This window comes from Dorea sp. AM58-8, from assembly GCF_003464045.1.
In the GTDB taxonomy this organism is placed as follows: Bacteria; Bacillota; Clostridia; order Lachnospirales; family Lachnospiraceae; genus Claveliimonas; species Claveliimonas ammoniilytica.
In genome coordinates, this window is the sequence record NZ_QSDM01000021.1 from 1 (window position 1) to 48,223 (window position 48,223).

Below are 48,223 nucleotides of genomic sequence, written 5' to 3' on the forward strand. Positions count from 1 at the left end.
TCAGTCTTATAAAAAGATAATATCAGAAGGAAAACAGATTAGATAGCGAAAGGTCAATGCACTAGTTTCATGATGCATTGGTGCCTTTCGCAGAAAGGTGGTTTATACAAATGAAAATAAAAATTCACTTAGACCAGAAACGGTATAGTAGAAAACCACAACAAAGAGATATTATTGAGATTAATAAATCAATTACAAATAAAATTACAGAATGTGAAATCAGAGATTTTATTGATATGGTTGGAAACAATGGACAGACATTTATGCCTGGATTAATGAACGGAGCACGCAAAAATGAAAACTTTGCTGGACAACAGGTATATGGATTAGATTTTGATGAAGGGATTACCTTTGAAGAGTTTATGGAACGTGCAGAGGAGTTAGAATTGTATCCAGCATTTGTATATAAGACATTTAGCTATACAGAAGAACATCCTAAATTTAGAGCAGTATATATTAATGATTGTATATTTAAAGAGTGGAAAGGGGCAAATATATTATTAAAAATGCTTAGATATATATATCCAGAGTCTGATAAAGCGTGTGTAGATGCATCAAGAATATTTTTTGGTGGAAAAGGTAATCTGTATGTAAATGAAGATGCAAGTATTAATGTAAGAGATGTAGCTGTTTCATTACAGGCTTATAAAATGAGAGAAGACAGACATAATTATCAAAGAACCATGAGAAGAATAGGAAAAGATCTTGGAATAAAAACTGATAAGGGAATTTTGCGTATACTCTCTGGGTGGATGTGAGTAAAATAAGTGCAAGTCGTATATATATACTGGGCGTGCACCAAAATTACTCACTTTTTTATTATATGGAAGAAGATATATACACACAACCACCTAAGGAGTATACGCCGAAAAAAAAGATACGATTGATTGAACGAAAAACAGTAAAAGATATTATTGAATGCTGTCCTCTAGTAAAAGATTTTTATGAAGTAGAATTAAGCCATGATTTAAAGTTTTTATTAGCTACAAATTTTATATATATAAAAGGTGGAAAACAATTATTTTTTGATGGCATACATGAGCATATAGGAAAATGGGAATCTGCTTGGAAAACTATTAAATATAATAATTATAAACCACAGAGTTGTAAAAATGGGAATTGTCCATATGTAGATCAATGCAGATGTAAAAATATGTGTGAGAAAATAGAAAGAAAAATAACAGTGATTGAGCATAAAAAAGATTATATTACACTTGGTGAAGGAGAATATTTATTGCAACGATATATTTCGGACTCAATTAATGATGCCGGTAAGGATATCAATCTGATAAAAGCACAAACTGCATTAGGTAAGACTTATGCATATTGTCAGCTTGCTTCTCAAAAAGATCCTAATAGTAAACCGTTAATGATTGCGCTACCAACTATAAAATTGCAGAATGAAGTATATGATGAATTGATAGATAGAAATCTGGAAGTATATAAGACAATCAGTGTGAGTAATATGTTAGATGAGATTGGTTTAGACGAATTATCAGAGCAAGTGTATGGACTTTATAAGAAAGGTCTGGGGGCAAAGGTTAAAACTCTAATCCGAGAGTATCTGTTGAATAATAAAGATTTATACGATTATCAGAAAGAGCAACTGCAGGAATGTTTGGATACAAATAAGCATTTAATTGGTGATAAGATGGTTGTAACCACTCATGCAATGTTATTACGATTACCGGAAACAATTTTGTCACGATATGAGATAGTAGTAGATGAAGATATTTTAATGACAATATTTAAAAATACGGGGTCAGTTAGCTTTGATGAATTAGGAAAATTTATAAAAAGCAAGTATATAACAGCCAGTAATAAAGGAAGAATACAAACAATAATGCAAATGCCTAATGGAACAGTTGATGTTACAGGCTTGCATGAAATGTTTCAGGCAGATTTGGAACAAATGTGTTCTGATGAATCTGATATAAGTGGACCAATACAGGAGTTTTTGAAAAGCAGTACATTTCATGTGAATTTAGAAGCAGAGCGCATAGACTATTTCACGAACATACCATTTCCAAAAGTTCCTATGACTATTATTTCAGCTACGTTAAATGAAAATATTTATAGGAATTATTTTAGAAATAGATATATAGAATTAAAAGAAGTTCCTTTAATTCAATATCGAGGTACACTTAAGCAATATACAGCATATTCAATGAGCAGAAGTTTTATAAAAAATGTTGGAGTAGATCTGGTAAAAAGAAGTATTTACAATATTACGAAGCTTGACGATGATAATATTATTACATTTAAAATGCTAGATCCGACCAAAAGTATCTATTTGGGAAAAACGGAAGGCTATAATGAATTGAAAGGGAAAAATATATGCGTGGTAGGTACACCACATAACGTGCCATTTATATATGAATTAATCGGAAAATATTTGGGATATGATGTAAGTATAAATGCGAATATTGGAAAGAAGAATTTATCCGGCAACACAGAAGCACCAGAGTGTGATGTAAGTGCTAATATGAGTGTTAGGAAAGTAAGAAATGAATATTATAGCTTTCAGATGATGACGTTTGAAAATAAATTGATGCAGGAATTACAATTTTATTTTTTGGAAAGTGAATTGGAACAGGCAATTGGACGAGCAAGGTTATTGAGGTTTGATTGTACTGTTTTTTTATTTTCAAATTATCCATGTAGACAGGCAGAAATCGTACAGGATGACTATTTGTTGGATGATATGAGTAGGATGTAATATTGTAATATGATTTAAAAACAAGGGAATCAGAACAAAAGCTGATTCCCTTAATTAATCTTCTAGATAACTATTGATAATAATATTTATGATTTCTTTTTTATGTGCTGGTAGCATCCGGTATTTATCTAACACTGCAGATTCGGATTCGTTTAGCATTGAATCGGTTACAGGTTCTATCTTGTGAGAAATGGCGGTATATCCTACCAAATAGTCGATGGATGTTGAAAAGTAGTCTGCCATTTGTATATGCAAAAGACGGTATCGAATCCAAAATCCATATGATGATCTGGGATGGAGATACGGAGAATGAGTGGGTGGAAGTAGAGACTTTCGAATAGGCAATAATAGGATCATCGTCACTTGATTTTCAGATATAGGAATGTTACAATCATAATATAGCCGTTGGGAAAAATCTCAGAAACTCAGTAAAATCAAGGGCTTGCGGCATGTGTCGTCATAGCTCAGCTGGATAGAGCACTCGCCTCCTAAGGGTCAGGTGGAGCAATCCCCTTTTGGAAGCGATTTATGAAATAAATGAGAATACACCTCTGGCAGCTGTATCTGCAGGGTATGATAACATTATGAAACAGGTGATAAAATGAAAAAACGAATTATGGCAGGCATCATGGCTACTATGATGGTTTTAACCATGATGCAGACCACCGCATTTGCGAAATCGGAAGAAACGAATAAACCATCTACTGAAACGATATGTGAAGTGTCTGACGATACGACAGAGTTGAGTTCTCAGGAAGAAGGCGTTGAAAGCGGCGGCAAGCCCGGCGAAGCAGACGCGTCCTTCGACACTGAGGATGAACAACATGCAAAAACAGAAGACTCATCTGAAACGGTCAGCGAAGTAAGTGAAGAGGCGTTATCAGAAGAAGATGCAATCGCACCGATTGCGGAGACAAACTATGAAGTATCCAGCGACAGTGAACTCATAGATGCGTTAAATAAAATCCAAGCAAGCACTGAGACTGAAGCAACCATTGTGCTAAAAGCAGATGTAAATGCACCAAGTGCTTCCGGAGGAAGCTCTACTACATCCTTTGGTGTGAATGGCAAGCATATTACCGTAAAGAGCGAAGACGGGGAAATGAAGAAACTCAAATTTCCTTTTTATGGTATTCTCAGCGGAGACAGCACCTTTGATAATGTTAATGTGACCGGCAGCAGACTGTTCTGTAATGGATATCGAACGATCTTCACAGAAAATGGTCAGATTCATTTGAGCGAAACACTTTACGGAGGCGGCTACAAAACTACGGTAAACAGTACATATGTTGTTATTGCAGCAACAGGTTATATCAATCCATCCTCTGCCAGCGGTCTGCACGATGTGATTGGTGGCTCATATCAGGGATCGGTTGAGGGTGACACCTATCTGGAAATCACAGGTAATATTAAAATGCAGAGTGGCAACCATCTGAACCCCGGCTGTATGAAAGGCGATGGCAGCAGTGGCAACGGCAGGAATGTGCCCGATGTCTATGTCGGCGGCAATGCTACGCTGATTTATGACAACAAAAATAGTATCGATACCGCGGCTCCTGCAATTGAAGGCACATACGGCTGCGAAATGAAGGGAGATGTCACGCTGGATGTTCGTGCAGGCCGTGTAGCGGGCATTGTCGGTACGGAGGAACCGGTCGATAAATCCATCATTCGCGGTAATTTGCATATCATTGCAGGTAATCCTGCTTATGAGAATACCGATCGGGTTCTGCGGTTAGGTAGCAACTGGCCGATTATTGGCGCAGGTCATAGCTTTGCAACTATGCCCGGTGCTGTAGGTAATTATACGGTAGGCGGCAACATTACGATCGACACCTACGAAAATGTATGGGCATGGGACAAAGGAACTACGCCCGACTCGTATGATCTGCCGGAAATCTACGGAGCCTTGCGCGGTAACGTAGGCGGCAATATTACGATCAATGCCCACGGATCTCATGTGCAGAATATTTTCGGTGCAAGTGATTCCGTTGTCCAGGGCTCTGTTACAGTAAATGCAACCGATGTTGAGCTGAAAAACAGCGAGTATGATACTGAATATGATGAAGGCTATCTTTTCGGCCTGTGGGAAAGAGGTATCCCAGCTACCGCCAACGGCCCTGTGACCGTAACGGTAAACGGCGGCGATGTGGGCCTTGTGATGGCTACCGATCAGACAACTGTACCGGCCGGGTCTTCCATCAATGTCACCGGAAAGCCGAAAATCCGCACCGGTATCCGCGGAACACAGGCAAGTTCTTATTCGACCGAATTTCCGGTTGCCAATGTTCAGGCTTGTGAGACTGTTATTCCGTTCGTGAAAGGAATGTCACAGGTTAATATTACAGACAATTCCAATGTGAAAGTTCACACCATGACGAATAATGCCGGATTACTGGTAGAAGAAGGAAGCACCTTAACAACGGATCAAAAACAGGTTTGGATCTGGGGAAACACGGTTGTCAATGGCACCTGGGAGCAGCTGCACAGCCAGACCGACGATTACAACGATATTTTTGTCAACGGCACAACGCAGATTGGCTCCAACGGCCACCTGATCAATCACGGCACAAGCAACCTGAGTGGTGCGGTAACCAACAATGGCGTAATGGCGCTGATGGGATCGGCTTATTTGCAGAATGATTACACCGCCACCAACGGCGAACTGCGGCTGCCGACAATCGCGCCCGGTGCAAATTACGATACCGGTACAATTCCGGTACAAATAAAGGGACTTTCCACCGGTACAACTACGGTCAACACAGTTGATCCGGCAGACTGGAATACATTGAAAAAACCTGCGCTTGGAGACAACTATATTCTCTCAAAGAAAAATACTGACGCTCCTGCTCAGGAGGTGTTCCTGCTGGGTAATGAGGATGCTCTGCAAAGCGGCTGGTTTCTTAAACGTATGGCCGATGCTGACGGCACAGATGACTATTATATGTGGCAGGTGGCCAGCGGAATTCGTATGGTCTTCGATAAAAACGGGGGCGATACAGAGGCCTCTCCACGTGTTATGCTGCAGGAAAAAATAGAGGGTGTTGTAAACCATTTCGATCTTCCTACTGTTGAGCCTACTCGCAGCGGATACAAGTTTACAGGCTGGAACACGAAGGCAGATGGCACCGGAGATATATTTACCGCCGAGACTGATGTAACTGAAAGCATGACAGTATATGCACAGTGGCAGCCTCTCGCAGGTAGTGGCAACCTCACAGTAAGCAAAACGGTTACCGGAAATGCAGGCGACACTTCAAAAGAATTTCATTTTACTGTGAAGATGGATACACCTATAAATGGAACCTATGGAGATATGAGCTTTACGGATGGTACGGCTCTCTTGACTTTGAAGCACAATGAGAAAAGGACAGCCACAGGACTTCCGGCAGATGTCCATTATGAAGTAACGGAAGCAGAAGCAAACCAAAATGGATATACAACTACCGCCGAAAATGCCAGCGGCATTATTGTAAAGGATACTACAGTGGTCGCTTCCTTTACGAATAATAAAAATAGCAATCCATCAGGCGGTCAACCAACTGCACCTACACCGGGTAATAATCCAAGTGATAAACCGACTGGAACCACATCCACAAATCCTCAAACAGGGGATCAAAATAATCTTACCCTTTGGATTGTCCTTTTGGTCGGTTCGTTACTAGGCTTGACAGGTATCGTCAATGTGGTAGTGAAAAAATCTCGGCATCGGGAAAAGTGTACGAAATAAATAGATTACGATAATTAGCAATAGATTTAAAAATCGCTGTAGTCCAGGAACCTTGGATACAGCGATTTTTTGTTCAATTGCTAAAAGTGATGCACTTGGAACAAAAAAACGGATAAATATTTTCGTTAATTGCACATTATATTCATGGTTATAAATATGTATAATGCTGAAACTGATAAGAAAATTTTAGAAAAAATATCATAGGTGTATGTATATACCGGCGATAAGGATGGAGAAGTAGTAAAGAGCGAAGGTACAGAACTGAAATACGGATCAGATGTTCAGTACTGTTTGGTGAATGACATTCAGATGAGCTCCAAACAGATCTGGACAGTGCCAGATTCCTTTACCGGAACAATTACCGGGACAGAAATTGAGGAAAATGAAATACCAACTCTGTACGACAAAAATACAGACACTATCTACATATACAATCCATATCAGTTAATGGTACTTGTATAGGAAGAGTCTGAAACAGAACCGGTCATGTCATTGGACTATGATGCACCGCAGCTTGGTATGGGGCAGATGATCTATCCGGATGGCTACTATGAGATCATATCCGGCCACAGAAGAAAACATGCTGCGGAGAAACTTGGATACCGTAAAGTACCGGTGATCATCCGGGTATTAAGTGAAGATGATTTCATTTTAAGCATGGTAGATTCCAATCTTCACAGAGAACGGATCAGCTACAGTGAAAAAGCTTTTGCTTACAAATTAAAGAATGACGTATTGAAAAGAAAAAGTGGTCGAAATAAATGGCCAGTATGGGGAGCAGCAGGTGGAAAAGATGGTTCTGTAAATTATTTCCAGTTCATTGATGCAGATGGAACTATAAGTGAACCAATGGGAATCGCTGCCCGACGCGTTATGAATACCAATGATGTCGTTCGCATGGTTACAGCAACTGGTGGTGGCTACGGAGATCCGTTTAAGCGCCCGGCTGACAAGGTAGCTATGGATGTTAAGAATGAATATATTACTGTGGATCAGGCAAAAGAAGATTATGGTGTTTTAGTTGATCCAGAGACATTTAAGGTACTTGGATTGACAGAAGAACGGCAGAAAGCGGAAAAATAATCTAACCATTATCAAATCAGAAATGTCAACAGATACCAATGCTGTTAATTTGTACATTTTCAAGACAATGATTTCTGAAAAAGTAGCTTTTTTCAATTGCATATTATTATAGTGAATAACTGAGCCAGAGCCTGTAATGGGTTCTGGCTATTTTAATGTGCAAAAAAAGGAGGTACTTGTTATGGAATCAGAAACGAAAGAATTTGTACAGTTGGTTCGGCTGTACGCAGTGAAAGAAAAGGAGTTGCCGTATGGGAAGAAAGAACTAAATGATTCTGCCAAGGTAGTAGAGTTATCACGGCAAATCCTTAAAAATCAGGACAGGGAGTATATTCTGGCAATTGCTATGGATGCCAGAACCAAGCCGGTTGCTGTAGAAGTCGTAGCGATCGGAACGGTAAATCAAGCTGTGATTGAGCCGAGAGATTTGTTCAAATATGCAATCATATCGAATGCAGCGGGAGTTGTGATGGTACATAATCATCCATCGGGTAATCCAAGTCCCAGTGAAGAGGATTATAAGATTACTGCAAAAATAAATGATGCTGGAAGATTATTAGGAATTCCGTTATTGGATCACATCATCGTTGGAGACGATAGTTATTTTAGTTTCAAAGAAAATAAAGATAAGGAAAATGAATAGGGGAGGAAAATTATTATGTCTGCAGAAGTGGAAACTATGTTTTATTTAAGGAAAGAACCATGGCACGGATTGGGAACTCAGGTAATGGAAGCACCAAATAGCAGAGAAGCGTTGAAGCTTGCTGGTCTGGACTGGAAGGTAGTACAGGAACCGTTGATTACAGGTGCAGGAGATATGGTGGACGGTTATAAAGCCAATGTCCGCAATACGGATAATCAGGTGTTAGGAGTAGTAGGTGACCGTTATCGTATCGTACAGAATGAAGAAGCATTTGCATTTACGGATGATCTGCTTGGATATGGAGTGCGCTATGAGACAGCAGGATCACTGCAGGGTGGTAAGAAAGTATGGATGTTAGCGCATATGCCACAGGAGTATATTATTGCCGGAGAGCACATTAGTCCATATCTGTTATTTTCAAACAGTCATGATGGGTCTGGAGCGGTAAAGGTAGCAATTACACCAATCCGTGTTGTTTGTAATAATGGATTAAAGTATTAATAAATTTTTCCCAATATGAAAAAGGCAGTAAATACACTTATCTATCTAACGATGGAGAGGAGTCATTTATTGCCTTTTTTGTGTTATACTGTTGGTAAGATATGAACTGTGAAATAAGTTTGTTTTTAAAACAAATGGATTGGAGTGGAAGAGTATTGAATGTTATTTCGAATGATACAGAAAATTTCCTTTGTTGATAAGGAATGGAAATATGGGCTGTTCGGTCATCCTTGGAAACATGAAATTGTTGTGATGGGAGAAAAGCTGATAGAAATGTTTGAGAAAGAAAAAGTTAGCTTAGGAATTTAAGATTAATAAAAGGAGTTTGATGTGAGGGATAAAAAAGCACGGATTAAAACAATATTAGCTTTTGGAACGGTATTGATAGTGGTTATGGTGGCGTGGCTTCTAAATCAATTCGATCGCTCCAGGGATGTACTTCCTAATGAGAATACTACGATAAATCTTTATGGAGAGATGCACGGTTATAAAGAATTTTATGACATTGAATTTCAAGAGTGGAAGAAATTCTATGATGAAGGATGTCGCAATCTGTTTATAGAATTGCCATATTTTAGCGCTGAGTTTTTGAATGAGTGGATGAAAGAAGACTCGGATGAACTAATTGATAAGTTTTTTGAAGAGATTAAAGGCTCGGCAGGAGATAATGAATATTTTTATGAGTTTTTTCATGAGATAAAAGAATATTGTCCGGAGACGATATTCTATGGAACCGATGTGGGGCATCTGTACAATACTACCGGGGTGAGATATCTTAGATATCTGGAAGAAAACGGGCTTACTGATTCTGAGAAGTATTCGTTAGCTAATGAAAATATACAGCAGGGAATTACATATTATGAATCCAATGATTCTACTCGGAGAGAATCGTATATGATATCCAATTTTATAAATGCTTATGAACGATGTGGTGGTGGCAAAATCATGGGAATCTATGGAAGCTATCATACAGATTTTCACAATTCTGACGTAATGGTGGTAAAGCTTAAGGAAAAATATGGTGATAGAATGAGTGCAGTCAGAGTAAAGACAATTGCCTTTGAGCAAATGGACGAGCCGTATGATTTCGGATTTTGTATTACTGGTGTCGTATTTCTGCTGATGTTGTTTGTTCCCAATATCATGTGGACGCGTAAGGGGAAACCAATCGGATACGTTGAAAGTGCAAAAAAAGAAAATAAAGTATTGCTGATGTTTGAACGTATTGGGCAGGTCATAGTAAGTACGTCACTTGTGATTTTTCCGGCACTTAATCCCAAAGTAATGGTACTTGTTGACGGATTGTACTTTGAATGGAAAATTATAATTTGGATGATGGCATTAACTTTGATGATTTTATATGAATGCTATTGGATGAAATATTTCAAGAGCTCCAAGACGATGAAAGATTATTATAGTTCTTTTGTGGGATTTCCATTGGCAGGGGCGACGCTTCCGGTCATGGCGGTAGTGCTATTAGGAATTTATTCAGAAAATGTAATTGTGATTTGCTCAGCAATTATTCTTGGAATTGGTCATATCGGAATACATTACATGCATAAGAAAGAGATTAAGCGGAATATGGACAAGTAGAGAGTGATGAGTTGGAGCTTGCAGGAGGTGTGGATGTGGCGTCAAGAAGTTTCAGAATATTTGCAACTAAGGAAGATTTGTCGGTGATCTTTTCGGAATTTCAAAAGAGTATAAAGGTTCATTATTTTAAATGCGGTCGGTCAAATAAACTGACGGAAGTACTGGATATAACGAAAGAGGAGTTTTTTGGTGTAAATATTCATGGAAAGCATCTGGGTAATCAATGGCTTGTATGTCCTGAGCATGTAATTCCGCAAAAACGGAAAAATGATATGCTACAAGATGAAAATATCTTTTTTATAGATCAGATGCTGAATAGTGTTTCCGTAATAGTAGCTTTGGGCGGTATTTATCATGGAGAAGCTATATTTCCGACAGAGATCAGTACAATATGGTATGAAAATTCGGAGTCAAAAATGCTTTATTCAGAACTGAAGAAAATATGCAGACGACATTCTCAGTGCACTGTAGAAGGATATATGATCGGAAAAAATGCTTTCTGTGGTAAAAGACAATATCGATTTTGCACGATAAATATTGACAGTCCGGAAGATTATGAATTAAGGATAGAATGATTTGCAAGAGGAGTGCTAGAATCATGAATAAGAAATACCCCATGCTCTTGTCACCAGGCAGCATTGGAAAAGTAGAATTGAAAAACAGAATCGTCATGAGTGCTATGGGGATGAATCAGTCGGACGATGGCTTTGTCAATGACGCAGTGATTGAACATTATGTTGCCAGAGCCAGAGGCGGTGTCGGACTTATCGTTGTGGAAGTTACTTGTATTGATGCACCACTGGGGAAAAATACAGGAAATCCGCTCATTCTTGATGATGACAAATATATTCCGGGGATGCAGAGGGTGTCGGATGCAATTCATGCAGAGGGAGCAAAATGTTTCCTGCAGATCAGTCATGCCGGGCGTGGAGCATTTCGTAGGATAACGGGTATGCAGCCGGTTGCACCGAGTGCAGTGGCAATGCCGTATTCTACGATGATGGAGTTGTCGAATGAGACACCGAGAGAGCTTACTGTTGAAGAGATTCATAACATTGAAGAAAAGTATGCGCAGGCAGCACTTCGGGCGAAAAAGTCAGGATTTGATGGCGTGGAAATTCACAGCACAGGATATTATCTTGGACAGCAGTTTTTGTCTTCCGTGGCAAATGTGCGGACGGATGAGTATGGTGGCAGCAGAGAGAACCGAATTCGGTTTCATCTGAACATCATACAGAGAATCCGTGAACTTTGTGGGAATGATTTCCCAATCGTGGTGAAGTTCAGTGCTACAGAAAGCGGAAAAGATGCCGGAATCACCGTGAAGGATGGCATTTATTATGCGAAAAGACTGCAGGATGCGGGCGTGGATGCGCTTGAAGTTCTTGCAGGCGTGTGGAGCAGTGAGAAAGAGAATACCATGAAGGGTTCAGAAACAGAATGCCAGACAGCAGGTCTGTGCCGGATTCTGAAGCAGGGGATTCGTAAAATGACGGGGAAGGCTCCTGTGATAAAAACGATCGGCGGCGGACAGGTACAGCATCCGCGGGCAGCAGAGAATGCACTTGAATCGCATCAGTGCGAGTTCATTTTTGTGGGAAGAGAATTACTGGTACAGCCGGATTTTGTAAAACTGATTGAAGAAGAAAGAGAAGATGAGATTAAGCATTGCATTGGATGCGGAACCTGTTCGCGTGTGCAGCTTCAGAAGAATGAGGCATGCAGGTGTGTGTTGAATCCTCAGGTTGGACGAAAAATAAAGGAGAACAGAGTATTATGAAATGTGAAGGGAAAATAGCATTGGTTACAGGTTGTACTAGCGGCATCGGTAAAGCAACGATGTACAAACTGCTGGAAGAGGGTGCAGATGTCTATATGTTAGTTCGTAATCTGAAACGAGGGAAAAAACTTGCGGAAGCGACAGAAGAAAAATATCCGGGAAAGGTAAGAGGAGTCCTTTATTTTGAATGTGATAAGCTGGAAACTATTGAATCTTCTATCAAGGAAGCATATGGGGATGCCGGCAGAATCGATATTTTTATTAATAATGCGATTGGTGGGGCCTCTGCGGCAAAGGATAATCTTACGGTGACTGAGACCAGTCATGAGACTTGTATGGGATTGATGGAATCTATCCTGGGCGTCAGTGCAGAGTGTGCCAGAGTGGTAATTCCGCTGATGATCGCAGGAGGCGGAGGCTCGATCGTTAATGTATCGTCATCCACAGGAGTTCAGCCGGATGTGTCTCGTACCTACTATGGAGTCGCAAAAGCGGCGGTAAATATGCTGACGCAGCAGATTGCGGTTCAGTACGGAAGACAGGGAATTCGGTGCAATGCAGTTCTGCCGGGATTTACCGTGTCGAAAGCGACCGAGAAAGCTATGCCGAAAGAATTTAAGGAAGCGTGGCTGAAGCATACACTGATCAGACGGCTTGGCACACCACAGGATCAGGCGAATGCAATCGTATTTCTGGCATCGGATGAAGCATCCTGGATCACCGGACATCTGATGGAAGTGTGTGGCGGTTATGGACTGGCAGCAAATATGTATGGTGACATTGTGGAGCCTCCGAAGGTGTAATATTGGAAAAATAGGGGAGAATCGATACATTTGTCTGTAAAATTTGAAAAAATCAAAAGATTTTCTTGACATACTCTGTTACACTGTCGTACAATAGCACTTGTAAATAGTAAAACCGTTGAGAAAGAGGAGTAAGTTATCAGCGTGAAGTTAAAGAGAGTGGCAGGTGGTGAGATTGCCATACGGAACGGATAGCTGAATGGACTTCGAGGGCAGCCGGAAATCGAAAGAAATTATGGCCTGTCGGGAACCGAACCCGTTATCAATCAGGGATGTATGTTAGTACATGAGAAGAGTGGACGCTAGTCAAGTTGAGTGGTACCGCGATAATGATGATAATTATTACCGCCTCAAACATTTTGTTTGGGGCGGTTTTCTTTATTATTTGGACGAAGTTCACTGATTATCTCTCCTAACATGAAACTTATAGCAGAGAAAAGGAGAACAGTATTATGAAAAAGAAAACAATCGCAATTATGATGACAGCAGCAATGGTGATGGCTATGGCAGCAGGATGTGGCAGCAAGGAGTCCTCAGCTTCAAACGGAGACAACAAGGAAGCAAGCTACAAGATTGGTATTCAGCAGTTTGCAGAGCACGGATCACTGGATAACTGCCGGGAAGGTTTCCTGGAAGGACTGGAAGAGGAAGGCATCAAGGAAGGAGATAATCTGAAGGTAGAAGTTAAGAATGCAATGGCAGATACTGCTACCAATGCTCAGATCGCGGATTCTTTTGTATCTGATAATATGGATTTGATCTGTGCAATTGCAACACCGAGTGCACAGAGCGCATATAATGCAGCAATGGATAAAGATATTCCGGTTGTGTATACAGCAGTTACTGATCCGATTGCAGCAGAGCTTGCGGACAAGGATGGTAATCCGGTAGGTAATGTAACAGGAACTTCTGATACACTCCCGGTTGAGGAACAGCTGAAAATGATCCGGGAAATGATGCCGGATGCTAAGACAATCGGTATCCTGTATACAACCAGCGAAGCAAACTCCGTATCAGCCATTGCAACATATGAATCATTAGTAGATAAATATGGATTTACATTGGAGACAAAGGGAATCAGCCAGACATCAGAGATCGCACTTGCAACAGACGATCTGCTGACCAAAGTTGACTGCATTACCAATCTTACAGATAACACCGTAGTAGCATCTCTTCCTACTATTCTGGAAAAGGCGAATGAAAAAGGTATTCCGGTATTCGGAAGTGAGATTGAACAGGTGAAGATCGGTTGCCTGGCCGCAGAGGGTATTGATTATATCCAACTTGGCAAACAGACAGGTAAGATCGCTGCACAGATTCTGAAGGGCGAGAAAAAAGCATCAGAGATTCCTTATGAGATTATTTCTGAGCCAGGTTTCTATGTAAATACAAAAGTAGCAGAGAATCTTGGAATCGAAGTTCCATCTGACCTTGCAGATTCAGCAGTAGAAAGCTTCGATACCATTTCTGAATAAGTTAACGGAGGCATTTTTCATGGATTTTGTAATATCAATTTTAGAGCAGGGGCTGATTTACGGGATACTGGCTCTTGGAGTATATATCACCTATAAGATTCTGGATTTTCCGGATTTGACCGTAGATGGAAGCTTTCCGCTGGGCGGTGCAATCACAGCGCATTTTCTGACAGGAGGGATGAACCCTTACCTGACACTTCTGCTGGCATTTGCGGCAGGAGCAGTAGCTGGTATCTGCACTGGACTGATCCATGTGAAATGCCGTGTCCGCGATCTGTTATCTGGTATTATTATGATGACAGCACTGTGGACGATCAATTTGTATGTGGCAGGAACGGCGAATGTTCCGTTATTCTCACAGCAGACAATATTTAAAAATGATACATTGAGCAATATAATCCCGGAAGGTATTCAGGCATACACTACATTGATCATTGTAATCGTTCTGGTAGTGATCAGCAAAATTCTGCTGGATCTGTATCTGGAGACCAAATCCGGTTATCTGCTTCGTGCAGTCGGTGATAATCCGACGCTGGTTACATCTCTTGCAAAGGATCAGGGGAATGTAAAGATTGTGGGACTTGCAATTGCAAACGGTCTGGTGTCACTGGCAGGCAGCGTGTTCTGCCAGGAAGAGCGCGTATTTGAAATCTCAATGGGCACCGGTGCTATCGTTATCGGACTTGCGAGCGTTATCATTGGCACCAGCCTGTTTAAGAAGCTTACCTTATTAAAGGCAACCTCGGCAGTGCTGATCGGTTCTGTGGTATATAAGGCATGTGTGGCAATCGCACTCCGCAATTTCGAGCCACAGGCAATGAAACTGATTACGGCAGTATTATTCCTGGCAATCCTGGTGCTTGGTATGGAACGCAGAAAGAAGGTGAAGACGGATGCTGGAGCTTAAGCATATCCACAAATATTACAATCCGGGCACAGTCAATGAGATGTGTCTGTTTCAGGACTTTAACCTGACAATCGAAGATGGAGAATTTGTCTCTGTAGTAGGAAGTAACGGTTCCGGTAAGACGTCTATGCTCAATATTATCTGCGGAAGTATTCCGGCAGAAGGTGGACAGATCTGCATTGGTGGAAAGGATATTTCCAAAGAAAAGGAATATCAGAGAAACCGTCGCATTGGTCGTGTATATCAGAATCCGGCAGTGGGTACCTGCCCGTCGATGACCATTCTGGAAAATATGTCCCTTGCAGATAATAAAGGTAAGAGCTACGGATTTGGCAGAGGAACGAATAAAGCAAGGATCAATTACTACAGAGAACAGCTCAGCCAGCTTGGACTCGGGCTGGAAGACAAGATGGATGTGAAAGTCGGCGTGCTGTCGGGCGGACAGCGTCAGGCAATGGCACTGCTTATGTCCACAATGACTCCGATTGAATTTCTAATCCTGGATGAGCATACGGCAGCGCTTGATCCGAAGACAGCAGAACTGATCATGCAGCTTACCGATAAAATTGTAAAAGAAAAGAAACTGACGACCATCATGGTTACACACAATCTCCGATATGCTATGGAATATGGCGACCGCCTGTTGATGATGCATCAGGGAGAGGCTATCCTTGACAAGAAGGGCGAGGAAAAGTATAGTATGTCTGTGGATGACGTTCTCAAATTATTCAATGAGATCAGCATCGAATGCGGAAATTAAAGGGGAATGTGACAGATGGCAAAGAGAATTGCAAAGTTTGAAAAGGTGAGCTTCGCACAGTTCGAAGCAGCTTGGAAAGATACATTTGAAGAGAGTAGTACAGAGAAGATTCAGAAAATCTATGACGGAATCGAACTCCCAAAGCGTGCAACCAGCGGATCTGCCGGGTATGATTTCTATGCCCCGGTTGATTTTACCATTGCACCGGGAGAGACGGTAAAGATTCCGACCGGTATCCGGGTACACATGGAAGAAGAGTGGGTGCTCAAGTGTTATCCGAGAAGCGGACTTGGATTCAAATATCGTCTGCAGCTTAACAATACGGTAGGTATTATTGACAGTGATTATTACTATTCGGATAATGAAGGTCATATATTTGCTAAGATTACCAATGATTCGAATGAAGACAAAACGGTAGAGTTGAAAGCCGGTAATGGATTCATGCAGGGAATCTTCGTGGAATATGGCATCACGGTGGACGACAACGTGCAGACAGTGCGCAACGGCGGATTTGGCAGCACGACCAAGGCATAGATGCCGGATCAGAAAGCGTAATAAGAATGAGATAAGAACGGATATGCAGGGCAGAGGCTCTGCATATTTTTTTTGCACGTGGGCATGCTATTTCTGATATATGTCTGAATGACAGAAATGGAGGAGTGGATATGCCTGAATACAGAAATGCCACTGCGTCGCTGAAGGAAAATACAGCCTATGTGAATGAGATTCTTCCGGTGCAGGAGAGCTTTGATATTGTTCAGAGAAATATGATGATCGGAGGCCGGGAGGCAGCATTTTTCTTTGTGGATGGATTTACGAAAGACGAATCAATGTTGAAGATTATGGATTCTATGATGTCAATTACGGAAGAAGATATGCCAAAGAGTGCAACGGCATTTTCAAAAAGTCATATCCCATATGTGGAAGTGGATATTCTGGTGGGGTTTGACCAGATATTTCATAATATTTTATCCGGAACAACAGCGCTGTTTATTGATGGATACGAAGGCTGTTTTATCATAGATTGCCGTACGTATCCGGCAAGGAGCGTGGATGAGCCGGATAAGGACAAAGCACTTCGCGGATCCAGAGACGGATTTGTAGAGACGATTGTGTTCAATACTGCACTTATGAGGCGTAGAATCCGGGATCCACATCTGATCATGAAAATGATGCAGGTGGGAGAAAGTACGGGGACAGATGTGGCAGTCTGTTATATGGAGGATCGAGTAGATCCGGAACTGTTGAAGAAACTATTGCGTAAAATCAGTCAGATACGGATTGATGCTCTGAGAATGAATCAGCAGAGTCTCGCAGAATGTCTGATGAAACGTAAGTGGTATAATCCATTTCCTAAGTTTAAATATACAGAACGTCCGGATACAGCAGCGGTATGTCTGCTAGAGGGAAAGATTGTAATTATGGTGGATAATTCTCCATCGGCAATGATTCTTCCAACATCAATCTTCGATATTGTGGAGGAAGCAAATGATTATTATTTTCCGACTTTAACAGGCGTGTATCTTAAGATTTCCAGAGGTTTAATTGCGTTTATGACGGTATTTCTGACACCTGTGTATCTGCTTTTTATGCAGAATCCGCGGTGGCTGCCAGAGACATTTGAATTTGTTGCGGTGCGGGATATGGTGAATGTACCGCTTATCTGGCAGCTTTTGATTCTGGAACTGGCTATCGACGGCCTGCGGCTAGCTGCAATGAATACGCCGAATATGCTAAGTACGCCGTTGAGTGTAATCGCAGGTCTCGTATTGGGAGAATTTTCAGTATCGTCCGGGTGGTTTAACAGTGAGATTATGCTCGCAATGGCGTTCGTCTCTGTGGCAAATTATACACAGCCAAATTTTGAACTTGGTTATGCACTGAAATTTATGCGTCTGCAGCTATTGATTTTGACTGCGCTTTTGAACTGGGCAGGATTCGTGCTAGGTGTGCTGGTGGTGGTCGGAAGCATTTGTTTTAATAAGACGCTGACCGGACACAGTTATCTGCATATTAGCCGAAATTAGTAAAAAAATGATGTGAAATTTTGGCGTGGGAATCTCTTGAATTTGTGGACAGATGGAGTAAAATCTTATATGATTAGGTCATGAATGACAGAGGGGACGAGGAGGTAGACCATGCGAGATTATATCATTACAGTAAACAGTACCGTTGATACGGGGAAAGAATGGCTGGAAGAACGCAATGTGCCGGTGATTCCATTGAAATATACAATAGATGGACAGGAGTATACAGATATGTATGGCCTGTCAGACAAAGAATTTTTCCAGAAGCTGAGAGAGGGCAAGATGTCAGTGACCTCTCAGATCAATCCGGAGGAAGCAAAAGAGATGCTGGAGCCATATGTAAAAGAAGGAAAGGATGTGTTACATCTGGCATTTTCGTCAGCACTCAGTGGCACCTGTAACAGTATGAAGATTGCTGCGGAAGAATTGCAAGAAGAGTATCCGGAGGCGAAGGTTATAGTAGTAGATACGCTGTGTGCATGTATGGGAGAGGCGATGCTTCTATATTATGCATTAAAGCAGAAAGAAGCAGGAAAGACAATTGAAGAAGTGGCACAGTGGGCAGAAGAGAATAAACTGCATGTTTGTCATAATGTAACAGTGGATGATCTGTTCCATCTGCACAGAGGAGGGCGCGTATCCAAGACGGCAGCAGTGCTTGGAACTATGGTAAAAGTAAAACCGATCATTCATATGGATGATAATGGTGCGTTGCAGGTAATCGGTAAAGAGCGTGGCCGTAAGAAATCCCTGCATAAGATCGTTGACATGGCGGTGGAGCGTTCTGAGGGATGGGACAATGAGATCATTATGATCACCCACGGTGATTGCCTGGAAGATGCAGAGTATGTGGCGAAGCTGGTTCGTGAGAAAATGGGCATTGAGAATGTATTTATCCATAATATTGGAACGGTTATCGGCAGTCATACCGGTCCGGGTGTAGTAGCTACATTCTGCATGGGAAATAAACGATAAAAAAGTATTGACACAAGAGTAGAAGCGTGGTATATTAATTTTTGTGTGAAGAAAAGAAAGTAGAGTATCCGCTCTCACCATAGCACAATCGGGTGACTATTGGTTCAATATATTGCATAATATTAATCTTTTGTTTGAAAGGATTTTTATGTGGATAGATGAGTGGATAGTCAGTGACTGTTCACTCATTTTGTATTAACAGATAACAGATGCAGAGATGTATCAGACAATCTATCATGGAGGTGTACGACAATTAGCGATTTAATGATTAACGAGCAGATCAGGGACAGAGAGGTACGTGTAGTAAGCGCAGATGGAGAGCAGCTTGGAGTGATGTCTTCAAGAGATGCTATGAAGCTTGCAAGAGAGGCAGAGCTGGATTTGGTTAAGATTGCTCCTAAGGCACAGCCGCCGGTATGTAAGATTATCGACTACGGCAAGTACAAATACGAACAGAGCCGCAGAGAGAAAGAGGCCAAGAAGAAGCAGAAGACGGTGGAAGTTAAGGAAGTACGCATGTCACCGAACATCGATGCTAACGATCTGAATACAAAGGTAAATAATGCCAAGAAGTTCATTCTGAAAGGCAATAAGGTTAAGGTAACTTTGCGTTTCCGCGGAAGAGAGATGGCTCATGTTCAGCAGAGCAAGCACATTTTGGATGATTTTGCAGATATGCTGAAGGATGTTGCACAGGTTGAGAAGCCGGCCAAACTCGAGGACGTAATATGAGCATGGTTTTAACCGTAAAACGTTAAAAATAAAAAATACATTAAGGAGGATTTTATCATGCCAAAAATTAAAACAAATAGAGCCGCTGCTAAGCGATTCAAAAAGACAGGTACAGGAAAATTAAAAAGAAATAAAGCTTACAAGAGCCATATCTTAACCAAGAAGTCTACAAAGAGAAAAAGAAATCTCAGACAGTCTACAATTACTGATGCAACAAATGTAAAGAACATGAAGAAAGTATTACCATATCTCTAAGATCTGGTAATTGTTGAAGGAGGATATAAGACATGGCAAGAATTAAAGGCGGATTGAACGCTAAGAAGAAACATAATAGAACCCTGAAACTGGCAAAGGGATACAGAGGAGCACGTTCTAAGCAGTACAGAGTTGCTAAGCAGTCTGTAATGAGAGCACTTACTTCTTCATATGCAGGAAGAAAGCAGCGCAAACGTCAGATGCGTCAGCTGTGGATCGCTCGTATCAATGCAGCAGCAAGAATGAATGGTCTGTCATACAGCAAGTTCATGTATGGACTGAAGCTGGCTAATGTTGACATGAACAGAAAGATGCTTGCAGAGATGGCTGTTAATGATCCGGCTGGATTCGCTGCAGTAGCAGAAGTTGCAAAGAGCAAATTAGCTTAATTGTAATAAATAATTTAAACTTTTTAAAAAGTTTAAAAAACATTGACAACCGTTCGGGGATGTGCTATTATAATCTTCGGACGGAATAAGTCATGCGGAAGTGTCGGAACTGGCAGACGAGCAAGACTAAGGATCTTGTGATCAATGCGATCGTGTGGGTTCAAGTCCCATCTTCCGCATAGGGCAATCTGAGTAATCAGGTTGCCTTTTGTTATATTTACAAGACGAAACAAGATTTATTCATTTAGGTATTGACATTTATCTATTCATTCGATATAATATTCAATGTTCAGCGGAAGTGTCGGAACTGGCAGACGAGCAAGACTAAGGATCTTGTGATCAATGCGATCGTGTGGGTTCAAGTCCCATCTTCCGCATAAAGGCAATCTGAGTAATCAGGTTGCCTTTTTTGTATTGCGACGAGTCAAAGGCCTAGCTTGCTGAGGACCTTGACGACCGCATACAATCTCGGAATGTGCCTTTTGGCACTTCCGACGATTTGTGCATAAGCCGCAATGCAGAAATCAAGTTTGCGTGCCACGTACCGGATGAGTGATTTTGCCGTATAAACAATGTTCTCCTACATAACACTTTTGCAAATTAAAAAATAAAATTGATAAATATGGATTTGAAACGGTAAAATATTGATATAAAATTCAAAATGTAAAAATATAATGTTGACACATGATGATTCTGCTACTATAATGTGATTGTAGGAGATGGAGACATGAGAAAAAAAGTAGATGATCCACGTCTGATGATCAAGGTATGTGATCTGTATTATAATCAGAATGCCAGCAGACAGGAGATCGGGCAGGAACTGGGACTTTCCAGACCGACGATTGCAAGGCTTTTGGATTCGGCAAGAGAACAGGGACTTGTCCGCATTGAAATTCCGGATCTGGATACCATAGCTTACTGGGAACTGGAGAAAAAACTGGAAGAAAAGTACGGCCTTAGACAAGTACTGGTGGTAGATGGCAGTGATGACAAAGATGCACTGGAGAGTGCGCTTGGAAGTTCGACAGCCAGATATTTGCAGTATGTGATCAAGGATGACAGTATTGTAGGTGTATCGATGGGATCTACCCTTCACCACATGGTATCGGCATTACAGAAGGCTCCGGCAGAGCGGGTAACTTACGTGCCATTAGTAGGCGGCATGGGAAGACTTCGGATGGAACTTCATGCCAACAGTCTGGCGGAGAAGATGTCAAGGTTGGGAGATGGAACATTTATCCCATTGCACGCACCGGCGAGAGTATCCAGTACACTGGTGCGGGATGAGCTGATGAAGGAAGAGAGCGTGCAGGATGCAGTGAAGCTGATGAACCGGATTGATGTGGCACTGGTGGGAATCGGTTATCCGAATGAACATTCTGCGATCAAGGCGACAGGTTATTATAAGGAAAATGAGATAGAGTCGCTAGTGTCGAGAAAGGCTGCCGGAGAGCTGTGTATGCAGTTCTATGATATCGAAGGCCATACCGGGTCGTATGCATCGGATAATGCTGTGATCGGCATGGATATTCACCGGCTATGTAAAGTGCCTTGTTCCGTTGGTATTGCCGGAGGAAAAGAGAAGTTGTCGGCAATTCAGGGTGCGATCAATGGAAAATATATCAATGTGTTAATAACAGATACGGAGTGCGCCAGAGCACTGTTATCTGATGAGGAGGAAGAATAAGATGAATGAGATTCTGAACATGACGATCAATGAGATGCCGCAGACAGAGTTTGACTGTTCCTGTGGACGCCATCATAATTTCAGTGTCCACGATATGTCTATCCGCAAGGGAGCAATCGAGGATCTTCCAAAGATGGCGGAACCATTTAAGGATGGCAAGATTCTGGTAGTGTATGATAATCATACATATGAAGTGGCAGGAAGAAAGGCAGTACAGCTTCTGAAAGACAATGGTTTCAACATCAAAGAGCTGATGTTTGATACCGGAGACGATATTCTGATCCCGGATGAGAAGACGCTTGGACGTATTCTGCAGGAGCAGGATCTGGATACAAAGCTGATGATTGCAGTAGGATCCGGTGTTATCAATGATTCGGTCAAATTTGTGACATCCCGTACCGGACTTCCTTATATTATTGTGGCAACAGCGCCATCTATGGACGGATACGTGGCAGACGGAGCACCAATCGTATCTCATGGATATAAGTATTCCCCGGTTGCACATCTGACTTATGGATTGATCGGAGATACAGACATTCTTCAGACTGCACCACAGGATCTGATCCAGGCTGGTTATGGTGATGTGGTTGGTAAGATTACGGCAATCACAGACTGGGATCTGTCTGTAAAGGCAAATGGAGATTACCGTTGCGATACCTGTGTGACATTGGTGAAAAGAGCGTTAGATAAGTGCTTTGACAAAGCAGAAGGCTTAAAGAGCAGAGATGCAGAATCACTTGGAGCACTTCTGGAAGCACTGACACTGACGGGAGTGGCAATGGCACTGGTTAATATTTCTCGTCCGGCATCCGGAGCAGAGCATATGCTGTCACACTTCTGGGAAATGGATTATATTGCGAGAGGTTTGAACCCGAACCATCATGGTATTCAGGTTGGTGTGGCAACTCCTGTAATCGCAAGATTTTATGAAGAATTGGCAGACATTCTTCCGGAAGGAACCGGAGAACTGTGTCCGCCTCATGAAGAGATTGAGGCATTGCTTGCCAAAGGAGGAGCACCGATCAGCCCGAAGGAGATCGGCATCAGCAGAGAGTTATTCCACGAAAGTCTGATGAAGGGATATACGGTCAGACCAAGATATTCCGTACTGCAGTTTGCAAAGGATAAGGGAAGACTGGAACAGATTGCAGACAAGATTACAGAAGAGATCTATGGTTAAGAGGTGTAGTATGCTGAGTAAAGAAGAAGCCTTAAAAGGTGTAAAATTATTTGTACTGGATATGGATGGAACCGTCTATCTGGGAGATCAGCTGATCGAGGGATCGCTGGATTTTATCCGTCAGGTAGAAGCGTCCGATGATATGGACTTTGTGTTTTTTACCAATAATGCATCTAAGGTGCCATCCGTATATGTCGAGAAGCTTCATAAGATGGGATTGGATGTGGATGAAAACAAGGTCATCACAGCAGGTGATGTGTGTGCAGAGTTCCTGAAAGTAAATTATCCGGGAGCAAGAGTGTATCTGAATGGTACACCGGTTCTGGAAGAGAACTGGAAAGAAAAGGGAATCCAGTTAGTGGAAGAAGACCCGGACGTGGCTGTACAGAGTTTTGATACGACACTGACTTACCACAAACTGGACAGAATTTGTCACTATGTAAGAAATGGTGTGCCATTTATTGCAACACATATGGATACAAACTGCCCGACCGAGTATGGATTTATGCCGGATTGTGGCGCAATGTGCAGTCTGATCACAGATTCTACCGGAGTGAAGCGAGATTCCTTGGCAAGCCTTGGAAAGAAACGGTCGATATGGTAGCCGAGATTACCGGATATCAGCCATCTGAGATGGCATTTGTTGGTGACAGACTTTACACAGATGTGGCAACCGGTGTTAATAATGGAGCGAAAGGCTTCCTGGTACTGACCGGAGAGGCAGATATGCAGACGGTGGCAGAATCGGATGTAGAACCGACCTGCATTTACGAATCACTGAAAGAAATGAAAACATATTTATAATGCCAGAGTAAGGCAAAGACATATAAGGAGGACGAAACTTATGAAAATCGCATTTGGATGTGACCCTAACGCAACAGAATTTAAACTTCAGTTAATGGACTATGTAAAAGGACTGGGACATGAAGTGGCAGATTTCGGAAGTGATGATCCGATTTATGCGAACACAGCTATTGAAGTTGCACAGGCAGTTGCCGGTGGTAAATACGACAGAGGTATTGTAGTATGCGGAACCGGAATCGGAGTATCAATTGCAGCTAACAAAGTAAAAGGTGCTTACGCAGCATGTATTCATGATGTGTATCAGGCACAGCGTGCGGAGCTTTCTAACCATGCCAATATTATCACTATGGGATCACAGGTTATTGGAATTCAGCTTGCAAAAGAACTGGTAAAAGAGTACCTGTCTGTAGAATGGGATCCAAACTGCAGATCTGTGGACAAGGTTCAGAGAATCGTTGATTTTGAAAACGAACAGTAAAAATATATCAGATGGGAGTCAATTCCCCATCTGATATAGCCTCCGGCAGGATTGCAGAGGTGCGCAGTAGAAGTATGTCATGCAATTGCATGACGCGCACCTCGCAGCAAGAATGCGAGGCATTCTTGAAAATAGGGGAGTCGGGGATTTTAAAGTCTCTGACTCTTTTTTGACATTTTTCATAAAGATATGTAATATGATATATATAAGATGCCAGGTTTCCAAAGTCATACAGATGGGTGCTTGCACACATGTCTGTATGACCTTGGAAACCGCCCCGATATGAGGATAAAAGCACTGCGAAGCAGTGCGATATCCGAATGGCGGGTGTAGATTGCGGGAGCACGAAGTGCGGAGCAATCTGCAAGGCATCGTAAGAAAGGAAAGAGGATAAAAGCACTGCGAAGCAGTGTGATATCCGAATAGCGGGTGTAGATTGCGGGAGCACAAGGTGCGGAGAGGAGGTAACCGGCATGATGATTCGTGAACAGCTTGAATTGCGTGAAATAGAGATATTAAGTCCCTATGCGAGTTTCAGCAGAGAGTCCAGAGGACGGAACCGTGAGGAAGAAGAATGTGATATCCGTCCGGTGTTTCAAAGGGACCGTGACCGGATTCTTCACAGCAAGGCATTTCGCAGGCTGAGGCAGAAGACACAGGTGTTTTTACAGCCTATGGGAGATCATTATCGGACGAGACTTACCCATACGCTGGAGGTGTCACAGAATGCAAGAACGATTGCCAAGGCACTCAGATTGAATGAAGATCTGGTAGAAGCGATTGCACTTGGACATGATCTTGGTCATACGCCGTTTGGACATGCCGGAGAGCGGGCTTTGAATGAAGTATGTGAATTAGGGTTCAAGCACAATGAGCAGAGTGTACGCGTAGTCGAAGTGTTGGAAAAACAGGGGAAGGGGCTGAATCTCACCTGGGAAGTGAGGGATGGAATCCGTAATCACAAGTCCAGCGGACGTCCGGCAACATTGGAAGGGAAACTGGTGCAGTTATCGGACAAGATTGCCTATATCAATCATGATATTGATGATGCTGTACGAGGTGGCATTTTAAAAGAGGAGGATCTGCCTTCAGAATATACCGACATATTGGGACATTCCAGCAAAGCCAGGCTGAATCGCATGGTGCATGATGTGATTACGCAGAGTATGGATCGCCCGGAGATCCATATGTCGGATGAGGTGTGGAAAGCCATGCGTGGGCTGAGACAGTATCTGTTTGAACATGTATACCTGAATCCGGTGGCAAAGGGAGAAGAGGCGAAGGTGATGCATATGATTACGAATCTTTATCATATTTATATGGAAAAACCGGAACTCATGCCGGAGCAGTTTTTGAATATGCTGGAAAATGGCGCCGCGTCAAGAGAACAGATAGCGTGTGATTATATCGCAGGTATGACAGATTCCTACGCAGTTCATACATTTGAGGAATATTTTATTCCGAAATGTTGGAAAAATTAAAGGAAATCAGAAAGTTCTGTCGAATTTATATAAATAGGGAGTATTTTGAGTATTCCCAAAGACTAGAAAAGAGGATGCAGCAGATTTATGTATTATCCCGAAGAATTAATAGAGGAAGTACGACAGAAGAATGATATCGTGGATGTGCTGTCCGGCTATGTGAAGCTTCAGAAAAGGGAAGTTCTTATTTTGGACTATGTCCATTTCATAATGAGAAGTCCCCGTCTTTTTCGGTTAGCAGACAGAAACAGATGTACTACTGTTTCGGGTGTGGAGCTGGAGGAAATGTATTTACATTTCTGATGGAATATGAGAATTATTCATTTCCGGAAGCAGTAAAGGTACTGGCAGACCGGGCAGGAGTAGACCTGCCGGAGATCGAGTATTCTAAGGAGGCCAGAGAACGGGCTGACCTGAAGAGTACATTACTTGAGATCAATAAGTTGGCGGCCAAGTATTTTTACGCGCAGCTTAAGACAGAACAGGGCAGAACGGCATATACATATCTGAAGAAGCGGGAACTGAGTGACGAGACGATTGTGGCATTTGGACTGGGCTATTCTAACAAATACAGTGACGATCTGTATCGGTATCTGAAAACCAAGGGCTATACGGATGAGGTACTGATGCAGGCAGGACTCATTTCCATGGACGAGCGTCACGGACCGTATGACAAGTTCTGGAATCGTGTTATGTTTCCGATCATGGATGCCAACAATCGAGTGATTGGATTTGGCGGACGTGTGATGGGAGATGGTAAGCCCAAATATCTGAATTCACCGGAGACACCGATTTTTGATAAGAGTCGGAATCTCTATGGACTTCACCGGGCAAGAAGTTCCAGAAAACCGTATTTCATACTATGTGAGGGTTATATGGATGTGATTGCCCTGCATCAGGCAGGCTTTACCAATGCAGTCGCATCACTGGGAACGGCACTTACGCCGGGACATGCATCACTGATCAAGCGGTATGTGAATGAAGTATATCTGACTTATGACAGTGATGAAGCAGGAACAAAGGCAGCTCTGAGAGCAATGCCGATTTTGCGGAATGTGGGGATTACGGCAAAAGTAATCCGCATGGATCCATACAAGGATCCGGATGAATTTATCAAGAATCTGGGGACGGAAGCATTTGAGGAACGGATTCAGAAAGCACGCAATGCATTTATGTTTGGACTGGAGATGCTGGAGCGGGATTATGATCTGAATACACCGGAAGGAAAGACCGGATTTATGCACGAGGCGGCGAAGAGACTGGCGGTATTCGATGAAGAGATCGAACGCAGTAATTATATAGAAGCAGTTGCAAAGGCATACCGGGTTAATGTGGACGAGTTAAGGAAGCTGGTGGTGCGGACGGCAGTACAGACAGGACTTGCAAAGCCTGTGGAGAAGCCGAGAACCACGAGAAACCGTGAAAAAGAGGCGGACGACGGTATTTTGAAGTCGCAGAGAATCCTTCTGACATGGATGATCGATGATGCGAATGTCTTACAGCAGATCCGGAGAGTGATCCGGTCAGATGATTTTACCGAGCCACTTTATCGGACGGTAGCAGAACTTCTGTATCAGCAGATGGATGAAGGCTTAGTGAATCCGGCACAGATCATGAATCATTTTTCAGATGAAGAGGAACACCGCAAAGTGGCAGAATTGTTCCATACAAAGATTAGAGAATTAACCACTAGGGAAGAGCAGGAAAAAGCATTGAATGAGACCGTGCGTCGTGTTAAGCAGAACAGTCTGGATGAGATGGCGAGGAGACTGGAGCCGACAGACATTGCGGGACTCCAGAAACTGATGGAGGATAAGCGGCACTTCAGGATGCAAAGGGACTGCATATTTCCATAATTTAAGGATAAAATATAAACAAGCAGTGAGAGGATGGACATTACATGGAAGAGAACATTGTAAAATTTGAGGAAAAGCTGAAAGAACTGGTAGCTCTTGGAAAAAAGAAAAAGAGTGTCCTTGAGATTCAGGAGATCAATGACTTTTTCTCAGATATGGAGCTTAGCCCAGAACAGATGGAGCAGGTATTTGAATATCTGGAAGCGAAGGGGATTGATGTGCTCCGAATCAATTCGGATACAGATGACGATGATGATATGGAAGTTATATTGTCAGATGAAGACGAAGTAGATATGGAAAAGATCGACCTGTCTGTTCCGGATGGAATCAGTATCGAAGATCCGGTACGTATGTATCTGAAAGAGATTGGTAAAGTACCACTTTTGTCTGCGGAGGAAGAGGTTGAGCTGGCAAAGCGTATGGCAGAAGGCGATGAAGAAGCTAAGAAGCGTCTGGCTGAGGCGAATCTTCGTCTGGTAGTCAGCATTGCAAAGCGTTATGTGGGACGAGGTATGCTGTTTCTGGATCTGATCCAGGAAGGTAACCTGGGACTGATTAAGGCGGTTGAAAAATTTGATTATCAGAAGGGATTCAAGTTCAGTACTTATGCAACATGGTGGATTCGTCAGGCCATTACAAGAGCAATCGCGGATCAGGCAAGAACGATCCGTATTCCGGTGCATATGGTTGAGACAATTAACAAACTGATTCGTGTATCCAGACAGTTACTTCAGGAATTAGGCCGTGAACCTACCCCGGAAGAGATTGCGGAAGAGTTGGACATGCCGGTAGAACGTGTACGTGAGATTTTGAAGATTTCACAGGAACCGGTGTCTCTGGAGACGCCAATCGGTGAAGAGGAAGACAGCCACCTGGGTGATTTTATTCAGGATGACAATGTTCCGGTACCGGCAGAGGCAGCAGCAGCGACATTGCTGAAAGAGCAGCTGGATGAAGTGTTGGATACTCTGACAGAGAGAGAACAGAAGGTACTCCGTCTTCGTTTCGGTATGAATGATGGTCGTGCACGAACTCTGGAAGAAGTTGGTAAGGAATTTGACGTTACCAGAGAGCGTATTCGTCAGATTGAGGCGAAGGCACTTCGTAAGCTTCGTCATCCGAGCCGCAGCAGAAAACTGAGAGATTATCTTGAATAAGAAAGAGGCGCCTATGGAACTATCAAAAAGACTGAAAGCTGTTGCCGGTCTTGTGACAGAGGGCGCCTCTGTTGCTGATATCGGAACAGATCATGGCTACGTACCAATTTGGCTGATCCAGTCCGGACGAGCAGCAAAGGTGATCGCAATGGATGTAAATGAGGTCCGCTGGAGAGAGCCAGAGGGCATATCCGGTCAAAGAGACTGGAGAATGTGATATTTACCAGAAAATCAGATGGACTGCAGGCATTGCATGTGGGAGAAGCAGACACGATGATCGCAGCCGGAATGGGGGGCGGTCTGGTGATAAGGATTCTGGAGAATTCACCAGAGATTACAGCAGATCTGAAAGAATTTATCCTGCAGCCACAATCAGAGATTCACAAGGTCAGAGAATATCTGAATCGGCATGGTTATCGGAGCGTGGAAGAGGATATGGTAGAAGAGGATGGCAAATACTATCCGATGATGAAACTGGTGCATGGAGAAGAAGCGCCATATTCACAGGAGGAGTTATATTATGGGCGCTTACTCCTGAAGAAAAAGAATCCAGTATTATATCAGTTTCTTCAGAGAGAACATAGCTTAAAAAAGGGGATCGCTGATAGGTTGGGAGATCAGACTGGAAAAGGAGCAGAGAGCAGACGGAAAGAGCTTCAAGACGAACTGGAACGGATTGAGCATGCAATTGCTTCTTATGAAATATAGAGAAATAGAGCAGCAAAATGAGGTGATACAGATGTTATGTCAGGAAATTATAGAAACATTGGAGGCACGTTACCCTGGAAGCTGTGCGATGGACTGGGATAATGTGGGACTCCTTGTGGGAAGAAGGAAAAAAGAAGTACATCACATTTATGTGGCAGTGGATGCAACGGATGAAGTGATCGAGGAAGCAATCGAAGCACAGGCAGATATGCTTGTGACGCATCATCCGATGATATTTTCTGGGATGAAACGAATAACAGAAGATGATTTTATCGGCAGAAGAGTATTGCGCCTGATTCAGAATGATATAGCATATTATGCGATGCATACCAATTATGATGTGATGGGAATGGCAGAGCTTTCGGGTGAAGTACTGGGACTTAAAAATGCAGAAGTACTGGATGTGACCTGCCAGAGTCCGTTAGACGGCAGCCCGCAGGGGATCGGCCGTGTAGCAGATTTGGAAGATCCGATCTGTCTACAGGAATGTTGCGAACTGGTGAAAGCGAAATATGAACTGGAAGCAGTAAAAGTATTCGGAGATCCGTCTGCAGAGATCCGTCGTGTGGCAATCTCTCCGGGAGCCGGCAAGAGTATGGTATCGGCAGCATTTGCGGCGCATGCAGATGTACTGATTACAGGAGATATTGACCATCACACCGGAATTGATGCGGTTGCACAGGGGCTTATGATCATAGATGGTGGTCACTATGGGATTGAGAAAATATTTGTACCGGATGTGGCAGCATTTCTCCGGGAGAAATGTCAGGCGATCGATGTAGTGGAAGCACCTGTATGTAATCCGTTTCAGATCGTATAAGGCAGAAAGGAGCGATGGATATGGCACAGGAAATGGTCAGTGTTCAGATTGGTGAAAAGGTATATCAGTACGAGAAAGGTACAACGTATCGGGAGATTGCGTTAGCTCATCAGCAGGATTATGAAAATGACATTGTGTTGGTATTTGTTAATAAGAAGCTTCAGGAATTGAGAAAAACATTGAAGACAGATTGCGAGATGCAATTTGTCACAACAGGGGATCAGATTGGATATGCAACATACAAGCGTAGTATGAATCTGTTACTGGTAAAAGCAATCTATGATGTGTGTGATCACGCTCCTGAGACGAAAGTGAGGATACATTTCTCAGTCAGTGATGGGCTGTACTGCACAGTGGAAGGCGCTGTGGTAAATATTGAGTTCTTAGAGAAAGTTAAAGTACGGATGCAGGAAATGATCCGGCGGGATATTCCAATCAACAAACGGACGGTCGATACCGATGATGCAGTTGCATTGTTCCGCCAATATGGTATGGAAGATAAAGAGAGACTGTTTGCGTATCGGAGAGTATCAAAAGTAAATCTTTATAGTATCAATGAGTTTGAAGATTACTTTTACGGATATATGGTGCCGAGTGCCGGATATCTAAAATGGTTTGAATTGTATCCATATGAGGCGGGATTTGTTATTCAGATGCCGACAAAACAGGCACCAAAAGTGGTGCGTCCATTCCGCCCGGCCGAGAAGCTGTTCCATGTTCAGAAAGAATCTGTACACTGGGGAGATATGCAGAATATTGAGACGGTTGGTGCATTGAATGATGTGATCGTAAAAGATGGACCGGGAGAAATGATCTTGGTGCAGGAAGCATTACAGGAAAAGAAGATTACGGATATTGCGGCGCGGATTGCGACCGATCCGAAGGTTAAATTTATCCTGATCGCAGGACCGTCATCTTCCGGTAAGACGACATTTTCCCATCGTCTGTCCGTACAGCTTAAGGTAAATGGCATGGTACCGCATCCGATTTCTGTAGATAATTTCTTTGTAGAACGAGAAGATACACCGATAGATGCGGATGGAAAGTATGATTTTGAGAGTCTTCAGACGGTAGATGTCAAGCTGTTCCATGACTGTATGCTCCGTCTGCTGAATGGAGAAGAAGTAGTGCTTCCGACCTTCAATTTTAAGACAGGACACAAGGAATACATCTCTAAGCCAAAGAAGATGGGGGTAAATGATGTGCTGGTAATTGAAGGCATTCACTGTCTGAATCCCAAAATGACGGCAGGACTGCCGGATGAGAATAAATTCAAGATTTATATCAGTGCGTTGACACAGCTGAATATTGATGAGCATAATCGAATTCCGACTACTGACGGCAGACTGATTCGCCGGATCGTACGGGATGCCAGAACCAGAGGCACATCGGCGAAGAATACGATTGCTATGTGGCAGTCAGTACGCCGGGGTGAAGAGAATAATATTTTCCCATATCAGGAAGAGGCAGATGTAATGTTTAACTCATCGCTGATCTATGAACTGGCGGTATTGAAAGAATATGTAGAACCTCTGCTGTTTGGAATCGAGCATGACTGCCCGGAATATCCGGAAGTGAAGCGATTGCTGAAATTTCTGGATTATTTTGTGGGAATTGGCAGTGAAAGAGTGCCGGCCAATTCGCTGTTAAGGGAATTTGTAGGCGGAGGATGCTTCCAGTTGTAAAAATACAGAATATACCAATGTATAATGCCATTACAAAAAGGACAGATTGCAAAGGATAAAGCCTGCTGGCAGATATGTTTGCATACTGTCCTTTATTTTGCATATGAGTTAAGCAAATTATCGAGTCTTACTATAAAATTCCGCGATCTTATCCATTCTTGCTGCCATATTCTGGAACAGCATATCAACTAATGTAATTGCGGTCATGGATTCTATGACAACTACGGCACGCGGTACGATGACCGGGTCGTGGCGTCCGTGGATCGTGAGTGACAGAGGCTTACCATCCTTGTCTACGGTATCCTGTGGTTGTGAAATGGATGGTGTAGGCTTAATGGCTGCACGGAGAACAATTGTACTGCCATCGCTCATACCGCCCAGCACACCACCAGAATGATTGGTTTCTTTATATATGCCATCTGAATTAGAAGAAAATGCATCGTTATTCTGGCTCCCGGAAGCTTTGGCTGCCCGGAAGCCATCACCGATCTCGAAGCCCTTGACAGCACCGATAGACATCATGGCTTTGGCGAGGTTGGCATCTAGCTTTTCAAAAACTGTCTCGCCGATTCCTGCTGGCATATGGTCTACCCGGCATTCGATGATACCGCCGGAGGAATCCTGTGATCGGATGCATTCCTCAAGATAAGCAGAAGCTTTTTCAGCGTACTGATTATTTGGCATATATAACGTATTATCTGTGATTACACTATAGTCATAGTCCTGTTCCGGAATGCTGATCGGTCCGATGGACTTGGTGTAAGCCATAACCTGGATGCCAAGAGATTCCAGAATCTTACATGCAACAGCACCGGCAGCTACACGACCGATGGTCTCGCGCCCAGAAGAACGTCCGCCGCCACGGTAATCACGAAAGCCATATTTGGCATCGAAGGTGTAATCGGCATGTCCCGGACGGTAAGTGTTCATGATATTACTATAGTCACGGGATTTCTGATCCTGATTGCGTACCAGAATGGAGATCGGAGTTCCGGTAGTGCGTCCTTCAAAGACACCGGATAAGATCTCCGCCTGATCACTTTCTTTGCGCTGGGTAGTGAATTTACTCTGTCCCGGTTTGCGTCTGTTTAAATATTTCTGAATATCTTCTTCTGACAGGGGGAGACCTGCCGGACAGCCGTCGATCACAACGCCGACGCCTGCACCATGAGATTCTCCCCATGTCGTAATTCGAAAGATTGTTCCATATGATGAACCTGCCATAGTGTGTATAATCTCCTTTATGAAAACGTGTTTTCTGCTATTATAGCGCAGGAATATAAAAAAGACAATTTGTGGAACGAAAAGTAGAATGAAAAGGGGTGCGGGAGTGTTGCGTATGAATAGAAATGTGGTAAAATAAAGAAAATTATCTGCTGGTGCAGGAGTAAAGGGAGGGTAATATGAAGAAAACAGATACAAAATACCAGGCGTTTATCCAGATTCTTCGAGAGGAATTGATTCCGGCTATGGGATGTACGGAGCCGATTGCACTTGCATATGCTGCGGCGATTGCAAGAGATACTCTTGAAGCAATCCCAGAACGAATCGAAGTGGAAGCGAGTGGAAGTCTGATTAAAAATGTGAAGTCAGTGATTGTGCCTAATACTCAGCAGTTAAAGGGGATTCCGGCAGCTGTGACAGCAGGTATTATTGCAGGGAGTGCAGAAAAAGAACTTGAAGTAATTGCTGAGGTGTCAGAAGAGCAGATTCAGGAAATGAAACGATATCTGGAACAGACGCCGATTACGGTAAAGCCACTGAACAGCGGGATTACATTTGATCTGATCATTAAGGCATATAAAGGAACATCGTACAGTAAGATCCGGATTGCGAATTATCATACAAATGTTGTGTTAGTGGAGAAAGATCATAATATACTGGAACAGAAAGAAATTAATGAAGAGACAGAAGAAGGACTGACGGACCGGTCATTATTATCTATGGAAGATATATGGGATTTTTCTCAGACTGTAGATATTGAAGACGTGAGAGCAATCATTCATCCACAGATTGTCTGTAATATGGAGATTGCAGAAGAAGGAATCCGTGGTGATTATGGTGCAAATATCGGTTCAGTATTGCTTGGCATGGGAGAAAATAATGTGCAGACTCGTGCAAAGGCTATGGCAGCGGCAGCTTCCGATGCAAGAATGAACGGATGTGAATTACCGGTTGTGATTAATTCTGGAAGTGGTAATCAGGGAATAACAACATCTGTTCCGGTTATTGTATATGCAAGAGACTTGAAGGTAAGTGAAGAGCAGATGTATCGTGCATTAGTATTAGCGAATCTGACTACGATACATCAGAAGACACCGATTGGAAGATTATCTGCTTATTGTGGGGCTGTCAGCGCTGGTGTAGGCGCGGGAGCAGGAATTGCGTATTTGTGTGGCGGAGGATATAGAGAGATTATTCATACGGTAGTAAATGCTGTGGCAATCGTATCTGGAATGGTATGTGATGGAGCAAAAGCGTCGTGCGCTGCCAAAATAGCTTCTTCTGTGGACGCAGGGATCCTTGGATATTATATGTATAAAAACGGACAGCAATTCTATGGAGGTGACGGACTGGTTACAAAAGGCGTGGAAGCAACATTGAAAAATATTGGTCGTCTGGGGAAAGAAGGAATGAAAGAAACAAACCGGGAAATCATTCGTATTATGACGGAAGAACCATGCTAAAAATGGTAAATTCTACTGTACTTTTGGAAATTACCGTATTATAATTGGGTTTGTATTTATAATTGTGAGGAGTATATGATACATGCGAGATAAGAAAAAGAAGAATAAAAAGAACAACTTTTCTTCTATCGCCGGGGATGATATCGAGATTATCGATGATGAAGAACTGTTGTCAGGACTTCTGAATGATGAAGAAGTAGATGATTCTGATGTTGAAGAGGAGTACGAAGAGTCGGAATTAGAACTGGATGATGATCAGGCAGATTCGGATCAGGGCGATGATCTGGATTATGATGAAATAGACGATTTGGATGACGATCTTCCGGATGAAGAGGATGATAAGATCATTGAGGGTGATGAACTTATTGAAAAGCATCGTAAAAAGAAGCGCAGAAGACGCATTATTTTAATTGTGCTCCTGGTCTTGATAGCGTTATATGGTGCAGTGTCAGTTTATTTTAGTTTCCATTTTTTTCCAAATACGAAGGTAAACGGAGTGGGCTTTTCACTGAGCAGTGCGGAGCAGGTACAGGCTCATATGAAGGAAGAAGTCAAAGGATATGCATTAAGGATGAAAGAATCTGATGGCGATACAGAGACGATTAGCGGAAGTGATATTGATATTGAGTATGTTGCTGATGATTCTGTTGAAAAGCTGATCAAGAAGCAGAACCCATTGCTTTGGATTACAGGACTCTGGAAGCAACAGAATATTGAATCGTCTGTAGGCGTGAAATATGATAAAGATAAGCTTGATAAAGTAACTGAGAATCTGGATTGCATGGCAGAAGAGAATCAGATACCGTCTGTATCTGCAAAGCCGGAATTTACAGGTGAGAAGTTTGAAGTAGCCGCAGAGCAGATCGGAACGGCAATCGACAAGGATAAATTTGCAGAGACCGTTACAAAAGCGATCAATGGGTTTCAGTCAGAGGTTGATCTGATGAAGGAAGACTGCTATATTCTGCCAAAATATACGAAAGATTCACCGGAAGTCGCGAAGGCATGCGAGAAGATGAACAGCGAACTGGGAGCGAATATTACACTGGACTTTTCTCCGAACACAGAGGTCGTGGACAGTTCGGTAATCTCTCAGTGGATTACAGTAGATGATAATATGCAGGTAGCCTTTAATCAGGATGCGGTTAAGCAGTACATAGCAGATCTTGCTGCAAAGTATGATACAGTTGGCAAGACAAGAAATTTTACTACTGCGACAGGTAATGTCGTACAGGTAGAAGGTGGTGGTTATGGCTGGAAGATCGATCAGGATGCAGAGTACAATGCATTGATCACCAATATCCAGAATGCAGAGACCGTGACCAGAGAACCAAATTATTCCAGCCGTGCAGCAACACATGATGCTAATGATTGGGGTACTACGTATGCAGAGGTGGATCTGACAGCACAGCATATGTATTTTATCCAGAATGGTCAGATTGCTATGCAGTGTGATATCGTGACCGGTAATCCGAATAAAGGTAATGCAACACCACAGGGAATGTATTCTCTGTATTACAAGCAGCAGAATCAGGTGTTACGAGGAAAGAAGCTGGAAGACGGAACCTATGAGTATGAGTCACCGGTAGATTACTGGATGCCATTTAATGGTGGTATTGGATTTCATGATGCGTCATGGCAGTCTGCTTTTGGAGGCGTGCGTTATCAGACATATGGTTCTCATGGATGTGTGAATATGCCTCCGGCATCAGCTGGTGAATTGTATAATCTTATTCAGGCGGGAACACCTATAATCTGTCATTATTAATCAGAACCAGTGAAACGCGTTTCGGTGAGAACCGGGGCGCGTATTCTATGTATCGCGCAATAAGAGAATGAAAGGAATAAAAGTATGTACGAATTATTGAAAAAAGACGGCAGGGCCAAGCGTGGGCGTCTGCATACCGTACACGGTGATATAGAGACACCGGTGTTTATGAATGTAGGTACGGCGGCGGCTATCAAAGGTGCGGTATCTACGGCTGATTTGCAGCAGATCGGTACACAGGTAGAACTTTCTAATACTTATCATCTGCATGTAAGACCTGGTGATCAGGTAGTGAAGAAAATGGGAGGTCTGCACAAATTCATGGTGTGGGACAAGCCGATTCTTACAGATTCTGGTGGATTCCAGGTGTTTTCACTGGCAGGACTTCGTAAGATAAAAGAAGAAGGTGTATATTTCCAGTCACACATTGATGGTCATAAGATATTCATGGGACCGGAAGAGAGTATGCAGATCCAGTCTAATCTTGCATCTACGATTGCAATGGCATTTGATGAATGCCCATCCAGTGTTGCAGACCGTGATTATATGCAGAAGTCGGTAGACCGTACCACCAGATGGCTGAAGCGTTGTAAGGCAGAGATGGATCGCCTGAATAGTCTGCCGGATACAATCAATAAGCATCAGATGTTATTTGGTATCAATCAGGGCGGTATTTACGAAGATATTCGTGTTGCCCATGCTGATGAGATTTCTAAATTGGATCTGGACGGTTATGCAGTTGGAGGTCTGGCAGTTGGAGAATCTCATGAAGATATGTACCGAATTCTGGATGAGGTGGTGCCGCATCTGCCAGAGAACAAACCGACCTATCTGATGGGTGTTGGAACACCGGCCAATATTCTGGAAGCGGTAGATCGTGGCGTAGACTTCTTCGACTGCGTATATCCGAGCCGTAATGGACGGCATGGACATGTATATACCAAACATGGTAAGCTGAATCTGTTTAATGCCAGATTTGAGCTGGATGACAGACCGATTGAGGATGGCTGCGGCTGTCCGGCTTGTCAGATGTATTCCAGAGCATATATCCGTCATCTTCTGAAGGCAAAAGAGATGCTGGGAATGCGTCTTTGCGTACTTCATAATCTGTATTTCTATAATCACCTTATGGAAGAGATCAGAGATGCGATTGATGCAGGACGTTATAAGGAATATAAAGAAGAGACACTGAGGGGATTTAAAACGCCGGAAGATTAATTTATGTATAATAGCGGAAGATTATAAAGAGCTTATAAAGAAATAGAAAAAAACCTTGATGAATAGCAGAAAATTGTGTATGATAGCAATAGTGTTTTTTTATTAAGATGGCAGGAGGAATAGATTATGTTTACATTAGCATCAGGATTGGCTAACAGCCACTTGGACTGATTCTTATCTATGCAGTTATTATCGGTGTGTTCTGGTGGTTCCTTATGAGACCACAGAAAAAGGAGCAGAAGAGACTTGCACAGCTGCTTTCAGAACTGGAAGTTGGAGATACTGTTCTTACAACAAGCGGATTTTATGGTGTGATCATTGATATCACAGACGATGATGTGATCGTAGAATTCGGAAGCAACAAGAACTGTCGTATCCCAATGCAGAAATCAGCAATCGTTCAGGTTGAGAAGCCGGACGCTGAATAAGAGTAAAAGGAATGGGGTGTTCTCTGTTTAAAACAGAGGACACTCCATTTTTTTGCGCTTTTAAACCATGAAGGGTTGAAAGCAATAGAAAAATACGATAATATAAAAGATAAAACAGACATAACTGTAGATGTTGGGATGAAAGGAAGGATCATATGAACCTGAAAATTGGTGTGATTAAAGGGGACGGAATCGGTCCGGAGATAGTAACAGAGGCTATGAAAGTCCTGGATAAAGTAGGAGAGGTATATGGTCATACCTGTGAGTATGAACAGCTTCTGATGGGGGGAGCATCTATTGATGTACACGGAATTCCACTGACGGACGAGACAGTAGAGACAGCAAAAGCATGCGATGCAGTGTTGATGGGATCTATCGGAGGAGATGCTAAGACATCACCATGGTATAAACTGGAGCCATCAAAGCGTCCGGAAGCAGGACTTCTTAAGATCAGAAAAGCATTGAATCTTTTTGCCAATCTGAGACCGGCAGTGTTGTATGATGAACTGAAAGGAGCCTGCCCATTAAAAGAAGAGATCACAGAAGGCGGCTTTGATATGATGATCATGCGTGAACTGACTGGTGGATTGTACTTCGGTGAGCGTAAGACAGTAGAAGAAGACGGAGTACTGAAGGCATATGATTCCCTTACATATAATGAAAATGAGATCCGCCGCATTGCAAAAAGAGGTTTCGATATTGCGATGAAGCGTAGAAAGAAAGTAACAAGCGTAGACAAGGCAAACGTGCTGGATTCTTCCAGATTATGGAGAAAGGTTGTTGAAGAAGTAGCTGAGGATTACCCGGAAGTTACGTTGGAGCATATGCTGGTAGATAACTGTGCAATGCAGCTGGTACGTGATCCGAAACAGTTTGATGTTATCCTGACAGAGAATATGTTCGGAGATATTCTTTCTGATGAAGCAAGTATGGTGACCGGTTCAATCGGAATGCTGGCAAGCGCGAGCCTGAATGAAACGAAGTTTGGTCTCTATGAGCCAAGCGGCGGTTCTGCACCGGATATTGCAGGCAAAGGCATTGCAAATCCGATTGCTACCATTCTTTCAGCAGCAATGATGCTTCGTTTCAGTTTTGATCTGGATAAGGAAGCAGATGCGATCGAACAGGCGGTATCTCAGGTATTGAAAGACGGATATCGTACGATTGATATTATGTCAGAAGGTAAAAAGCAGATCGGCACTGTGGAAATGGGCGATCTGATTGCAGGATATATCAAATAACAGGTTACAGGAGGAAGATAAAATGAGAAGTGATACAGTTACAAAGGGAAAACAGCAGGCACCGCATCGCTCACTTTTTAACGCATTAGGACTGACAAAAGAAGAGATGGAGAGACCATTGGTCGGTATCGTAAGCTCTTATAATGAGATTGTTCCGGGGCATATGAATCTGGATAAGATCGTGAACGCTGTAAAGCAGGGCGTAGCAATGGCAGGAGGAACACCAATTGTATTTCCGGCGATTGCTGTCTGTGACGGAATTGCTATGGGACACATTGGTATGAAATACTCTCTGGTAACAAGAGATCTGATTGCGGACTCTACAGAGGCTATGGCTATGGCTCATCAATTTGATGCTCTGGTTATGGTACCGAACTGCGATAAGAATGTACCGGGACTTTTGATGGCAGCGGCAAGAGTGAACGTGCCGACTGTATTTGTCAGTGGCGGACCGATGCTTGCCGGACGTGTACAGGGTAAAAAGACCAGTCTTTCCAGCATGTTTGAGGCAGTAGGAGCTAATGCGGCAGGCACACTTTCTGATGAAGGTCTGCTTGAATTTGAGAACAAGACCTGTCCTACCTGTGGATCATGTTCCGGTATGTACACAGCTAACAGCATGAACTGTCTGACAGAGGTACTTGGAATGGGACTTCGCGGAAATGGTACAATTCCTGCAGTATATTCTGAGAGAATTCGTCTTGCAAAACATGCAGGTATGAAAGTTATGGAAATGTGGGAGAAGAATATTCGCCCAAGAGATATTATGACAAAGGATGCAATCCTGAATGCGCTGACAGTAGATATGGCACTGGGATGCTCTACCAACAGTATGCTGCATCTTCCGGCAATCGCACATGAGATCGGTATGGACTTTGAGATTGATTTCGCAAATGGAATCAGCGAGAAGACTCCGAATCTCTGCCACCTTGCACCGGCAGGCCCAACCTATATGGAAGATCTGAATGAAGCTGGTGGTGTCTATGCAGTTATGAAAGAACTGGATAAGCTTGGACTGATCCATAAGGACTGTATGACAGTTACAGGTAAGACGGTAGGAGAGAATATTGAGCATGCAGCGAACCTGAATCCAGAAGTTATCCGTCCGGTTGAGAATCCGTATTCTAAGACCGGTGGACTTGCGGTTCTTAAGGGTAATCTTGCACCAGACGGAAGTGTTGTAAAGCGTTCCGCAGTTGTAGACGAGATGCTGGTACACGAAGGTCCTGCAAGAGTATTTGAATGTGAAGAAGATGCAATCGCAGCAATCAAGGGCGGTAAGATCGTAGCAGGTGATGTGGTTGTAATCCGTTACGAAGGACCAAAGGGAGGTCCTGGTATGCGTGAGATGCTGAATCCAACTTCAGCCATTGCAGGTATGGGACTTGGCTCAAGTGTGGCACTGATCACAGACGGACGATTCAGCGGAGCATCCAGAGGAGCTTCTATCGGTCACGTATCGCCGGAGGCTGCTGTAGGCGGACCAATCGCGCTGGTAGAAGAAGGAGATATTATTAAGATCAATATTCCGGAGCTTACGCTTCAGCTTGATGTATCGGATGAAGTATTGGAAGAGAGAAGAAAGAACTGGACACCTAGAGAACCTAAAGTAACAACAGGATATCTTGCAAGATATGCTGCGATGGTTACATCAGGCAATCGTGGCGCAGTACTGGAAGTACCTAAGAATAAATAGTGATATACAGAGAGGATTAAATATGCAGTTGACAGGAGCAGAAATCGTAATCGAATGCCTGAAAGAACAGGGTGTAGACACTGTGTTCGGTTATCCGGGCGGAGCGATTTTGAATGTATATGATGAATTATATAAACACAGTGATGAGATCACTCATATCCTGACATCCCATGAACAGGGAGCAGCACATGCGGCAGATGGATATGCAAGAGCTACCGGCAAAGTGGGAGTATGCTTTGCAACCAGTGGACCGGGAGCGACCAACCTGGTTACCGGTATCGCAACCGCTTATATGGATTCTATTCCGGTAGTGGCAATTACCTGTAATGTGGGTGTAGCACTTCTTGGAAAGGACAGTTTTCAGGAGATTGATATTGCCGGTATTACAATGCCGATTACCAAACACAATTATATCGTAAAGGATGTCAATGATCTGGCAGATACAATACGTAAAGCATTCGTGATCGCACAGACAGGACGTCCAGGTCCGGTATTGATTGATATCCCGAAGGATGTGACAGCAAACAAGACAGAATATGTACCTGAGAAGATTACATCAGTACAGCCGTCAGAAGATATCTGCAGAGAAGATCTGGATCATGCGCTGGCTATGATTCGTGACTCCAGGAAGCCATACATATTTGTAGGCGGAGGCGCAGTATTATCCGGAGCTTCCAAAGAATTGTATGAGTTCGTTAAGAAAGTGGATGCACCGGTTACCGATTCCCTGATGGGAAAAGGAGCATTTCCTGGTACGGATGATCTGTACACAGGTATGCTTGGCATGCATGGCACGAAGACTTCCAACTACGGCGTCAGTGAATGCGACCTCCTGATCGTACTGGGAGCGAGATTCAGCGATCGTGTTACAGGCAATGCTAAGAAATTTGCAAGCCATGCCAAGATCCTTCAGTTTGATGTAGATGCGGCTGAAATGAATAAAAACGTATTGATCGATGAAGGCGTGATCGGAGATCTGAAAGTGGTACTCAGTCAGATTAATAAAGAACTGGAGCAGCAGGACCATGCAGAATGGATTACGAAGATCCGTGATTATAAAGAAAAATATCCGCTTACTTACCATCCGGAAGGATTGACAGGTCCATATGTGGTAGAGGAAATCTACCGTCAGACAGAAGGTAAAGCAATCATCGTCACAGAGGTAGGTCAGAACCAGATGTGGGCAGCGCAGTTCTATAAATATACAGAGCCGCGTACATTGCTGACATCCGGTGGACTGGGAACCATGGGTTACGGTCTTGGAGCATCACTTGGTGCCAAGATGGGACGCCCGGATAAAGTGGTTGTCAATGTGGCAGGAGACGGATGTTTCCGTATGAATATGAATGAGATCGCAACAGCGGTCAGACATAATATCCCAATCATTCAGGTGGTTGTGAATAACCATGTACTTGGTATGGTACGTCAGTGGCAGGATCTGTTCTATGGACAGAGATATTCAGCTACGGTACTGAATGATGCAGTTGACTTTGTAAAACTGGCAGAAGCGATGGGAGCTGCAGGATTCCGTGCAACTTCCAGAGAAGAATTTCAGGAGATATTTGCAAAGGCACTACAACTTGGTAAACCTGTGGTTATCGATTGTCAGATTGATTCGGACGAGAAGGTGTGGCCAATGGTTGCACCAGGAGCCGCAATCAGTGAAGCGTTCGATGAACACGATTTAAATAATAAGTAAAACGGAGGATGCAAAGATGAGCAGAGTGTACAATTTTTCAGCAGGCCCGGCAGTATTGCCGGAAGAGGTTCTGAGCGAAGCAGCAGCAGAGATGATGGATTACAACGGAACAGGAATGTCGGTAATGGAAATGAGTCACCGCTCGCAGGCCTTCCAGGAGATTATCGATACTGCTGAGGCAGATCTGAGAGAACTTATGAATATTCCAGATAACTACAAAGTACTGTTCCTGCAGGGAGGAGCATCTCAGCAGTTTGCGATGATTCCTATGAATCTTATGAAACACGGAGAAGCAGATTATATCGTAACCGGACAGTGGGCGAAAAAAGCATGGCAGGAAGCTCAGAAGTATGGTAAGGCGAATAAGATTGCGACTTCCGAGGATAAGACATTTTCCTATATTCCGGATTGCTCTGATCTGCCAATCTCAGAGAATGCGGACTATGTGTATATCTGCGAAAATAACACAATATACGGAACGAAATACAAAGAGCTTCCAAACACCAAGGGTAAGATCCTGGTATCTGATGTATCTTCCTGCTTCCTGTCAGAGCCGGTAGATGTAAGCAAATATGGCATTATTTATGGTGGCGTGCAGAAGAATATCGGACCTGCAGGTGTTGTAATCGTGATCATCCGAGAGGATCTGATCTTTGATGATGTACTGGAAGGTACACCGACTATGTTAAAATATAAAACACATGCAGATGCCGGATCACTCTATAATACACCGCCGGCTTATGGCATTTATATCTGTGGCAAGGTGTTTAAGTGGCTGAAAAAACAGGGCGGTCTGGAAGCAATGAAAGAACGCAATGAGAAGAAAGCAAAACTTCTCTATGATTATCTGGACGAAAGTCGTCTGTTCAAAGGAACGGTTGAAAAGAAAGATCGCTCACTGATGAATGTACCATTTGTGACAGGGGATAAAGAACTGGATGCTAAATTCGTAAAAGAAGCGAAAGAGGCCGGTCTGGAGAACCTGAAAGGTCACAGAACCGTAGGTGGTATGCGTGCAAGTATCTACAATGCGATGCCATATGAAGGTGTTGAAGCACTGGTGACATTTATGAAGAAATTTGAGGAGGCAAATCTGTAATGTACAAATATTATTGTTTTAATGCAATTGCAGAATGTGGACTGGCGAATCTCAGTGAAGATTTTGTACCAGTCAGTGATGCTAAGGATGCGGATGGAATTCTGGTAAGAAGTGCAGCACTTCACGAACTGGAATTTGGCAAGAACCTGAAGGTGATTGCGCGAGCAGGAGCCGGTGTGAATAATATTCCACTGGATCGTTGCGCAGAAGAGGGAATCGTAGTGTTTAATACACCGGGAGCCAATGCGAATGGTGTAAAGGAATTGGTTATTGCAGGCATGCTCCTGGCATCCAGAGACATTTTGGGTGGTATTAACTGGGTACAGGAAAATGAAGAAGACGGTAATATTGCCAAAGATGCCGAAAAAGCAAAGAAAGCTTTTGCGGGTTGCGAGCTGGAAGGAAAGAAACTTGGTGTAATCGGTCTTGGAGCCATCGGTGTACTGGTAGCCAACGCAGCACAGCATCTGGGAATGGATGTGTATGGTTATGATCCATATCTGTCAGTGGAGTCTGCATGGAAGATCTCCAGAGGAATCCATCATGCAAGAACTGTGGATGAGATTTACAGTGAATGTGATTATATTACGATTCATGTACCGGCACTTGACAGTACAAAGGGCATGATCGATGCAGATGCTATCGGTTTGATGAAAGATGGCGTGGTTGTACTGAACTTTGCCAGAGATGTGCTGGTGAACAGTGAAGCTGTGGTAGATGGATTGGTATCCGGTAAGATTAAGCATTACGTGACTGATTTCCCGACACCAGAGATCGCAGGTGTAAAGGGAGCTATTGTCATTCCGCATCTGGGAGCTTCTACAGCAGAGGCAGAAGAAAATTGTGCGAAGATGGCAGTCAAAGAGATGCGTAATTATCTGGAATATGGTAATATTAAAAACTCTGTCAATTATCCAAACTGCGATATGGGATACCCGGGAGATAACAAGAGAATTACACTTCTTCACCACAATATTCCGAATATGATCGGTCAGATCACAGGAATTCTGGCAAAGGATAATATGAATATCGCAGACATGTCTAATAAGAGTAAAGGCAGTTATGCATATACCATGATCGATGTGGATTCTGACATTCCGGAATCTGTGAAGAAAGATCTGGAGGCAATTGATGGTATCCTTCGTGTACGTATTTTGAATTAGTATGTAATTATAATAAATGACGGTTTTACAGAATTGTTACGATTATTATGAATTAGTTAAGAAAGTAATACTGTAATTCTTAATTCTTGAAAAAACGACACCCCTTTCTTGTGTACACGAGAGAGGGTGTTATACTTTCAGTAGTGTGTGTACAGAAGAAGAATGAGGGGTTTACGGATGAATAATGACAGACTCTCTAATAGAAAGAGACGGTTAAAACAAATACAACGCAGAAGACAGATACGAAGAATCATGGCCGCAGGAAGCCTATTTTTGATGATAATAGTAGCATTTCAGGTGGTTCGGGCAGTAGGGAAAAGTCGTATTGCACAGATCACTTTACAGGCAGATAATCAGTCGATCATGCAGGATGAAAAAGTACCGACATTAACCGCATCAGCAAGCTGTGAGGAAAAGAAGGAAAAGAAGGTTCTGGATAAAGATAAAGGTTATACAGTAAAGGATCTGTTGAAGGAACTGAACAGCGGAAAAGATTATTCCATTGAGTGTGATGCAGACGGAACAAAGGAAGGAAAATTCCCGATTAAGCTGATTCTTTCTAAGGAATTGTCTAAGAAGTTAGAGTCTGACTGGGACGGAAAAGCGAATATAGTTGTTACAAAAGGATATCTGACAGTTAAGAATAAAATCGGTAAATGGAAAGGCAACAAGTTTCAGAAATACGATGGAAGTTATGTAGAGAATGATTTTGTAGTATCCAAAGGGAAAACTTATTATTTCGGCAGTGATGGGAAAAAAGTCAGCGGATGGCAGGAGATTAACGGTAAAAAGTACTTCTTCACAAAAAAAGGAGCAATGGAATCTTCCGAATGGAAGAAAGATGGAGATCATACATATTATCTTACAGAGAATGGCTCAGCGATGACGGGTTGGATGAAACTGGGAGACGATACTTATTATTTTGATGCAGACGGCATCATGCTTACCGGAAAGCAACGGGTAGGTTCTGATAAATGTGTATTCGGAAAGGATGGCAAATTACAGTCTAAGGAAATGAAGATCGATCCGGATAAGCCAATGATGGCATTAACTTTTGACGATGGCCCGGGAGAACGGACGCATGAGCTTCTGGATATGCTGGAGAAATACGATGCGCATGCGACATTCTTTATGCAGGGCATTCACGTGAGCGAATATGCTGATGATGTGGAGAGAATGAAGGAGATTGGCTGTGAGATCGGTAATCATTCTTATGATCATCCGCAGCTTACCGGAGAAGCAGATGGTGGAGCATCGCAGGTGGCAAAGACCAATGAGCTTCTGAAACAGGCATGTGGTCAGCCGGCTACGGTTCTCAGACCACCATATGGAGCAGTCAATGATCAGGTGAAAGCGGCAGTCGGTATGCCGATGATTCTGTGGAACATTGATACGCTTGACTGGAAGACCAAGGATACACAGAGCACGATTGACTGTGTATTGAATACAGCGGATGATGGAGATGTCATATTGATGCATGATATTCACAGTTCAACAGTAGATGCGGCTTTGCAGTTGATACCAAAGTTGATTGAGAATGGATATCAGCTTGTGACAGTATCGGAAATGGCGGAAGCTCGTGACATTATACTTGAGAATGGAAAAGTGTATACAGATTTTAATAAATAGCAGGATATGATGTCTGAGTGTAGACGATTATGCATGATAAAACGCCCGATCGGTGAATAACCGACCGGGCGTTAGTTCTTGAAATTATTGATTTTTACGTTTTTCCAACAGTGCGTGAATCTTGTCTGTAGGATTCAGTACATTACTGATGGATTTGTCGTGATTCAGTGACTCAATGATCAGTGCGATGAATTTGCTCATGTCAGCGATAGCGAAGTAAGGTTTGTCATTTACCTCCGGTGGGAGATAGGTCAGGTTGGTGGTTACAACTTTATTGATATATCCTTTTTCATAATATTCGTCAAAGTGAGCGAATCCGTCTGTAAAGAGTCCGAAAGTAGTGCATACGAACACGCGTCCTGCGCCTCGCGCTTTTAACTGTTTGGCTACGTCCAGCATACTGTCGCCGGAAGAGATCATATCGTCAATAACGATCAGATCTTTACCTTTCAGGTCAGAACCAAGGAACTCATGAGCAACGATCGGATTCTTGCCATTTACGATAGTAGAGTAATCACGGCGTTTATAGAACATGCCCATGTCTACCCCAAGTACGTTGGACAGATATACGGCACGGTGCATAGCTCCTTCATCCGGACTTACGATCATCAGATGGTCTTTGTCAATGATCAGATCAGGTACTGCGCGGAGCAGAGCCTTCATGAACTGATACTGTGGTGAAAAATTATCAAAGCCGATCAACGGAATTGAATTCTGTACACGGGGATCGTGAGCATCAAAGGTAATGATATTCTCTACGCCCATATCTACCAGTTCCTGCATAGCCAGTGCACAGTCCAGTGATTCACGCTTGGTACGCTTGTGCTGGCGGCTTTCATACAGGAACGGCATAATAACAGAGACACGATGAGCTTTTCCCTGAGCTGCTGAGATGATACGCTTCAGATCCTGATAGTGATCGTCTGGTGACATGTGATTCTGAAAACCGTTAACCGTATAGGTCAGATTGTAATTGCACACATCTACCATTAAGAACAGATCAGAACCACGGATGGATTCGCCGATATAACCTTTAGCCTCGCCGCTTCCAAAACGTGGGCATTTGCAGTCAATCAGGAAATTGTCGGAATGATAATTGGCAAAAAGAGGAGAATTCAGGATCTCTGTCCGTGCCTCCTTACGGAAATTAACAATATGATCGTTTACTTTTTCTCCCAGTCCTCTGCAGCTTTCCAGTGCAGCAATCTTCAGTGGAGCTACAGGTAAAGACTGCTCAAGATATTTGATATTTGTCATTTGTATAAACCACCTTTCTGCGAAAGGCACCAATGCATCATGAAACTAGTGCATTGACCTTTCGCTATCTAATCTGTTTTCCTTCTGATATTATCTTTTTATAAGACTGA

39 protein-coding genes, 2 tRNA genes and 6 pseudogenes are annotated in these 48,223 nt (G+C 43.0%); 45 read left to right on the plus strand and 2 right to left on the minus strand.

What is annotated here, in order from left to right; genetic code table 11:
• The first annotated feature begins 110 nt into the window (after positions 1 to 110).
• The 35 genes and pseudogenes from DXA18_RS12755 to DXA18_RS12920 all read left to right on the plus strand — a co-directional run bounded on the left by DXA18_RS12755 (position 111) and on the right by DXA18_RS12920 (position 32,228).
• A complete protein-coding gene (locus tag DXA18_RS12755; RefSeq protein ID WP_118384212.1) occupies positions 111 to 758 on the plus strand; it encodes a hypothetical protein in 648 nt (215 codons plus the stop codon).
• The gene (locus tag DXA18_RS12760) at positions 755 to 2,719 is read left to right on the plus strand and encodes a hypothetical protein (RefSeq protein ID WP_118384213.1); all 1,965 of its coding nucleotides are present in this window, start codon (positions 755 to 757) and stop codon (positions 2,717 to 2,719) included. Before DXA18_RS12755 ends, DXA18_RS12760 begins: the two co-directional genes overlap by 4 nt.
• 601 nt (positions 2,720 to 3,320) lie before the next feature.
• Positions 3,321 to 6,449: an InlB B-repeat-containing protein gene (locus DXA18_RS12765; RefSeq protein ID WP_118384214.1), complete on the plus strand. Its 3,129-nt coding sequence runs from the start codon at positions 3,321 to 3,323 to the stop codon at positions 6,447 to 6,449.
• Positions 6,450 to 6,653: 204 nt separating this feature from the next.
• Positions 6,654 to 6,911, plus strand: a complete 258-nt coding sequence (locus DXA18_RS12770) for a hypothetical protein (protein ID WP_199665583.1) — start codon at positions 6,654 to 6,656, stop codon at positions 6,909 to 6,911.
• Positions 6,912 to 6,986: 75 nt separating this feature from the next.
• A pseudogene (locus DXA18_RS17490) lies at positions 6,987 to 7,211 on the plus strand (ParB N-terminal domain-containing protein); the annotation flags it as partial.
• 45 nt (positions 7,212 to 7,256) lie between these two features.
• Positions 7,257 to 7,532, plus strand: a pseudogene (locus tag DXA18_RS17495) (hydantoinase B/oxoprolinase family protein); the annotation flags it as partial.
• Between the two features lie 181 nt (positions 7,533 to 7,713).
• A complete protein-coding gene (locus tag DXA18_RS12780) occupies positions 7,714 to 8,175 on the plus strand; it encodes a JAB domain-containing protein (RefSeq protein ID WP_158567140.1) in 462 nt (153 codons plus the stop codon).
• A gap of 15 nt (positions 8,176 to 8,190) precedes the next feature.
• Positions 8,191 to 8,667: pseudogene (locus DXA18_RS12785) on the plus strand (DUF932 domain-containing protein); the annotation flags it as partial.
• 168 nt (positions 8,668 to 8,835) lie between these two features.
• A complete protein-coding gene (locus DXA18_RS12790) occupies positions 8,836 to 8,985 on the plus strand; it encodes a DUF2716 domain-containing protein (protein WP_118384217.1) in 150 nt (49 codons plus the stop codon).
• A 21-nt stretch (positions 8,986 to 9,006) separates the two neighbouring features.
• Positions 9,007 to 10,269 (plus strand): hypothetical protein, encoded by a 1,263-nt coding sequence (locus tag DXA18_RS17080; protein ID WP_330424583.1) that lies wholly within the window; start codon positions 9,007 to 9,009, stop codon positions 10,267 to 10,269.
• A 35-nt stretch (positions 10,270 to 10,304) separates the two neighbouring features.
• Positions 10,305 to 10,844, plus strand: coding sequence for a hypothetical protein (locus tag DXA18_RS12800; protein WP_147345601.1), 540 nt, complete (start codon positions 10,305 to 10,307; stop codon positions 10,842 to 10,844).
• 23 nt (positions 10,845 to 10,867) lie between these two features.
• Positions 10,868 to 12,049 (plus strand): oxidoreductase, encoded by a 1,182-nt coding sequence (locus DXA18_RS12805; protein WP_118384219.1) that lies wholly within the window; start codon positions 10,868 to 10,870, stop codon positions 12,047 to 12,049.
• A complete protein-coding gene (locus DXA18_RS12810) occupies positions 12,046 to 12,852 on the plus strand; it encodes an SDR family NAD(P)-dependent oxidoreductase (protein ID WP_158567141.1) in 807 nt (268 codons plus the stop codon). The genes DXA18_RS12805 and DXA18_RS12810 overlap by 4 nt, the downstream gene beginning before the upstream one ends.
• 452 nt (positions 12,853 to 13,304) lie before the next feature.
• A complete protein-coding gene (locus tag DXA18_RS12815) occupies positions 13,305 to 14,327 on the plus strand; it encodes an ABC transporter substrate-binding protein (protein WP_118384220.1) in 1,023 nt (340 codons plus the stop codon).
• Positions 14,328 to 14,346: 19 nt separating this feature from the next.
• On the plus strand, positions 14,347 to 15,234 hold the full coding sequence (locus DXA18_RS12820) for an ABC transporter permease (protein ID WP_118384221.1): 888 nt from the start codon (positions 14,347 to 14,349) through the stop codon (positions 15,232 to 15,234).
• On the plus strand, positions 15,221 to 15,994 hold the full coding sequence (locus tag DXA18_RS12825; RefSeq protein WP_118384222.1) for an ABC transporter ATP-binding protein: 774 nt from the start codon (positions 15,221 to 15,223) through the stop codon (positions 15,992 to 15,994). The genes DXA18_RS12820 and DXA18_RS12825 overlap by 14 nt, the downstream gene beginning before the upstream one ends.
• A 15-nt stretch (positions 15,995 to 16,009) precedes the next feature.
• Positions 16,010 to 16,528, plus strand: coding sequence for a dUTP diphosphatase (locus DXA18_RS12830; RefSeq protein WP_118384223.1), 519 nt, complete (start codon positions 16,010 to 16,012; stop codon positions 16,526 to 16,528).
• Positions 16,529 to 16,659: 131 nt separating this feature from the next.
• Positions 16,660 to 18,021, plus strand: a complete 1,362-nt coding sequence (locus tag DXA18_RS12835) for a spore germination protein (protein WP_118384224.1) — start codon at positions 16,660 to 16,662, stop codon at positions 18,019 to 18,021.
• 111 nt (positions 18,022 to 18,132) lie between these two features.
• A complete protein-coding gene (locus tag DXA18_RS12840) occupies positions 18,133 to 18,996 on the plus strand; it encodes a DegV family protein (RefSeq protein ID WP_118384225.1) in 864 nt (287 codons plus the stop codon).
• 264 nt (positions 18,997 to 19,260) lie between these two features.
• Positions 19,261 to 19,754, plus strand: a pseudogene (gene infC / locus DXA18_RS12845) (translation initiation factor IF-3).
• Between the two features lie 31 nt (positions 19,755 to 19,785).
• Positions 19,786 to 19,983 carry a 50S ribosomal protein L35 gene (gene rpmI / locus DXA18_RS12850; RefSeq protein ID WP_004846382.1) on the plus strand — a complete coding sequence of 66 codons (198 nt, stop codon included), beginning with the start codon at positions 19,786 to 19,788 and terminating at the stop codon, positions 19,981 to 19,983.
• 32 nt (positions 19,984 to 20,015) lie between these two features.
• Positions 20,016 to 20,372, plus strand: a complete 357-nt coding sequence (gene rplT / locus DXA18_RS12855) for a 50S ribosomal protein L20 (protein ID WP_118384226.1) — start codon at positions 20,016 to 20,018, stop codon at positions 20,370 to 20,372.
• A gap of 94 nt (positions 20,373 to 20,466) precedes the next feature.
• Positions 20,467 to 20,551: transfer RNA gene (locus tag DXA18_RS12860), tRNA-Leu, on the plus strand.
• A 113-nt stretch (positions 20,552 to 20,664) separates the two neighbouring features.
• A tRNA-Leu gene (locus DXA18_RS12865) sits at positions 20,665 to 20,749 on the plus strand.
• 350 nt (positions 20,750 to 21,099) lie between these two features.
• Entirely contained in the window at positions 21,100 to 22,059 is a 960-nt protein-coding gene (locus DXA18_RS12870) for a sugar-binding transcriptional regulator (protein WP_118384227.1), read from the plus strand.
• A 1-nt stretch (position 22,060) separates the two neighbouring features.
• Positions 22,061 to 23,239: a sn-glycerol-1-phosphate dehydrogenase gene (locus DXA18_RS12875; protein WP_118384228.1), complete on the plus strand. Its 1,179-nt coding sequence runs from the start codon at positions 22,061 to 22,063 to the stop codon at positions 23,237 to 23,239.
• Between the two features lie 10 nt (positions 23,240 to 23,249).
• Positions 23,250 to 23,843 carry an HAD-IIA family hydrolase gene (locus tag DXA18_RS12880; protein WP_330424585.1) on the plus strand — a complete coding sequence of 198 codons (594 nt, stop codon included), beginning with the start codon at positions 23,250 to 23,252 and terminating at the stop codon, positions 23,841 to 23,843.
• Entirely contained in the window at positions 23,837 to 24,043 is a 207-nt protein-coding gene (locus tag DXA18_RS17085; protein WP_330424586.1) for an HAD hydrolase-like protein, read from the plus strand. The genes DXA18_RS12880 and DXA18_RS17085 overlap by 7 nt, the downstream gene beginning before the upstream one ends.
• A gap of 40 nt (positions 24,044 to 24,083) precedes the next feature.
• Positions 24,084 to 24,521 carry an RpiB/LacA/LacB family sugar-phosphate isomerase gene (locus tag DXA18_RS12885; RefSeq protein ID WP_118384229.1) on the plus strand — a complete coding sequence of 146 codons (438 nt, stop codon included), beginning with the start codon at positions 24,084 to 24,086 and terminating at the stop codon, positions 24,519 to 24,521.
• 473 nt (positions 24,522 to 24,994) lie between these two features.
• Complete coding sequence (locus tag DXA18_RS12895; protein ID WP_118384231.1) at positions 24,995 to 26,002, plus strand: deoxyguanosinetriphosphate triphosphohydrolase; 1,008 nt, start codon at positions 24,995 to 24,997, stop codon at positions 26,000 to 26,002.
• Positions 26,003 to 26,089: 87 nt separating this feature from the next.
• A pseudogene (gene dnaG / locus DXA18_RS12900) lies at positions 26,090 to 27,863 on the plus strand (DNA primase).
• A gap of 39 nt (positions 27,864 to 27,902) precedes the next feature.
• On the plus strand, positions 27,903 to 29,015 hold the full coding sequence (gene rpoD / locus DXA18_RS12905; RefSeq protein ID WP_118384232.1) for an RNA polymerase sigma factor RpoD: 1,113 nt from the start codon (positions 27,903 to 27,905) through the stop codon (positions 29,013 to 29,015).
• A gap of 13 nt (positions 29,016 to 29,028) precedes the next feature.
• Positions 29,029 to 29,723: pseudogene (locus tag DXA18_RS12910) on the plus strand (tRNA (adenine(22)-N(1))-methyltransferase).
• 31 nt (positions 29,724 to 29,754) lie between these two features.
• On the plus strand, positions 29,755 to 30,543 hold the full coding sequence (locus DXA18_RS12915; protein WP_118384233.1) for a Nif3-like dinuclear metal center hexameric protein: 789 nt from the start codon (positions 29,755 to 29,757) through the stop codon (positions 30,541 to 30,543).
• A gap of 20 nt (positions 30,544 to 30,563) precedes the next feature.
• A complete protein-coding gene (locus DXA18_RS12920) occupies positions 30,564 to 32,228 on the plus strand; it encodes a nucleoside kinase (protein WP_118384234.1) in 1,665 nt (554 codons plus the stop codon).
• 117 nt (positions 32,229 to 32,345) lie between these two features.
• On the opposite strand, the gene aroC is transcribed toward DXA18_RS12920, so the two are convergent.
• Positions 32,346 to 33,452: a chorismate synthase gene (gene aroC / locus DXA18_RS12925; protein WP_118384235.1), complete on the minus strand. Its 1,107-nt coding sequence runs from the start codon at positions 33,450 to 33,452 to the stop codon at positions 32,346 to 32,348.
• Between the two features lie 179 nt (positions 33,453 to 33,631).
• Here aroC and DXA18_RS12930 point away from each other — a divergent pair, with 179 nt between their 5' ends.
• The 10 genes from DXA18_RS12930 to DXA18_RS12975 all read left to right on the plus strand — a co-directional run bounded on the left by DXA18_RS12930 (position 33,632) and on the right by DXA18_RS12975 (position 46,856).
• Positions 33,632 to 34,915, plus strand: a complete 1,284-nt coding sequence (locus DXA18_RS12930) for an L-cysteine desulfidase family protein (RefSeq protein ID WP_118384236.1) — start codon at positions 33,632 to 33,634, stop codon at positions 34,913 to 34,915.
• Positions 34,916 to 34,997: 82 nt separating this feature from the next.
• Complete coding sequence (locus DXA18_RS12935) at positions 34,998 to 36,683, plus strand: L,D-transpeptidase family protein (RefSeq protein WP_118384237.1); 1,686 nt, start codon at positions 34,998 to 35,000, stop codon at positions 36,681 to 36,683.
• Positions 36,684 to 36,767: 84 nt separating this feature from the next.
• The gene (gene tgt, locus DXA18_RS12940) at positions 36,768 to 37,901 is read left to right on the plus strand and encodes a tRNA guanosine(34) transglycosylase Tgt (protein ID WP_118384238.1); all 1,134 of its coding nucleotides are present in this window, start codon (positions 36,768 to 36,770) and stop codon (positions 37,899 to 37,901) included.
• A gap of 167 nt (positions 37,902 to 38,068) precedes the next feature.
• Positions 38,069 to 38,329, plus strand: a complete 261-nt coding sequence (gene yajC / locus DXA18_RS12945; protein WP_118384239.1) for a preprotein translocase subunit YajC — start codon at positions 38,069 to 38,071, stop codon at positions 38,327 to 38,329.
• 155 nt (positions 38,330 to 38,484) lie between these two features.
• Positions 38,485 to 39,570 (plus strand): 3-isopropylmalate dehydrogenase, encoded by a 1,086-nt coding sequence (leuB, locus tag DXA18_RS12950; protein ID WP_118384240.1) that lies wholly within the window; start codon positions 38,485 to 38,487, stop codon positions 39,568 to 39,570.
• A 22-nt stretch (positions 39,571 to 39,592) separates the two neighbouring features.
• The gene (gene ilvD, locus DXA18_RS12955; protein ID WP_118384241.1) at positions 39,593 to 41,266 is read left to right on the plus strand and encodes a dihydroxy-acid dehydratase; all 1,674 of its coding nucleotides are present in this window, start codon (positions 39,593 to 39,595) and stop codon (positions 41,264 to 41,266) included.
• Between the two features lie 22 nt (positions 41,267 to 41,288).
• Positions 41,289 to 42,965: a biosynthetic-type acetolactate synthase large subunit gene (gene ilvB, locus DXA18_RS12960; protein WP_118384242.1), complete on the plus strand. Its 1,677-nt coding sequence runs from the start codon at positions 41,289 to 41,291 to the stop codon at positions 42,963 to 42,965.
• A 16-nt stretch (positions 42,966 to 42,981) separates the two neighbouring features.
• Positions 42,982 to 44,064, plus strand: coding sequence for a 3-phosphoserine/phosphohydroxythreonine transaminase (gene serC / locus DXA18_RS12965; RefSeq protein ID WP_118384243.1), 1,083 nt, complete (start codon positions 42,982 to 42,984; stop codon positions 44,062 to 44,064).
• Positions 44,064 to 45,227, plus strand: coding sequence for a phosphoglycerate dehydrogenase (locus tag DXA18_RS12970; protein WP_118384244.1), 1,164 nt, complete (start codon positions 44,064 to 44,066; stop codon positions 45,225 to 45,227). The genes serC and DXA18_RS12970 overlap by 1 nt, the downstream gene beginning before the upstream one ends.
• A gap of 276 nt (positions 45,228 to 45,503) precedes the next feature.
• Complete coding sequence (locus DXA18_RS12975; RefSeq protein WP_243007130.1) at positions 45,504 to 46,856, plus strand: polysaccharide deacetylase family protein; 1,353 nt, start codon at positions 45,504 to 45,506, stop codon at positions 46,854 to 46,856.
• An 84-nt stretch (positions 46,857 to 46,940) separates the two neighbouring features.
• Here the strand turns inward: DXA18_RS12975 and DXA18_RS12980 are convergent, their stop codons facing one another.
• Entirely contained in the window at positions 46,941 to 48,113 is a 1,173-nt protein-coding gene (locus DXA18_RS12980; RefSeq protein ID WP_118384246.1) for a ribose-phosphate pyrophosphokinase, read from the minus strand.
• Positions 48,114 to 48,223 lie beyond the last annotated feature (110 nt).

What these genes read in the sequence shown, in the direction of transcription:
- DXA18_RS12755 (WP_118384212.1), top strand. Translation starts at nt 111, where the DNA reads ATGAAAATAAAAATTCACTTAGACCAGAAACGGTATAGTAGAAAACCA.
- DXA18_RS12765 (WP_118384214.1), top strand. Translation starts at nt 3,321, where the DNA reads ATGAAAAAACGAATTATGGCAGGCATCATGGCTACTATGATGGTTTTA.
- DXA18_RS12780 (WP_158567140.1), top strand. Translation starts at nt 7,714, where the DNA reads ATGGAATCAGAAACGAAAGAATTTGTACAGTTGGTTCGGCTGTACGCA.
- DXA18_RS12790 (WP_118384217.1), top strand. Translation starts at nt 8,836, where the DNA reads ATGTTATTTCGAATGATACAGAAAATTTCCTTTGTTGATAAGGAATGG.
- DXA18_RS12805 (WP_118384219.1), top strand. Translation starts at nt 10,868, where the DNA reads ATGAATAAGAAATACCCCATGCTCTTGTCACCAGGCAGCATTGGAAAA.
- DXA18_RS12810 (WP_158567141.1), top strand. Translation starts at nt 12,046, where the DNA reads ATGAAATGTGAAGGGAAAATAGCATTGGTTACAGGTTGTACTAGCGGC.
- DXA18_RS12815 (WP_118384220.1), top strand. Translation starts at nt 13,305, where the DNA reads ATGAAAAAGAAAACAATCGCAATTATGATGACAGCAGCAATGGTGATG.
- DXA18_RS12820 (WP_118384221.1), top strand. Translation starts at nt 14,347, where the DNA reads ATGGATTTTGTAATATCAATTTTAGAGCAGGGGCTGATTTACGGGATA.
- DXA18_RS12825 (WP_118384222.1), top strand. Translation starts at nt 15,221, where the DNA reads ATGCTGGAGCTTAAGCATATCCACAAATATTACAATCCGGGCACAGTC.
- DXA18_RS12830 (WP_118384223.1), top strand. Translation starts at nt 16,010, where the DNA reads ATGGCAAAGAGAATTGCAAAGTTTGAAAAGGTGAGCTTCGCACAGTTC.
- DXA18_RS12835 (WP_118384224.1), top strand. Translation starts at nt 16,660, where the DNA reads ATGCCTGAATACAGAAATGCCACTGCGTCGCTGAAGGAAAATACAGCC.
- DXA18_RS12840 (WP_118384225.1), top strand. Translation starts at nt 18,133, where the DNA reads ATGCGAGATTATATCATTACAGTAAACAGTACCGTTGATACGGGGAAA.
- rpmI (WP_004846382.1), top strand. Translation starts at nt 19,786, where the DNA reads ATGCCAAAAATTAAAACAAATAGAGCCGCTGCTAAGCGATTCAAAAAG.
- rplT (WP_118384226.1), top strand. Translation starts at nt 20,016, where the DNA reads ATGGCAAGAATTAAAGGCGGATTGAACGCTAAGAAGAAACATAATAGA.
- DXA18_RS12870 (WP_118384227.1), top strand. Translation starts at nt 21,100, where the DNA reads ATGAGAAAAAAAGTAGATGATCCACGTCTGATGATCAAGGTATGTGAT.
- DXA18_RS12875 (WP_118384228.1), top strand. Translation starts at nt 22,061, where the DNA reads ATGAATGAGATTCTGAACATGACGATCAATGAGATGCCGCAGACAGAG.
- DXA18_RS12880 (WP_330424585.1), top strand. Translation starts at nt 23,250, where the DNA reads ATGCTGAGTAAAGAAGAAGCCTTAAAAGGTGTAAAATTATTTGTACTG.
- DXA18_RS17085 (WP_330424586.1), top strand. Translation starts at nt 23,837, where the DNA reads ATGGTAGCCGAGATTACCGGATATCAGCCATCTGAGATGGCATTTGTT.
- DXA18_RS12885 (WP_118384229.1), top strand. Translation starts at nt 24,084, where the DNA reads ATGAAAATCGCATTTGGATGTGACCCTAACGCAACAGAATTTAAACTT.
- DXA18_RS12895 (WP_118384231.1), top strand. Translation starts at nt 24,995, where the DNA reads ATGATGATTCGTGAACAGCTTGAATTGCGTGAAATAGAGATATTAAGT.
- rpoD (WP_118384232.1), top strand. Translation starts at nt 27,903, where the DNA reads ATGGAAGAGAACATTGTAAAATTTGAGGAAAAGCTGAAAGAACTGGTA.
- DXA18_RS12915 (WP_118384233.1), top strand. Translation starts at nt 29,755, where the DNA reads ATGTTATGTCAGGAAATTATAGAAACATTGGAGGCACGTTACCCTGGA.
- DXA18_RS12920 (WP_118384234.1), top strand. Translation starts at nt 30,564, where the DNA reads ATGGCACAGGAAATGGTCAGTGTTCAGATTGGTGAAAAGGTATATCAG.
- aroC (WP_118384235.1), bottom strand. Translation starts at nt 33,452, where the DNA reads ATGGCAGGTTCATCATATGGAACAATCTTTCGAATTACGACATGGGGA.
- DXA18_RS12930 (WP_118384236.1), top strand. Translation starts at nt 33,632, where the DNA reads ATGAAGAAAACAGATACAAAATACCAGGCGTTTATCCAGATTCTTCGA.
- DXA18_RS12935 (WP_118384237.1), top strand. Translation starts at nt 34,998, where the DNA reads ATGCGAGATAAGAAAAAGAAGAATAAAAAGAACAACTTTTCTTCTATC.
- tgt (WP_118384238.1), top strand. Translation starts at nt 36,768, where the DNA reads ATGTACGAATTATTGAAAAAAGACGGCAGGGCCAAGCGTGGGCGTCTG.
- leuB (WP_118384240.1), top strand. Translation starts at nt 38,485, where the DNA reads ATGAACCTGAAAATTGGTGTGATTAAAGGGGACGGAATCGGTCCGGAG.
- ilvD (WP_118384241.1), top strand. Translation starts at nt 39,593, where the DNA reads ATGAGAAGTGATACAGTTACAAAGGGAAAACAGCAGGCACCGCATCGC.
- ilvB (WP_118384242.1), top strand. Translation starts at nt 41,289, where the DNA reads ATGCAGTTGACAGGAGCAGAAATCGTAATCGAATGCCTGAAAGAACAG.
- serC (WP_118384243.1), top strand. Translation starts at nt 42,982, where the DNA reads ATGAGCAGAGTGTACAATTTTTCAGCAGGCCCGGCAGTATTGCCGGAA.
- DXA18_RS12970 (WP_118384244.1), top strand. Translation starts at nt 44,064, where the DNA reads ATGTACAAATATTATTGTTTTAATGCAATTGCAGAATGTGGACTGGCG.
- DXA18_RS12975 (WP_243007130.1), top strand. Translation starts at nt 45,504, where the DNA reads ATGATAATAGTAGCATTTCAGGTGGTTCGGGCAGTAGGGAAAAGTCGT.
- DXA18_RS12980 (WP_118384246.1), bottom strand. Translation starts at nt 48,113, where the DNA reads ATGACAAATATCAAATATCTTGAGCAGTCTTTACCTGTAGCTCCACTG.